General features: G+C 44.8%; 59 protein-coding genes, 4 pseudogenes and 1 riboswitch (1 of these 64 running past the window's edge). Of the genes and pseudogenes, 35 read left to right on the top strand and 28 right to left on the bottom strand.

From position 1 onward, the window contains the following. Positions 1-88: 88 nt before the first annotated feature. The 6 genes from ONZ52_RS16755 to ONZ52_RS16780 form a co-directional block, all read right to left on the bottom strand. Entirely contained in the window at positions 89-946 is an 858-nt protein-coding gene (locus ONZ52_RS16755) for a diacylglycerol kinase family protein (RefSeq protein WP_265219844.1), read from the bottom strand. Beyond that, on the bottom strand, positions 889-1,731 hold the full coding sequence (locus tag ONZ52_RS16760) for a dual specificity protein phosphatase family protein (protein ID WP_265219845.1): 843 nt from the start codon (positions 1,729-1,731) through the stop codon (positions 889-891). The genes ONZ52_RS16755 and ONZ52_RS16760 overlap by 58 nt, the downstream gene beginning before the upstream one ends. 147 nt (positions 1,732-1,878) lie before the next feature. Next, positions 1,879-3,123 carry a response regulator c-di-GMP phosphodiesterase, NosR family gene (gene nosR, locus ONZ52_RS16765; RefSeq protein ID WP_265219846.1) on the bottom strand — a complete coding sequence of 415 codons (1,245 nt, stop codon included), beginning with the start codon at positions 3,121-3,123 and terminating at the stop codon, positions 1,879-1,881. A 57-nt stretch (positions 3,124-3,180) separates the two neighbouring features. After that, positions 3,181-3,993, bottom strand: a complete 813-nt coding sequence (locus tag ONZ52_RS16770; RefSeq protein ID WP_265219847.1) for a sensor histidine kinase — start codon at positions 3,991-3,993, stop codon at positions 3,181-3,183. Continuing rightward, positions 3,953-4,699, bottom strand: a complete 747-nt coding sequence (locus ONZ52_RS16775) for a hypothetical protein (protein ID WP_265219848.1) — start codon at positions 4,697-4,699, stop codon at positions 3,953-3,955. The genes ONZ52_RS16770 and ONZ52_RS16775 overlap by 41 nt, the downstream gene beginning before the upstream one ends. 13 nt (positions 4,700-4,712) lie before the next feature. Then, entirely contained in the window at positions 4,713-5,255 is a 543-nt protein-coding gene (locus ONZ52_RS16780; RefSeq protein ID WP_265219849.1) for a heme NO-binding domain-containing protein, read from the bottom strand. Between the two features lie 380 nt (positions 5,256-5,635). Between ONZ52_RS16780 and ONZ52_RS16785 the strand changes: the two genes are divergently transcribed. After that, entirely contained in the window at positions 5,636-6,385 is a 750-nt protein-coding gene (locus tag ONZ52_RS16785; protein ID WP_265219850.1) for an RIO1 family regulatory kinase/ATPase domain-containing protein, read from the top strand. Positions 6,386-6,444: 59 nt separating this feature from the next. Here the strand turns inward: ONZ52_RS16785 and ONZ52_RS16790 are convergent, their stop codons facing one another. Further along, a complete protein-coding gene (locus tag ONZ52_RS16790) occupies positions 6,445-8,373 on the bottom strand; it encodes a B12-binding domain-containing radical SAM protein (RefSeq protein ID WP_265219851.1) in 1,929 nt (642 codons plus the stop codon). A gap of 141 nt (positions 8,374-8,514) precedes the next feature. After that, positions 8,515-8,709, top strand: a riboswitch (cobalamin riboswitch). 117 nt (positions 8,710-8,826) lie between these two features. Here ONZ52_RS16790 and ONZ52_RS16795 point away from each other — a divergent pair. The 5 genes and pseudogenes from ONZ52_RS16795 to ONZ52_RS16815 all read left to right on the top strand — a co-directional run bounded on the left by ONZ52_RS16795 (position 8,827) and on the right by ONZ52_RS16815 (position 13,226). Further along, positions 8,827-10,041 carry a TonB-dependent receptor domain-containing protein gene (locus tag ONZ52_RS16795; RefSeq protein ID WP_265219852.1) on the top strand — a complete coding sequence of 405 codons (1,215 nt, stop codon included), beginning with the start codon at positions 8,827-8,829 and terminating at the stop codon, positions 10,039-10,041. Positions 10,042-10,043: 2 nt separating this feature from the next. Continuing rightward, positions 10,044-10,562 (top strand): TonB-dependent receptor domain-containing protein, encoded by a 519-nt coding sequence (locus ONZ52_RS16800; RefSeq protein WP_265219853.1) that lies wholly within the window; start codon positions 10,044-10,046, stop codon positions 10,560-10,562. Between the two features lie 11 nt (positions 10,563-10,573). Further along, positions 10,574-11,464, top strand: a complete 891-nt coding sequence (locus ONZ52_RS16805) for a cobalamin-binding protein (RefSeq protein ID WP_265219854.1) — start codon at positions 10,574-10,576, stop codon at positions 11,462-11,464. A 28-nt stretch (positions 11,465-11,492) separates the two neighbouring features. Further along, a complete protein-coding gene (locus ONZ52_RS16810) occupies positions 11,493-12,455 on the top strand; it encodes a FecCD family ABC transporter permease (protein WP_265220313.1) in 963 nt (320 codons plus the stop codon). 92 nt (positions 12,456-12,547) lie between these two features. Beyond that, positions 12,548-13,226: pseudogene (locus ONZ52_RS16815) on the top strand (ABC transporter ATP-binding protein). A 1-nt stretch (position 13,227) separates the two neighbouring features. Here ONZ52_RS16815 and mtgA read toward each other — a convergent pair. Next, complete coding sequence (gene mtgA / locus ONZ52_RS16820; RefSeq protein WP_265219855.1) at positions 13,228-13,905, bottom strand: monofunctional biosynthetic peptidoglycan transglycosylase; 678 nt, start codon at positions 13,903-13,905, stop codon at positions 13,228-13,230. A 202-nt stretch (positions 13,906-14,107) separates the two neighbouring features. Here mtgA and ONZ52_RS16825 point away from each other — a divergent pair, with 202 nt between their 5' ends. Then, positions 14,108-14,374 (top strand): hypothetical protein, encoded by a 267-nt coding sequence (locus tag ONZ52_RS16825; RefSeq protein WP_265219856.1) that lies wholly within the window; start codon positions 14,108-14,110, stop codon positions 14,372-14,374. Continuing rightward, positions 14,338-14,799, top strand: coding sequence for a hypothetical protein (locus ONZ52_RS16830; protein ID WP_265219857.1), 462 nt, complete (start codon positions 14,338-14,340; stop codon positions 14,797-14,799). The genes ONZ52_RS16825 and ONZ52_RS16830 overlap by 37 nt, the downstream gene beginning before the upstream one ends. Positions 14,800-14,846: 47 nt before the next feature. Here the strand turns inward: ONZ52_RS16830 and ONZ52_RS16835 are convergent, their stop codons facing one another. The 3 genes from ONZ52_RS16835 to ONZ52_RS16845 form a co-directional block, all read right to left on the bottom strand. Beyond that, entirely contained in the window at positions 14,847-15,089 is a 243-nt protein-coding gene (locus tag ONZ52_RS16835) for a helix-turn-helix transcriptional regulator (RefSeq protein ID WP_265219858.1), read from the bottom strand. A gap of 81 nt (positions 15,090-15,170) precedes the next feature. After that, positions 15,171-16,496, bottom strand: a complete 1,326-nt coding sequence (locus tag ONZ52_RS16840; RefSeq protein WP_265219859.1) for a type II toxin-antitoxin system HipA family toxin — start codon at positions 16,494-16,496, stop codon at positions 15,171-15,173. Between the two features lie 219 nt (positions 16,497-16,715). Beyond that, positions 16,716-16,991, bottom strand: coding sequence for a SpoIIAA family protein (locus tag ONZ52_RS16845; RefSeq protein WP_265220315.1), 276 nt, complete (start codon positions 16,989-16,991; stop codon positions 16,716-16,718). Positions 16,992-17,377: 386 nt separating this feature from the next. Here ONZ52_RS16845 and ONZ52_RS16850 point away from each other — a divergent pair, with 386 nt between their 5' ends. Beyond that, positions 17,378-18,472, top strand: a complete 1,095-nt coding sequence (locus ONZ52_RS16850) for a methyl-accepting chemotaxis protein (protein ID WP_265219860.1) — start codon at positions 17,378-17,380, stop codon at positions 18,470-18,472. Between the two features lie 37 nt (positions 18,473-18,509). Here the strand turns inward: ONZ52_RS16850 and ONZ52_RS16855 are convergent, their stop codons facing one another. The 6 genes from ONZ52_RS16855 to ONZ52_RS16880 form a co-directional block, all read right to left on the bottom strand. Beyond that, positions 18,510-18,695: a DUF2256 domain-containing protein gene (locus ONZ52_RS16855; protein WP_321160360.1), complete on the bottom strand. Its 186-nt coding sequence runs from the start codon at positions 18,693-18,695 to the stop codon at positions 18,510-18,512. Between the two features lie 99 nt (positions 18,696-18,794). Then, positions 18,795-19,544 (bottom strand): DUF481 domain-containing protein, encoded by a 750-nt coding sequence (locus tag ONZ52_RS16860; protein WP_265219862.1) that lies wholly within the window; start codon positions 19,542-19,544, stop codon positions 18,795-18,797. A gap of 701 nt (positions 19,545-20,245) precedes the next feature. Next, the gene (locus ONZ52_RS16865) at positions 20,246-20,929 is read right to left on the bottom strand and encodes a hypothetical protein (RefSeq protein ID WP_265219863.1); all 684 of its coding nucleotides are present in this window, start codon (positions 20,927-20,929) and stop codon (positions 20,246-20,248) included. Positions 20,930-20,942: 13 nt separating this feature from the next. Then, positions 20,943-21,635, bottom strand: coding sequence for a hypothetical protein (locus ONZ52_RS16870; protein WP_265219864.1), 693 nt, complete (start codon positions 21,633-21,635; stop codon positions 20,943-20,945). A 3-nt stretch (positions 21,636-21,638) separates the two neighbouring features. Beyond that, positions 21,639-22,280, bottom strand: coding sequence for a hypothetical protein (locus tag ONZ52_RS16875; RefSeq protein WP_265219865.1), 642 nt, complete (start codon positions 22,278-22,280; stop codon positions 21,639-21,641). 242 nt (positions 22,281-22,522) lie between these two features. Beyond that, positions 22,523-23,911, bottom strand: a complete 1,389-nt coding sequence (locus ONZ52_RS16880) for an aminotransferase-like domain-containing protein (RefSeq protein WP_265219866.1) — start codon at positions 23,909-23,911, stop codon at positions 22,523-22,525. Positions 23,912-24,041: 130 nt separating this feature from the next. Between ONZ52_RS16880 and ONZ52_RS16885 the strand changes: the two genes are divergently transcribed. Then, positions 24,042-24,902, top strand: coding sequence for a DMT family transporter (locus ONZ52_RS16885; RefSeq protein ID WP_265219867.1), 861 nt, complete (start codon positions 24,042-24,044; stop codon positions 24,900-24,902). Between the two features lie 64 nt (positions 24,903-24,966). On the opposite strand, the gene ONZ52_RS16890 is transcribed toward ONZ52_RS16885, so the two are convergent. After that, positions 24,967-25,779, bottom strand: coding sequence for an AraC family transcriptional regulator (locus tag ONZ52_RS16890; RefSeq protein WP_265219868.1), 813 nt, complete (start codon positions 25,777-25,779; stop codon positions 24,967-24,969). A 129-nt stretch (positions 25,780-25,908) separates the two neighbouring features. Between ONZ52_RS16890 and ONZ52_RS16895 the strand changes: the two genes are divergently transcribed. From ONZ52_RS16895 to ONZ52_RS25070, 4 genes are all read left to right on the top strand, one after another. Further along, positions 25,909-26,505 (top strand): MFS transporter, encoded by a 597-nt coding sequence (locus ONZ52_RS16895; RefSeq protein ID WP_265219869.1) that lies wholly within the window; start codon positions 25,909-25,911, stop codon positions 26,503-26,505. Next, positions 26,444-27,295 (top strand): MFS transporter, encoded by an 852-nt coding sequence (locus ONZ52_RS16900; RefSeq protein ID WP_265219870.1) that lies wholly within the window; start codon positions 26,444-26,446, stop codon positions 27,293-27,295. Before ONZ52_RS16895 ends, ONZ52_RS16900 begins: the two co-directional genes overlap by 62 nt. A gap of 260 nt (positions 27,296-27,555) precedes the next feature. Further along, positions 27,556-28,530: a transposase gene (locus tag ONZ52_RS16905; protein WP_265219871.1), complete on the top strand. Its 975-nt coding sequence runs from the start codon at positions 27,556-27,558 to the stop codon at positions 28,528-28,530. Positions 28,531-29,440: 910 nt separating this feature from the next. Next, positions 29,441-29,770, top strand: a complete 330-nt coding sequence (locus tag ONZ52_RS25070; protein ID WP_346433244.1) for a hypothetical protein — start codon at positions 29,441-29,443, stop codon at positions 29,768-29,770. Positions 29,771-29,818: 48 nt separating this feature from the next. Here ONZ52_RS25070 and ONZ52_RS16915 read toward each other — a convergent pair whose 3' ends face one another. Then, positions 29,819-30,823: an acyltransferase gene (locus tag ONZ52_RS16915; RefSeq protein WP_265219873.1), complete on the bottom strand. Its 1,005-nt coding sequence runs from the start codon at positions 30,821-30,823 to the stop codon at positions 29,819-29,821. A 185-nt stretch (positions 30,824-31,008) separates the two neighbouring features. Here ONZ52_RS16915 and ONZ52_RS16920 point away from each other — a divergent pair. Next, positions 31,009-31,206: pseudogene (locus ONZ52_RS16920) on the top strand (transposase); the annotation flags it as partial. 236 nt (positions 31,207-31,442) lie between these two features. Here ONZ52_RS16920 and ONZ52_RS16925 read toward each other — a convergent pair. The 5 genes and pseudogenes from ONZ52_RS16925 to ONZ52_RS16945 all read right to left on the bottom strand — a co-directional run bounded on the left by ONZ52_RS16925 (position 31,443) and on the right by ONZ52_RS16945 (position 38,092). Then, on the bottom strand, positions 31,443-32,441 hold the full coding sequence (locus ONZ52_RS16925; RefSeq protein ID WP_265219874.1) for an Abi family protein: 999 nt from the start codon (positions 32,439-32,441) through the stop codon (positions 31,443-31,445). 43 nt (positions 32,442-32,484) lie between these two features. Beyond that, a pseudogene (locus ONZ52_RS16930) lies at positions 32,485-32,658 on the bottom strand (DNA polymerase); the annotation flags it as partial. Between the two features lie 663 nt (positions 32,659-33,321). Next, on the bottom strand, positions 33,322-33,972 hold the full coding sequence (locus tag ONZ52_RS16935; protein ID WP_265219875.1) for an Abi family protein: 651 nt from the start codon (positions 33,970-33,972) through the stop codon (positions 33,322-33,324). Positions 33,973-34,130: 158 nt separating this feature from the next. Further along, the gene (gene polA / locus ONZ52_RS16940; protein WP_265220316.1) at positions 34,131-36,884 is read right to left on the bottom strand and encodes a DNA polymerase I; all 2,754 of its coding nucleotides are present in this window, start codon (positions 36,882-36,884) and stop codon (positions 34,131-34,133) included. A 110-nt stretch (positions 36,885-36,994) separates the two neighbouring features. Further along, positions 36,995-38,092, bottom strand: coding sequence for a GGDEF domain-containing protein (locus tag ONZ52_RS16945; protein WP_265219876.1), 1,098 nt, complete (start codon positions 38,090-38,092; stop codon positions 36,995-36,997). A 239-nt stretch (positions 38,093-38,331) separates the two neighbouring features. Between ONZ52_RS16945 and ONZ52_RS16950 the strand changes: the two genes are divergently transcribed. From ONZ52_RS16950 to ONZ52_RS16960, 3 genes are all read left to right on the top strand, one after another. Next, complete coding sequence (locus ONZ52_RS16950) at positions 38,332-39,294, top strand: homoserine kinase (RefSeq protein ID WP_265219877.1); 963 nt, start codon at positions 38,332-38,334, stop codon at positions 39,292-39,294. Then, on the top strand, positions 39,291-39,857 hold the full coding sequence (locus ONZ52_RS16955) for a DUF1007 family protein (protein WP_265219878.1): 567 nt from the start codon (positions 39,291-39,293) through the stop codon (positions 39,855-39,857). The genes ONZ52_RS16950 and ONZ52_RS16955 overlap by 4 nt, the downstream gene beginning before the upstream one ends. 103 nt (positions 39,858-39,960) lie before the next feature. After that, positions 39,961-40,596 (top strand): LysE family translocator, encoded by a 636-nt coding sequence (locus ONZ52_RS16960; RefSeq protein ID WP_265219879.1) that lies wholly within the window; start codon positions 39,961-39,963, stop codon positions 40,594-40,596. Between the two features lie 24 nt (positions 40,597-40,620). On the opposite strand, the gene ONZ52_RS16965 is transcribed toward ONZ52_RS16960, so the two are convergent. Both ONZ52_RS16965 and ONZ52_RS16970 read right to left on the bottom strand, forming a co-directional pair. Continuing rightward, positions 40,621-40,839, bottom strand: coding sequence for a hypothetical protein (locus ONZ52_RS16965; RefSeq protein ID WP_265219880.1), 219 nt, complete (start codon positions 40,837-40,839; stop codon positions 40,621-40,623). A gap of 10 nt (positions 40,840-40,849) precedes the next feature. Then, entirely contained in the window at positions 40,850-41,179 is a 330-nt protein-coding gene (locus ONZ52_RS16970) for a TetR/AcrR family transcriptional regulator (RefSeq protein ID WP_265219881.1), read from the bottom strand. 235 nt (positions 41,180-41,414) lie between these two features. On the opposite strand from ONZ52_RS16970, the gene ONZ52_RS16975 reads away from it, so the two are divergent. The 10 genes and pseudogenes from ONZ52_RS16975 to znuB all read left to right on the top strand — a co-directional run bounded on the left by ONZ52_RS16975 (position 41,415) and on the right by znuB (position 49,888). Beyond that, on the top strand, positions 41,415-42,296 hold the full coding sequence (locus ONZ52_RS16975; protein WP_265219882.1) for an efflux RND transporter periplasmic adaptor subunit: 882 nt from the start codon (positions 41,415-41,417) through the stop codon (positions 42,294-42,296). After that, the gene (locus ONZ52_RS16980; protein ID WP_265219883.1) at positions 42,280-42,477 is read left to right on the top strand and encodes a permuted SH3 domain-containing protein; all 198 of its coding nucleotides are present in this window, start codon (positions 42,280-42,282) and stop codon (positions 42,475-42,477) included. Before ONZ52_RS16975 ends, ONZ52_RS16980 begins: the two co-directional genes overlap by 17 nt. Next, complete coding sequence (locus tag ONZ52_RS25620; protein WP_487349006.1) at positions 42,431-42,559, top strand: permuted SH3 domain-containing protein; 129 nt, start codon at positions 42,431-42,433, stop codon at positions 42,557-42,559. The genes ONZ52_RS16980 and ONZ52_RS25620 overlap by 47 nt, the downstream gene beginning before the upstream one ends. A 51-nt stretch (positions 42,560-42,610) precedes the next feature. Continuing rightward, positions 42,611-45,715 carry an efflux RND transporter permease subunit gene (locus ONZ52_RS16985; RefSeq protein WP_265219884.1) on the top strand — a complete coding sequence of 1,035 codons (3,105 nt, stop codon included), beginning with the start codon at positions 42,611-42,613 and terminating at the stop codon, positions 45,713-45,715. A gap of 277 nt (positions 45,716-45,992) precedes the next feature. After that, on the top strand, positions 45,993-46,604 hold the full coding sequence (locus ONZ52_RS16990) for a MarC family protein (protein WP_111607480.1): 612 nt from the start codon (positions 45,993-45,995) through the stop codon (positions 46,602-46,604). Positions 46,605-46,699: 95 nt separating this feature from the next. After that, positions 46,700-47,746, top strand: a complete 1,047-nt coding sequence (locus tag ONZ52_RS16995; RefSeq protein WP_265219885.1) for a nickel/cobalt transporter — start codon at positions 46,700-46,702, stop codon at positions 47,744-47,746. Next, positions 47,746-48,111: a Fur family transcriptional regulator gene (locus tag ONZ52_RS17000; protein WP_428981182.1), complete on the top strand. Its 366-nt coding sequence runs from the start codon at positions 47,746-47,748 to the stop codon at positions 48,109-48,111. The genes ONZ52_RS16995 and ONZ52_RS17000 overlap by 1 nt, the downstream gene beginning before the upstream one ends. Continuing rightward, positions 48,101-48,283: a hypothetical protein gene (locus tag ONZ52_RS25440; protein ID WP_428981183.1), complete on the top strand. Its 183-nt coding sequence runs from the start codon at positions 48,101-48,103 to the stop codon at positions 48,281-48,283. The genes ONZ52_RS17000 and ONZ52_RS25440 overlap by 11 nt, the downstream gene beginning before the upstream one ends. Further along, positions 48,280-49,056: a zinc ABC transporter ATP-binding protein ZnuC gene (znuC, locus tag ONZ52_RS17005; RefSeq protein WP_265219886.1), complete on the top strand. Its 777-nt coding sequence runs from the start codon at positions 48,280-48,282 to the stop codon at positions 49,054-49,056. Before ONZ52_RS25440 ends, znuC begins: the two co-directional genes overlap by 4 nt. Before the next feature lie 39 nt (positions 49,057-49,095). After that, a pseudogene (gene znuB, locus ONZ52_RS17010) lies at positions 49,096-49,888 on the top strand (zinc ABC transporter permease subunit ZnuB). A gap of 54 nt (positions 49,889-49,942) precedes the next feature. On the opposite strand, the gene ONZ52_RS17015 reads toward znuB, so the two are convergent. Next, positions 49,943-51,319, bottom strand: a complete 1,377-nt coding sequence (locus ONZ52_RS17015; RefSeq protein WP_265219887.1) for a sensor histidine kinase — start codon at positions 51,317-51,319, stop codon at positions 49,943-49,945. Positions 51,320-51,323: 4 nt separating this feature from the next. Then, positions 51,324-51,989: a response regulator transcription factor gene (locus ONZ52_RS17020; RefSeq protein ID WP_265219888.1), complete on the bottom strand. Its 666-nt coding sequence runs from the start codon at positions 51,987-51,989 to the stop codon at positions 51,324-51,326. A gap of 291 nt (positions 51,990-52,280) precedes the next feature. Between ONZ52_RS17020 and ONZ52_RS17025 the strand changes: the two genes are divergently transcribed. From ONZ52_RS17025 to ONZ52_RS17055, 7 genes are all read left to right on the top strand, one after another. Then, complete coding sequence (locus ONZ52_RS17025) at positions 52,281-52,889, top strand: A24 family peptidase (protein WP_265219889.1); 609 nt, start codon at positions 52,281-52,283, stop codon at positions 52,887-52,889. Between the two features lie 16 nt (positions 52,890-52,905). Beyond that, the gene (locus ONZ52_RS17030; protein ID WP_265219890.1) at positions 52,906-53,388 is read left to right on the top strand and encodes a TadE/TadG family type IV pilus assembly protein; all 483 of its coding nucleotides are present in this window, start codon (positions 52,906-52,908) and stop codon (positions 53,386-53,388) included. An 84-nt stretch (positions 53,389-53,472) separates the two neighbouring features. Continuing rightward, positions 53,473-53,859: a YbaN family protein gene (locus ONZ52_RS17035; protein ID WP_265220317.1), complete on the top strand. Its 387-nt coding sequence runs from the start codon at positions 53,473-53,475 to the stop codon at positions 53,857-53,859. Positions 53,860-53,942: 83 nt separating this feature from the next. After that, a complete protein-coding gene (locus tag ONZ52_RS17040; RefSeq protein ID WP_265219891.1) occupies positions 53,943-54,416 on the top strand; it encodes a biliverdin-producing heme oxygenase in 474 nt (157 codons plus the stop codon). A 22-nt stretch (positions 54,417-54,438) separates the two neighbouring features. After that, complete coding sequence (locus ONZ52_RS17045) at positions 54,439-54,531, top strand: hypothetical protein (RefSeq protein WP_265219892.1); 93 nt, start codon at positions 54,439-54,441, stop codon at positions 54,529-54,531. Between the two features lie 204 nt (positions 54,532-54,735). After that, entirely contained in the window at positions 54,736-55,194 is a 459-nt protein-coding gene (locus ONZ52_RS17050; protein ID WP_265219893.1) for an MCP four helix bundle domain-containing protein, read from the top strand. Positions 55,195-55,252: 58 nt separating this feature from the next. Beyond that, a protein-coding gene (locus ONZ52_RS17055) for a methyl-accepting chemotaxis protein (protein WP_265219894.1) crosses the window boundary here: on the top strand, positions 55,253-55,542 show its beginning. 823 nt of this gene lie beyond the right edge of the window; the window shows 290 of its 1,113 coding nt (coding positions 1-290); it begins with the start codon at positions 55,253-55,255; its stop codon lies off the right edge, out of view.

The raw sequence follows: 55,542 nt of genomic DNA on the forward strand, positions 1-55,542 counted from the left end.
TTGTTTTGTTGTGAAGTTGTGACACCTACAACTAGAGCCTAATAAAAATTGAGTCTCTAGTTCAGGTATTGCAGCAAGGATGGTGAAGCTAGTTAATTATCGACTCGGGCACGATCACGCTTAAGGATTGAGGTCTGACGACGACTTCTAGCGTCTTTGCTTCACGCGTTTCGCCGTCTATGACATAGTGACCGACTTGACTGATATCCACAGTGACACGTTGTGCTGAACGATGGAAAATACCATTGTTGCCCTCAACGGATTCACTGTCTTCGTTTTTATCGCCCATGCCAAGCATGGCCAATTCTGCTAAGTTCAATATTTGCATGCGGTCAGGATCTAACCAAGTTAAATCCAGCTCACCATCCATAATATTGGGCACACCTTTTCCTTGTGCCAATAACGTCGTAACAGGTGCGGCATTGGCAATGGTTAAGCTTGGCGTCTTTATGGTAAAGGGGGCTTCATCATTGAGTTGCACGGAAAACTCATGCACTTCGTTTTGTCCGACGGCCTCCCATAAGCCCTTTAAATAAGCCAATTGACCGCTGGTGTTTTTCTTTTCTCGATCGGCTTTTTCAATCATTTGTTGCTCAAAGCCAACGCCAGCGAGCAATAACATTAATTCGCCATTACAGGTTGCGGTGTCAATTCGCTGTTCGCAGCCATCGATCAGATTTAAACAGATGGTTTCAAGTGAGGCTACTTTTGAGAGCGTACCGCATAGTACATGGCTTAAAGCATTGGCCGTCCCAAAGGGAATGATCCCCAATTTAATGTGAGTGCCAACCATAGCCGCAGCGACCTCTGTGACCGTTCCATCACCACCGCAAGCGATAATCATATCGGGTGAGGCTTTAACGGCTTGTTTGGCTAGATCGGTACCATTTATTTCTGGTGTGGTGGTTTTGACCGTGACATTAAAGTAAGCGGATAAATAGCGCAAAATAACGTCTTGTTGTTCCTCCCATTGACGAGAGACCCGATACCGAGGTTGGCGATTAGCCACGCGGAGTTATGTACCACTAAAAGCTTATTATCTAAAGCACGTTTTAAATGCTTAAACTGACGTTTGTTCAAGCGAGCGGTTTGGCGAATATCGCGGATCTTATCCATGATAGCATCAGGCGATGATTTGGGTTTTTGGCTGAGTAAGTACGCCGCCATCATAAATACAGAACGGCCACGACCTAAAGCGCAGTGAATAACAACGGAACGTCCCGTTTTACGATGTGTGTGTATCCAATTCAACGCGCGGTGGATTTGTGTATCAGACGGTACAGAATGATCAAGAATCGGAATATTCAAATAATCAATATCGGCTTGATAAGACATCCAGTTTAGTGAGCTGAACTCGGCGGTCACGTCTAATACCGCACTGATATTAGCGTTTTTGATATCGTGAATATCCGATGGGAATAAGCGTCTCGCAAGGTATAAACCGTCATCTATTTTTTGCAATGCAGGAACCGAATCTGTGCTTCTCGCCCAGCTGTTATAGAGTTGTGTACTCCACAAAAATGGCATAAATACCCAACGAATATAGACGGGCACCGTGCCATCGGAGCGTTTGCGAAAAATAGTCGGTTTATTAAGAAGATAGGCAAGACTGACGGTGAAAAATGACAAGGCAAACCATGCCCAAGCCAACTGAAAATACACATTGCGAGTCATAATAACCAACAATACAAAGACAGCCGTGATCAATAAATAATAGTTTGGTTTAAACAATACCACTCTCCTAGAGTCCAGCTATAGTGTAAACAGAGTACCACACCCCCTATTAAAATAAAGGCAGGGAGAAGTGAGGATGCTGTAAAGCTAGGTAAACAGTGCAAAATCAGTTGCAAAGTTTTTTTAGGAGTTTGCGGGGTACTTCTAATCCAAGTGGTATGTCGACAAATAGTTGAAACTCTTTTTAGCGCTTTTTTCCAGTTCTGTTAGAAGCATAACGGTACTGTCTGCTAATTTTACCCCTTTGCTGAGTAAAAAATCGCCGTTATGATTTCTTAAGTCTCGAGACAATACCATTCCTGCTGTCAGTTGCTGAGAGGTAACATGAAGGTCGTTGATAGGCGTTTCAACTTTCTTCAAAGATAAAGAGGATTTTAGCGCTTCAACGGCACTGACAGAATAATGAGTACCGGATTTGGTCTCTAAATAGTTGATTGCGTCTTGATGGGTTAGCGTTTTTTCTAACAGGCGGCCTGTAATTAACTCAACATAATCATTGGCTACGGTTAATATTTGGGCGGACTTAGGAATGGATTCGCCTTTCTCTCCTCTAGGATAACCTTCACCGTTTAGATATTCCTTATGGTGAAGGATAATGTCGGCAACGGTCACTAAAGGGCGGATGTTTTTAAGTAACATCGCCCCTTTTAACGGATACTGTTTATACTCGTGTTTTTGTTCTTCTGATAATAAAACGTAAGGAGTGAATAGCAGTTCATCAGCGAAGCTCATTTGGCTCATGTAACGCATTTTAGCGGCCCTAGTAAGATGAATAAGCTCTCTTTGCGGTAAATGTAACAGTTCTGCCATGTCTGTTACTAAGCTAATTATATCGGGCACATCAACGTTAGGTTTGGGATTCCGCATATCTAACAGGTTGGCAAATAGATCAATTGTACTCTTGTAGTTTTCCTGTAGTGCAGAGTTAATTTCGATGATTTTTTTTGTGCGTTCTTTGACCGTTGCTTCTAATGATTCATTCATTGCGATGAGTTTTTCATTCTGAGAGGCAAGCAGAGACTGCAGGTGTTCATTCTTTTTCTTTAGATTTATAGTGACTAAAGTGTCTTCAACCAATTGTTGCAGTTTTTCGTCGTCCCATGGTTTTTCTACGTAATGAGAAATTTTACCTAAGTTTACTGCCTCAACGATCGCTTCCATATCTGCATAGCCAGTTAAAAGAATCCTCTTTGTATGTGGATATTGCTCTGCCGCAGCAGTTAAAAATTCAGGTCCAGTCATTTTAGGCATACGGGCGTCAGAAATGATAATATCAATATTGTGTTCTTTTAATATTTCTAGTCCTTCGTGGCCGCTACCCGCTATAAATACATTGCACTCTGTTTTGCGAAATAAACGCTTTAAAGATGACAGTACATTTTTCATCATCGACCAGTAGTAAGCTTGGCAGTATTTCCTGATCCTCCATGTCTAATACATTGATGTTCATGTAGCATTCTCCTTTAAACTGGCTGCGCGAGTGTCTTGGTAAGGTAACCAAATGCTAAATTCTGTCCCTTTGCCTAGTTCACTTTTCACTTCAATGGTGCCTTGGTGATCTTCAATAATGCCATAGGATATCGATAAGCCTAATCCGGTACCCACACCCACGTCTTTGGTGGTAAAAAATGGATTGAAAATAGACTTCAAGTCTTTTTCATCAATACCACAACCGTTATCGGCAACCTTTACGGTGATGCCATTTGAGCCTTCTGCTAGTGTTATCGTTAACTCGCCATGTTCATTCATTGCATGAGACGCATTCACAAATAGATTTAAAAACACCTGCAAAAGTTCACCGCTATTTGCCATTATTGCTGGTACGTCGTCTATATGCTTGTTTACCACGCCCTTAAACTTTAGTTCATTATTGGCGAGTCTTAATGCTTCATCGATAATTTCATGGATCTTACAGGCTTCTTTTTGATTGTCTGATTGACGTGAAAAGCGTTTTAAGCCGCCGACGATGTCGATAATTCGCTTAACACCTTGTTGTGACTCATCAAGAAGGTTTTGTGTATCCTGCATTAAAAAGTTCATATCAATATCACACCAAATCTTCTCGACGATTTGGGCTGGCTTATTGACATTAGAATCAGGAGATCGAAGAGAGGCTTTTGTTAACGCTTTAGATGCGGCAGCATAGTCTATAAAGTCATTAAGGTATTCGCCTAAAGACTTCATATTACTTTTGATAAACCCCATTGGGTTATTAATTTCATGGGCAATCCCAGCCGAAAGTTGCCCAACGGTTGCCATTTTTTCTGATTGGATAAGCTTCTTTTTGTGCTTCTTTTAGCGCTTCATTAGCACTGGTGATTTCTTTATAACTTTCCAGCAGCCTGTCTTCCTGAAACCTGTGCTCCATTATTATGGCGAGTTGTTTGATTCCTGTTTTGAAGACATTCAGTACCTGATTTTGTTTGTCTGTTAATCCTTGACTAAACAAAAAGATGATGCCGCTAATATAATCTAGGCTGATGACTGGTAAGGCAATGACCGTATCGATTTTCTTCCCATTGATGACCAAATCGATAATCTGTAAATGTGTCGTTTTCCTTTCTTTAACATGGTGTTCGACTTCGTTAATGATTTCTTTGGCTTCATTGCTGTTGATTTCTAGTGCTTGCTCTTCATGTTGACCGAGATTTTGTAGTAGCGCAGAGTAAGTGTCAGCCTGATTGCGATCGAATGGGAAATGGGCAAAAGCGGCAAAGGACATGTCGCTTAGATGCATCATGTCATTGACGATAGTGGGCAGAAAATCACGAAAACGCGGTTTTTCTAGACCGTATCGACCAATATGAATAAGAAATTTATTTTCTCGTACTGCAAAGTGTAGAGAGTCAACATTTTCTTTTAAAGCAAGATTAACAAAGTGAAGCTCGCGGCTTTTTTGCTCAAGAATGGCCTCTGCATTTTTACGTGCTTTACGCTCTCGCTGGAAAGCCGCTTCGTATTCCATGTCCGTCTCCTAGTTAGCTGCGTTCTATTATCATGGAGCAATGATCGGCTCCTTCATTCATACAGCAAGTGTGTTTAATGGTAACGGACGTTCCAAAACTCTCAGCCGCTTGGTGTACTAGGCCAATGGCTAATAAACACATTTTTCGAGGTGATTGATAATAAAGTGTGACGCCATTTTTACGCTTTTCGGTGACGAGAATTTTTGGTGTTAAAGCATCTGGATAGAGCTTGTTAACTTCCACATGAATAACAGAATCTACCGCTTCTAGTAGTGACCAAAGGTCTGGGAAATTCATCATCGAAGGTGGCAAGCTATGGGCTAAGCCTTTGTATAAATAGCGTCCAAAGGCCTCGATCAGATCTGGCACTGGAATAGCGCTATGCTCGGACAGTGCGACGACAAGGGACACTATTTCCTGATCATCGTAATTGTCTGCACTGGTATAAATTCCACCGCTGGGTAAGTCACATCTACTTAGTAATGTTTCCCAGCATTCCATACCAAATTGGTCTTCGATCATTTCTTGAAAGTGAGTAAAAACGGCACCTTTCATGATATCTACCCTGCGCAGTTGTATAATTTAATAGAGTAGACAAAAAGCGTAGAAAATCTTAGACGTAATTGGTTTAGGTGCGTAATTTTTTGTTGGGCGTTAAGGCGTATATGGTAAAGAGAAAGCCAAAGTTGAACTCGTGTCATGTAAATGTGGATTCATGTGTTAGCGTTTAGCTTTAGTCAGACGGGATATCACCATAAATAATGTTTGAAATACATTAAACGGAAAAAAACGCTGTTTCATTCATCTTTGACAGATTTTCTGCATAGTTTGGAATAAAAAGGTAATGAAATGTGAGACTCATGTTCACCTCTATTGCATAAAACTGACGTTTGTTAATCTCATTAACAAGATGATAGCCGATGCAGGTGTCAGTGATGAAAGAGCAAGTTTTGACTGCGCAGTTAGGTGAGTGCTTTCCTGAGCATTCATTCCATAACCATCATATTAGTGTGCTTCACAAAGGGCGCTTCGCCAATGCGATCGTCTATCGATACAAAGATGATCACTTTGATTTTGTTATTAAAGATTTTCAACATAGCCCTTGGATCGTGAGGAAAACGGTTGCGCGTTTGTTTATTAATCAAGAATACAAAGCCTTAGAGCGCCTCAGCGGCATGAATGGCGTGAGCAATGAATTTCATCGCCTTTCTGACATTAGTATTGCCTATTCTTTTATTGAGGGAACACCTCTACGAACACTCAATAAACAAAATAAGAAACTGCCTAAGCTTTTCTTTAGCCAATTAGAACATAGAGTGTCTGAAATGCACCGTCGCGGTTTGGTGCATTTAGATTTACGAAATCTAGGTAATATTCTTGTCGGAGAAGACGGCCAGCCTTATTTTATTGATTTTCAATCTGCTATAACCTATTCCCGTTTTCCCATTGGGTTACAGCGTATTATGCGGGGGGCGGATCTCTCGGGTGTATATAAAGCTTGGTCAGCGCTGTGTGAACACCCCATGGCTGAGTATAAGAAAGCGTTTTTCATCCATTATAACCAATTAAGAAAGCGCTGGATTTTTCGTGGTTATCCAATACACCGTGCTTATCTCTGGTTGTCTGGTCTCGCCAGTCAGCTGCCTGGTGCTGATTTGTTTCGCAATATGATGGAAAAGCTGTAAGAGCAGGCCCTGATACGTTATGAATCCCATACCAATAACAGGATTTTTCTAAAGCGCGATTAACTACTGACAATTAGATTGTTCAAGGCTTTGGCAATCAGATCTTTTTTCACTAAGGTGCGTTTCACTGGTTTATCAAACCAGAAATCCATCGGCTGATCAAAACCGATGCCGTGCATGTAGTTGTAAAGCGCCTTACGTAATCCGTCGCCTAACATATCGTGATCCGTACCGGTTGGATCGGTGAAATCCACATCGTTTTCCGCGAACATGATGTCAGGACGTTCCGCGAGCGTGATGCCATATTCTTCCGGATTAATGCCTATCGGGCTGTGTGCTGTGGCCGCGAATCGATGCCAGAAGGCCGATTGGAAGCATTCTTGTGCCATCATTTGACGCACCATTTCGAGCGCATCAACGGTTTCTTGCTCGGTTTGAGTAGGGAAGCCATACATCAAATAAGAATGCACCAGAATACCCGCATCACTGAAAGCTTTGGTTACGCGAGCCACTTGCTCCACACTGACGCCTTTTTTCATCAGTTTTAGTAATCTATCAGAGGCCACTTCAAGACCACCGCTTACGGCAATACAGCCAGAATCCGCTAACAACTGGCAGCGCTCTGGTGTAAAGGTTTTTTCAAAGCGAATATTGCCCCACCAACTGATCACCACGCCCCGTTCGATTAGGCGTCTTGCTAAGGCAAACAGCGCTTTTGGTGGTGCGGCTTCATCGACAAAGTGAAACCCCGTCTGTCCGGTTTCTTCGATTAATTCTTCAATGCGATCCACCAGAATATCGGCACCCGCTGCGTCGTAACGGTCGATGTAATCCAGTGTCACATCACAGAAACTGCATTTGCGCCAGTAACAGCCGTGGGCGATGGTTAGCTTATTCCAGCGGCCATCGCTCCAGATGCGATGCATAGGGTTGAGCATTTCACACAAGGACAAGTATTCGGTTAACGGCAAACCATCGTAAATTGGCGTGCCAACATCGGTTTGCGGAATGTCGTGCAACTCGGCGTTTTCATTGTAGTGAACGAATGGTTCGCCATCTTCGTCTTCAGCGAGGAAGTAAGTACGCACTAACTCGTCTATCTCACGCTTGCCGTCAAAGAATTCCAATAGTGTCATAAATGGGCGTTCGCCATCATCTAGGCAGATGAAATCGACAAACTCGAACACACGAGGATCTTTCAGTGCGCGTAGCTCAGTATTAATAAAACCACCACCCAATACTATAGGTAGGTCAGGATTAATGGCTTTACAGGTTTGCGCGATACGTAGAGCGCCTAACATATTGCCGGGAAATGGCACGGTTAACGCCACCACACTAGGCTGAGTTTCTTCCAAATACTGCTCGACTAATTGCTCTAAAATTTCAGAGCTAAAGCTTGGCTCGCCCATCAGGGTATTGTAGAGATCATCAAAACTTGGGTTAGCCGCTGCCAAACGCTCGCCATAACGGCTGACTTCAAAATACGGGTCAACGCCTTGTGTGATCACCGCCGACAAATCATTGATAAACAAAGTGGCTAAATACTTGGCTTTGTCTTGCACACCAAGCTGACCAAAAGCGGTTTTGAGAATATCGCCTGACACTTCTTCCATCTGCGCAATGGCGTCAAACGCTGGGCCTTCTGGCAAAAAACGCCGCGAAACAATACGCAGCGCAAGACTGGAATCCTTGCCTTGTAAAAAGCGAATAACCGGTTCGACACACAGACGATAACGGTCAAATTCGGCTAAGAAACAAAACACCGCGTCGGGCAGTTCATCGTCTTCAAAGGATTCGAAGTTGTCTTCCACATGCTGACGAATAATATCCAGCGCCGGTGCTGTCATCATTTCAAGGAACAGCTCAATGGCCGGATCGCGCTGTACCGCCTCATAGCCCCGAGAGCGCAAAAAGCCAGTCAGATACGCCGTTGCGGGATACGGTGTATTCAGTTGCGTCATGGGTGGGGTCATCAGAAGAACGGTCATAGCCTGCCTTTAAAGTAAAACCTAATCGGAATAGGCAGATTCTAGCATTTAACGCTTTTAAAGGGGCCAGGTCCCTTAAAATATAATGTCTTTAATCTGTGCGTGAAGTGCATTCATTTAGCGTTATCTTCGCTCTGTGTTAGAGTACGCGCCGTTACAGGTTGTGGACCTCTGTGTCCGCAATAATAGGGAAGTCAGTGCAATTCTGACGCTGCCCCCGCAACGGTAAAAAAGTCAAACTCTGCCAATACGCCACTGTGGTTTGCCATGGGAAGGCGGCAAAGCCTGCATTCGCAACTTTTGAGTCCGGAGACCTGCCTGTAGCTGGGGGTTCTGCGCAAGCGTGAACCAAATGTCATCACTGTGCGGGCGTGCTCAGTGCAACAGTAGATCTTATTTATGAAAACTCAATTTACTCCTGCGTTCACGAGAACCCTCGTGGCGTGTAGTGTCATGTCCGTCGTTTCGGCTCAGGCAGAGACAACATCGGATTCATCGTCAACCTTATCGCCTTTGGTCGTCACGGCAACATCAACACCAGTGAGCACTGCCGATTCGCTTTTTTCTGTCACCGTCATCGACGCAGAAGAAGTGAACGCCCAGCAAGCGCAACAAATAACCGAGTTACTGGCCGCTCAGCCCGGCGTCGACGTCAGTTCAAATGGTGGTTACGGAAAAACCACCAGTGTCTACATGCGTGGCGCGGGGGCTGAATCGACTAAGTTTTTGTTAGACGGTATTCCGCTGTATTCCGCAACGTCGGGTGGGGCGCCTTTTGAAAACATTCCAGCTTCTTTGATTGATCGCCTAGAAATGGTTCGTGGGCCGAAAGCCACGCTCTACGGTGCGGACGCGGTGGGTGGCGTGATTCAGATGTTTTTACCCGAAGCGGGAGACGAGCCTGAAGCGAATCTCGCCATCGGTGCGGGGTCGTTTAATACCAAAACAACAGAGCTAACCTTAGCGGGCTCCCGTGATAATACTCAGTACCTCTTGTCGGCTGGAATCTTTGAGACCGACGGTGACATAGTCAAAAAAGGGGAAGAGGCTCAAGGCTATCGCAATGAAAATATATTACTCAATGTTGGGCACCAATTTGATAGCGGTGCACGTATCAGCAGCTTGGTAATGAACAGCGCAGGACGCAATCATTATGTGGGTGACGAAAGTGATTACCAGGTGCAAGTGATCGGTCTGGGGGCCAGCTTTCCGGTGACGGACAATTGGGAGACAGAGTTCAAAGTTTCTCAGGCCCGCAACGATAGAACCACGGTGTCCTCTGCGGAAACCTACGCGACGACGACACAAACTGCTCGTTGGAGTAATACGGTTTGGGCAGACGATCATGAATTTGTATTGGGTGCGGAAACCTCTGAAGACAGTGTGGATGTGACGCGCTATCAAGCACCAGACCGTCGTAATGACGCGGCCTTTGCGCAGGCCTTGTTTGATTTTGGAGTGACCAGCTTACAGCTCAATCTTCGCCAAGATCATAATAGTGCCTATGGAGATTCAACAACGGGTGGCGTGGCGGCGGGTTATAAGCTCGATGCGATTCATCGACTGCGCGCCAGCTATGGCGAAGCTTTTGCCGCTCCTACGTTTAATGACTTGTATTATCCGGTAGTGGCGATCCCACACTGGATGCCACACGCTCTAAAACAGTAGAAGTGGGAATTCGTGCCGACTATGGCGACCGATATTGGGATGTGGCGGTGTTTGACGCTTCCTATGGTGATCTCGTTATTTGGTCTAACTACACAGGGTCTTGGAAAGCCTATAATGTGGACTCTACCGCGCAGGGAATCGAGTTATCGTCTGGTTTGACGCTGGAACAATGGCGACTTGGTGCCGCGTTTACTTGGTTGGACGCCAAGGACGATGAGACGGGTTTTCAACTGCCTAAGCGTGCTCAGCGTAGTGCGCGTCTTAGTCTAGATCGTACGTTTGAACAGGGCCAAATAGGCATGACCTTGATTGGTGCCAACGGCCGTGCGACGACTTTAGGCAGCGATGAAATGTTGCCAGGGTACGTTACTTTGGATTTGCGTGCCAGTTACGATTTTGCCATCGATTGGAACGCTGAGTTGAGTGTGAAGAATGCTCTTGATAAAGAATACCAAACTGCCAAAGATTATATAAATCCGGGGCGTGGTGTTTTCCTAACGCTTAACTATTCGGCATTTTAATGACGAATCCGATGCGTATTATTTTATTAGTATTGTTAGGGTGGCTAGGCGGTTGGGCATTTGTGCCCGCGGCCTTTGCCGACGCGATTTGTGTGCTTGATGACCGTGGTCAGACCGTGTGTCTTGAGCAAGCGGCAACGCGGATTGCCGCCTTATCGCCGGGAGCAACCGAGCTTATCTACGCGGCAGGAGCGGGCGCCAGTGTCGTGGCGGTCGTGTCTTACAGTGATTACCCAGAAGCGGTAAAAAGCGTCGCTTCTGTTGGTAGTCATACGCGCCTTGATTTGGAGCGTTTGCTCAGCTTACAGCCGGATCTGGTGTTGGCTTGGGGAACCGGTAATCCGTCAGAACAGATTGATACCCTAGTACGATTAGGCTTGCCGGTATATTACGTAGAACCTTATGAGTTCAAAGACATTGCGCGCAACATTGAAAACTTGGGCAAATTGGCCGGCACTTCAACCGTGGCCGATGCGGAAGCAGAACGTTTTAGCAGTGGAATACAGGCCTTACGTGAGCGCTATAAAGAGGCCTCGCCGGTGCGGACTTTTTATCAAGTTTGGGCGGAGCCTCTGATGTCGATGAATGCGAGTCATTATATTAGCAAGGTCGTGAGTCTCTGTGGTGGCATCAATGTGTTCGCCGATTCTCCGCGTTTGATTCCTCGACTGAGTCAAGAAGCCGTATTGCTGGAAAACCCAGAAGCCATTGTGACCGGGGGGATGGGAGAGCAGAACGCGGCCTGGTTGGATCCATGGCGCGCTTTCCCCAATTTGCTTGCGACTCAAAAAGACAATTTGTTTTTTGTGCCGCCTTCGCTGATTCAGCGGCCAACACCGCGTCTATTAGAGGGCGCCCAAATCCTCTGTGAGAAACTGGATATTGCCCGTGCTCGACGTTAAACCCTTACCATTAATAAACCGCTTCAGCATGCTGTTACCGCTGGCCATATTGGCGATCATGTCGCTATTGAGCATTGTGTTTGCTGTCACGCAGGGCAGTGTGAGTTTATCGCCTGTCGCTGTTTGGCACGCTTTGTTAGGGCAAGGGTCAGGACTGAATCAAACCTTGGTACTGGAACTGCGTTTACCCCGTGTGATGGCGGGGTTTGCGACGGGTGGCTTACTAGCGGTAGCGGGGGCGTTGATGCAGATTCTTTTGCGCAACCCGCTCGCTGACCCTTATGTGCTAGGGATTTCTGGTGGCGCCTCGGTAGCGGCCTTGGCTGCGATTTTGCTAGGCATTGGTGGCGTATTCATGTCTGGTATGGCGTTTATTGGTGCGGTGCTTTCGACATTGTTAGTGTTTGGCTTGTCTACCCGTTTGGGTAGTACGGCACCTATGCGTTTATTATTAACTGGGGTGGTGATTGCCGCTGGTTGGGGAGCGTTAATCACCCTGATGTTAGCCTTGGCCCCACCCCATAAAATCCCTGGCATGTTGTATTGGCTCATGGGCGATTTGTCTTACGCCAGTACACCTTGGATTGCTTGGTTGGTGCTGATTCCGACCTGCATGGTACTGATGCCGCTGGGAAGAAGTCTTAATGTGTTGGCGCGTGGGCCTTTGCAAGCGGCAGCACTGGGTGTCAATGTGAAAAGTTTAGAGCGTTTGGTGTTTCTGCTAGCCAGCTTACTCACGGCCATCGCCGTAACAACAGCGGGCAGTGTGGGCTTTGTCGGCTTGGTGATTCCGCATATGCTGCGCATGGTGCTGGGCAATGATCAGAGGCTCATTTTACCCGCTAGCGCGCTAGCGGGTGGTTGTTTAGTGACACTTGCCGACACCTTGGCGCGCACCGTGATTGCTCCGGAGCAACTCCCCGTGGGCGTGATTACTGCGTTACTGGGTGTGCCGACATTTTTGTATTTGTTGCAGCGGGGGCGTTTATGAGCGAACTTGCTTTAATTCAGCTGTTGGCCGCGATACCCAATAAGCCGACATGCTCTGACAATGCCTTATCTATCCGCTTTCAAGCCGGGCAAATGTGGGGCATTTTAGGGCCTAATGGTGTCGGTAAAACCACCTTATTGCATACGTTGGCGGCGTTGCTCCCTCCCGCCTCTGGTCAAATTGAGGCTCAATCATCAGCCGATGTCCCAGCTGCCTCGCTTAACCTTGGCGCAGCACATCGGCATCATGTTTCAAGAATATCAAGATGGCTTCCCTGCTACCGTATTAGAAAGTGTTTTGTTGGGACGCTTTCCGCATTTATCCCCTTGGGAAATGGAAAGTGAACGGGACGTGGCGTTGGCTTATGCTGCGTTAGCACGTTTGGATCTAGTGGATTTTGCGCAGCGACCATTAAGCAGTTTATCGGGCGGAGAACGCCAGCGTGCAGCATTAGCTGCCTTAATGGCGCAAGCACCACAGGTATGGCTGGTGGACGAACCGACGAATCATCTGGACTTGCATTATCAAGTCGCGGCTATGGGCTTACTCGCAGAACAAGCTAATGTGGGCAAAGTGGTTGTTATGTCTCTACATGATGTGAATGTGGCCGCTCAATGGTGTTCTCATGTGTTGCTTTTATACCCAGATCGTCCGCCCATTTGGGGAGAAGCCGCCAACTTATTAACGCAAGACAATCTAGAGCCGCTGTATCGTCAAAAACTTGCCATGACGACGCTCAACGGCAAACCATTGTTTGTGCCAGTCGCCTGATTTACTGAAGAATCGGTTTTAAATAGTCAGGACCAAGTTGCTGCATTTGCACTTCAATCCAGTCGACTCTTTGGCGAAGATAATAGGTTAAATTATTAGGGCTGCGAGTTCGTGGACTGGGGAGTAGCACGGCAAGTCGTGCTGCTTGATTCATGGTGAGTCTGCTAGCGGATCGACCAAAATAATGCTGGCTTGCGGCTTCGACACCGTAAATGCCTTTGCCAAATTCTGCTATGTTTAAATACACTTCTAAGATACGCTTTTTACCCCAAAGTGTTTCCAGCCCTATTGCTAAACCGGCTTCTAAACCTTTGCGAACAAAGCTTCTGCCCGACCACAGAAAGAGATTTTTTGCGGTTTGTTGGGTAATGGTACTGGCACCACGCAGGCCGTCGCCATCGTCGTATTGGCTTAGCGCTTTGCTAATCGCTGCAAAGTCGACACCAAAGTGCTCAGGGAAACGCTGATCTTCTGACGCCACCACCGCCAACGGCATATGAGGCGGCAACTCATCAATGCTGATCCATGTCTGTTTCACTGGATAATCGCTTTGCAGCATAAACGCTGTTGTGGGTATTGGCGCAAAGCGAAACACCAGTAAAACAAGCACCAGTAACAGCAAAGTGCGCCACAGAATGGCCCAAATTGTTTTGAAAATACCGCGTTTACGCTTTGCCATTCATTGTCTCTTAATCGGTTTAACGAGGCTTTTCTTAGCCTATTGCTTACACAAGTATAAACAATAAAGAAGCGAATCTTTAATGAATCTTTAATTTAGCGTGCGCAGATTCTAGATCTCGATTCCTGTAGCATGCGCCCATCGAAATTTTATCCTCCGCAAAAGCGGATTTCACCTTATAAAACAACAAGGATACCCCTATATGGCTGATTTCAAAACCCACGTTACCGTGGCCGCCATACTCAGTGCACCATTGGCCGCGAGCGCCTTTATTTTGGACTACGCCAATATGAACGAGGCGATTTTTTACGCTTTGGCTGGAACGCTGGGAGGCTTATTGCCTGATATTGACGCCGATGACTCCGCCGCGATTCGATTAGTCTTTCGATTGTTTGGAGCATTGGTCGCGGGGACTTCGCCATCGCATTTTCGTTGGATAAACTGCTCCATTGGCAAGTGCTTGCCTTAGCGATCGTGAGCTATCTCGTCGTGCGCTTCCCCATCCAGTGGGTGTTTGAACAATTCACCATACACAGAGGGGCGCTGCACAGTTTGCTTGCGAATGTTATGTTTGCGGCTTTTGCCGTACCTACCGCTTACCACTTGTTTGCACTGGAGGCGAAAACCGCTTGGGGCATTGGCGGATTTATCTTCTTTGGCGCGACCATCCATCTGATTCTGGATGAACTCTACAGTATTGAACTGTCTGGCATGCGTATTAAACGCTCATTTGGTAGCGCACTGAAACTAACGGATTGGGGTGAACCACTGGCTTCATTGGTGTTAGTGCTCGGCTGTGCTGCGGGTTACTGGTTCAGCCCAGATGCCAATGCTTGGCTGGATGTTTTTACTTGGTGGCCGGAGTCAGAACGTTTAGCTGAGTGGATAAAGTAGGGGGTGGATTAGTTCGATTACTTATGGAGCTAGAGCTTACAATATTGCTATTTCACCTTTAAGTCGCCATCAAGTTGAGTGCCAGCCATTATATGTTTCGCGACATGAGGATGAATTGGCGTTAGTCCAGATTTCATTCCTAGTGGCTTGAATACCTTGTCGATAATGCTTTGTACTTGGCTGCCTTTGTCTTGTTCGATATCCGTCAAGGTACGACGGCTCACTCCAACTAACTCTGCATAGCGAGTTTGAGAAAAGCCCAATACCTCCTTACGAAGGCGTTTTAACATTTGTCCTTGGGTGAAGCCCACCTAACATGTGCTGTTGTAGAAGCTCTACTAATAAAGCTTGGCGTTCGGAAGCTGTCATGTTCATAAAAGACCCCAACGTGCTAGTTTCGTTTCTAACCATTTAACTTGAATAACCTCTAAAATACGTTCAGGTACGCCTCTCGCCTCCAGGCGTTGTTGTAAACCAAGAAGCTTGCTTGCGGTTTGTTTTAATGCTGAGAATGAAGTGTCATACGGGCATAAATCATCAAGCTCTTCTGTAATGGCTTGCCAGCGATACTCTCCGCCTTCTTCAAATGGTGATCCCCATTTTGTGGTTCTAGTGATACCTTCAGGATCTACTTTCATTGGTGCAAAGTCATAAATGGGTGATAACCAAATATCGCTAGGCTTTTTAAGTAGGGCAGTATTACGACCATGATTATCAGGGTTGCCGAAAGCGATATTGAGCAAGTCGCGGCTTAGCCATTCGCAAACAAATGCTTCTGTATTAAACTCTGTTGACTGCTTTTGTAGTACGTTACAAACAGAACGGATGACCTCAAAATGATTAAGGTAGCTCCCAGCAGGTTTGTTTAACACAGAAAAAATAGATTCCAAACCATAGCGTTCCCAGTTGAATTCATTCCAATGAGTATCAAACCTTGGAAGCCAAAGAGAAGGGTATCGGCTTCCCTCTAGTAGCTTCATTTTCTCTGTGCTGATCGTATTAAATCCCATATCAGTTAATTCATGGTAGAAATGATACTCCGCTCGTAGAATATCGCAGTCATCTCGTGTCTTGCGACCACGTGGGAACTTCACCAGATAATGAGCATCAGCAATATCATGTTGCTCTTGAAACGTATCAATCCAAATTTCTCCTTGTGCTGAGCAACGCACTAACAGTTTGGGGGCTTCGCCTCCTGCGCCCGTTGCACCACCACTAATGGCTCCCATCTCTTGAGCATATTCTAAAAAGCTAGAGTCGCGTTCGACCACATCATTTAAAGTGAATTTTCTAAGATGAAGAGTGGAATCAGCTGGTAAGGTGGGGAGAGACTCTTTTATTCTCAAATTGCCAACTGGCGCAATAGTACCTTTCTCCAATAAGGCAGTGTCTTGTTCACCAGAAGAAAGGGTTTGAAGTCCCCATAAGTCGATTAAATATCGACGGGCTGCACCAGCCGGAGCAATATCTTCTAAAAAGCCAAACCAATGATCGGCTTCATGCTCAATCATAATTTGTACGGGTAACACTAAGCTGCAAGCACGCTCATCGTTAAGATCTAACCACTCGACGGAATATTCAAACTCATAACCAAGACGACTCGGGCTAGCTGTTCCTCTTTCAGGATTGAGTAGTTTTAATATAGCGATATCGCGCCATTGTTGTTGAGTCAGAGCTTGGATAGTAAGTGTTTTCATCGAATGCCTGTATGTGCATAGTTTTGCTCATTATAGCTATAAAAAGTATTTTATGAGAAATTAATTGCTCAAAAATATCTTTTAAGGTTATTTGTGAGCATAGTTTTGCTCATTTTATGTGGTGGCAAATGGATTTGTGGAGCCACTTACATCTCTGATATTAATAATCTACTGCTGTACTTATAAAGGGTTTGTTAAGTCCAACCGTCCAAGACCGACTTAAGAAGCCATCACCCAGTCAGTCGCTTCTTTCTTACGCTTGAATACCTTGATATCCGCCGAGATAAACCAACTTATGACGCGAATGAGTCTATTTTGCCAACGACTCTTTCCATAGATGGCAATACGATTAAACTCACCACCGAGTCGTTGGCTTAATAAAAACTCCTCCCACGCGCTTTTTATACTCCAGCCTTCGAATTCACTAATATCGACTAGCAACACCGCGTAAGGGGAATGGATAGAATAAATCGCCGCCTCTAACTGAGGCATAATGCGTTCAAAATCGAGGCTCGCTTGGGTGGCCTGATGTTTTCATGTTAAGTAACAGCTTGTCGTTATAACGCGCTGCCTTTAGCGAAACACCGCTTTTGTAGTTAGACATAACTCGCTCCTGAATCACTTTTAATTGATACGAATACTGTAAAGCAAAGCGGTCTGTATGAAAGTTGATTAACTCAGCATAGATGGTCAACAAGCGGTGTAGAATTTGTGTTTTTTGTCATGACTGTCAGTAAAGGCAATAGAAAAAGGGGGGACTTAAGGTGCCTATCTCAAAATTGAAATTGGTTAACAGATAAACAATTATTCATTACATCTGTTTTGTGTTCTTATTGAATTTTTGAAAGCATTAATCACAACAATAAGAATAGGAATTCATCATGAATGCGAGACAGAGTGTATGGTTTACTGGGTTGCTGACCACGGCAATCCTGGCGGCCATTGCGTTGACAATTCAGCTCATGCTAACCATTAGTTTGCCAACGGTTATCAGTTTGATATTGGTTTGGCTGCTTACCGCCGTCGCCATATTGGCGATTGCCATCGGCCAGAAAAAAGGTCGTCAGCAAGATCAAATGTTGCAATCTATCAGGGACACACTGGCTAAGCATTCTGCCATTCATTCTCAGTTTAGCTTGCAGACAAATGCAGATGACTTTCCACGTTGGGTCGATCGTGTCCTTCACGAGTTAACACAGCCAAAACAAGAAGAAGGGTCTGTCACGGAACGAAATACCGTATTGCAGAGTCACATTGATGCGCTGAGTCAGATTACCAATCAACAAGAACAAGATCTGTCTGATATTCTTGAGCGCCGCCAACACAGTGCTCCGCTGATTCAAGGCGTTGCTGCCAACACTGAAATTATCGCTCAACAAGTCGGTACTCTGGTAAACGATGCCAATCAAGGTCAGCGCAATTTGCAATTAGCTGAAAATGTCCTGCAAGAGCTTACTCAGCAAGTGTCCTCGACAGCGGATGTGATCAACCAGCTGTCGAACAATTCGACGCAAATCTCATCTGTACTCGATGTGATTCGTAGTATTGCAGACCAAACGAATTTGTTGGCGCTGAATGCCGCTATTGAAGCCGCGCGGGCAGGCGAGCAAGGCCGAGGTTTCGCTGTTGTCGCCGATGAAGTACGTAACCTTGCTAGCAAAACTCAACAATCCACCCAAGACATTCAAGCCATGATCGAAAGCCTGCAAAAGGGCGTGACACAAGCGGTAAACAACATCGACGGCAGCGTTCAATCGGTACAAAATACCGTCGAACTCACTAAAAAAGCCGGTGAATCTCTGGTTGAAATTTGTACCAAAGTACATGGTATTAACCAACTGGTTAAGGAAAATTCTGCCAAACAAATTAACATTGGCAAATTGGCTGTGGAAGTGAACGAACGATTAAAACACCTCAATGAACGAACCCTCGAAGCAAAAGCGCTATCAACTCAGCTTCAAGAGACCATTGGATAACACTAAGTAGGCGTCGAAAGAATAAAAAAGAGGTGGGCTAATTGGCCTCTTTTTTTGCTTGGCGCTTGCATCGTTCAGAACAGTATTTCACTTGCGACCAATCACGCTCCCATTTCTTACGCCACGCAAATGGACGCTGGCAGACCAGGCAAATCTTTTCGGGTAAATGAGGTTTTTTGTGTGTCATTGCCTTGTTTACGTATTTAACAGCAGATTGGATCATTTTTAATGATTGGCAAATTGCTAAATCGGGGGCTGATGAAAATAATGCTGTTCACGAGGCCGAGCCTGAGCGTTTAATATTCATCTGCCCCTAATTAACCTAAAACGAATAGAGTACAGAGACAGAGGTTTCTGTGCTGATTTTTTTCGTATCAACAGGCACATCCGTCGAATGTTTGACTCGGTAAGACAGTTTCATCGCAAGGTTGTCGACTATGTTTGCTTGCAGCGATGAAGTGGACTCTGAGATTGAGTTGCCATTTTCGGTACTGATTTCTGTGTTTAGCTCCTGTTTAAACAACGACGTTTTAGAAAGGTGTTCTTCGTAGGTTGCACTGAATCGTGCTATCGGCGTCCGTTCTGAAGAGTCTGTTGTGTAGTCTTCGTCGATCTTATTATTTCGATAACCGACACCCACCGACGCTTCTAAATAAGAACCATCTTTTTCTTGCCAGAATCGATTACCGTAACCGGTTGATGCTGAACTCTGGTATTCATAGCCTGAGAACAAATCCTTATTATAAGCGCCCCGTAAGTACCAAAATTGACGATCGTTAAAGATGTAATCGGCTTGGACCGAACCACGATATTGCTCCTCTGTTTTAGTGTCGTCGGATTCGGCATAAATGGAAGCAAAGGTATAAGTGTGACGCCAAGTTTTTAGCTGTTGGATAATGTTGAACTTACTATTGAGGTTGGTGGTGTCGCTGTTACCGGATGTTAATAACACACCTAATTCGGCAGAGCCTTGCCAAGATTTGTCGGTCTTATTCTGAGGGTTCGTTTCTGCCGCGTAGGCCACTTGGGTCGCAAATATGGCCAACAAGGGTAATTGGTATCTGTTTTTCATTGGAGTTTCTCTATATTTATCGGCCATTAAAATGAGGTATGGTTAACGGCATTTGTTATTTCATTGATGTCATACACACCGATGAGCAACAATACATCCAAGTGTGTATGGTTCGTGTGGCTACTTCTGGTGAGCAGCAAACACGTTAAAAACTAACATTCTTACGAAAGCAACTCGGCTACCTAGTTGTTTCTGCAATTTTTATTCATTCTTCAGAGTGCGTAAATAGGGGGCAGATGTTGAGGTATCCCCACAAAATTGTAAATTAGGATTTGATGAAAAGAGTGTAAATAGCCGGCATTCAAGGGAGGAGGCTGATTTTTTGGTCATGAGAGTATTTTGGATGTTTTGCTGTTGAAGCTAAGATTTTCGCTAGATTTCACCATTTTGCTAAGAAAATGGTAACGCTTCACTACTTTTTAGTGTTTTTTAGATGTGATGGAGAGGACGTCTGCGACAGGTATAAAAAAGTCCGTGTCTTTCGATACAGGCTTCTTTATCCTATGTCCGCAGGTGAAAACTTTCGCTAAACCAGTCCCACGGCTCGCATTTACTAAGATAAATAGCTTGGATGAAAACGTCAAACACATATTCTATTGTCTATTAGTTTTCGACTTCGAAGGTACTTTGTACGCCTCATTCTCGTTCATTCCAGTTCCTGCCGTCACAAGTAAAGGTTCTTCGACTTTTGCTGCTAGCAGCTAAGTAATTAAAAAGAAGTTAAACGCCTCATTAGTTTGCTTTATAGATTTGTGATCAATGTTTCTTACAGTCAGCCGGCTTGCATCGTCCTCACAATTGTTTAGAGGAGTGTTTTCTTCGAGGTATTCTCGCCAATAGCCATCGGTACTTAAGTGTAGCTCGTCTGTTTGCTCTAATGCGAAGCTTAAAAAATCAGGTTGCTGAAAGCGCCGAGCTTTTAATGATCGAGTGAGTAAATGCGGATTGTGTAACTCGTTTGGTATAGCCGTTACTTGGTGCTGACTTATTAGATTATGTGGTTTGTTAATCCATTGGACTTCGTGGTTTGTTGAGGTGCCAATACAACAGTCACCGAGCCAGACAATATTTCCTTCTAGCGTATTTAGGTTTATTTCGACAAGACAAAAGCTGGCGACTTCGCATAGAAAGTTTTGTCTTTTTAGCGTTCTATGTTTTTCTTTTAAAAGTCGAGTTGTTTCGGGTTCTGAATGGAGGTCAGGATTATCTAGGAAAGTATGGGCCAGTATCGTTACCCAATGCTCTGAAAAAGCACTTGGGTTGGTGCCTTTCTCGGCAGCATCCACTATAACGACGACAAGTTTGTTACTTCTTATACCTACCGCGATAGCATCGTTATTGCTCTGGCGTGTATTCCCTTGTCGGCTAAACCAATCAATATCCATATTACGTGCCTTATTATGAAATGGCCTTTAAACGATGGTAGATGATGTCTTCTCGGTCTGGACTGCCTTCTGCTGTGCTTTGTACTGCGTAATCAAAGTCGCTAACTGTCATTAATGTCTGAATCTCTTGGGCTATGTAGGCCTTAACTTCTTCTGGTGCGTTTCGGATTTCAGCAGCTAGGCTTTCTCTACCATCAATTAGATTGAGAAGGTCTTCGATATCTTGGCTTGCTAATGGGTCTTGATTACCTCGGCCTTTGTAGGCTTCAAGCTTGGTTGCAACAAAAGCGATAGGGTTAACCACTTTGATCGAGAGCTTTTCGTCTAAGGCATAATCGATGGCAGATTCCATTGCGTATTTGTACCAACGATTACTAAAGCCAAGAATTGCCTCGTCGTCGGGCATAATATCTACTCGTAGATCACCTAGCTTCATTGCGCAAATAGGCCAATTTTCCTCAGTGAGAGGTGTTTCTTTGAAACCATTTGATTGTAGTTGAGCTTTTAATTGGTTGTATTCGACATAGCCGATGACGCTAACAATCAGATCTACATCTTCGGTATGTCTAACTTGCTCAACGGTAAATTCATCCGTGATCAGCAATGCTGTTGTGCAGCCGCCGACAAAGGTGACCATTTCCCTAAGCTCCTCTAATGCTAAGGCGACTTGCTTCAGCATTTCTTTTTGGACGTCTCTTGCGCTCATTGCTTACTCCAAAAAAGACTTTAGCTTGTCCTTTGCTATGTTGGCTTCCCGCGCATTGCCCAATCGTATGGAGTCGATTAAGGCGAGCATGGCATACATGTCTGGATCTTTTCTTATAGCTCGAGTGACGGACTTAAATAAAGGCTCAACAGCTTGCCCTTTATTTGTACCTCTTGCATCTGGCCACACAGGAATAAGCTCTCCCGAACTGATAATATCGTTTTGTAAAATAGGCGCGGCGAAGGATGTTCCTATACCTCTAGTGACTTCACCGAGTTTGGCAGGAAAAACATACTTAATGCCTGAAACAATAAACTCAAATAGGGCTTTTTTATTAGCCCTTGGCACGCCAAATTGTCGATCTTTTTTAGCTAAGCCAATGTCTATGCAGCGTCTTAGTGATTCGCTGATCTGAGTTTTGCTTATGCCTGTTTCTGCTTCAAGGTTACGAGTGGTGTAGGCAAAATTACGAAATTCACTGCTTACTGTTGGGAAGAGTAACGGCTGACCAATGTCATCGCTATGGCTTTCCCAGTCTCGCCAGTCGTGAGGCCATGTGAATATACCTCTGTCTTGTGAGGACGAGTTTTCTTGGTGTTGGAGAGAGATGAGCTTTAATAGTAAACCTATATCTTGACTTTTCATCGTATTATAAAACCTCTTGTCCTGTGTCTCGGGACACAGGACAAGCGTCATGCATATTAATACAGATTGCAAGCGCTTTTTCTTGGTATAAAAACTTAGCCTGAACTAAGCCTTCTGCAAAGTACATCCACCAGATGAAGAACTAGGTTGAACGCGCACAGCCACCCAGCCAGACATGGCATTGGTGAATGACAAATTTAAAGAAGAGGTTGAAACATCAAAGGGCAGGCGCGAGAGATTTTTTATATCTGCTGGTCTAAAGCCCAAGCTAATACCTCAAAAATTTTCTCATCTGTACATTGCGCCACATTGAATCGAAGATAGTCATGGGCATTCAGAGATTGGCTAAAAACATTGCCAGGGGCGAGCACGACCCCTTTACTCAGACAGTCACGGGCTAGTTGAGTGGCGTTTTTACCTGTGGGTAATTGGCACCATAAAAACATACCGTCTTTCGGTTGAATCCAAGGCTGAATACCTAAGTTGATCAGCTTCTTCGTTGTGCTTTGTCGTTGTTTAGCAAGCCAGTGATGAAGTTTTTCCATGTGTTTACGATAGCCACTATCTGTCAGTGTTTGTAAAACGATTTCACTATCGAAGCGATTGCCACTGAATGATGTGGCGATTTTTAAGTCCACCAATTGCTCTATCCAATCTTGCTTTGCGGCAATGTAGCCACAGCGTATTGAAGCGGATACCGTTTTGGAAAAACTACCAATTTCAATGACTTGATCTAGACCATCTAAGGCCGCTAAACGTGGTGAACGAATGGTTTCTAAGTCGGCAAAAATATCATCTTCAACAATAACCAGTTCTGATGCTTGAGCGAGTGTGAGTAATTTATGGGCAACATGTGGCGCTAAATGAGCCCCTGTGGGGTTATGGACACCTGAATTGGTGAGATAGAGCCTAGGGTTGTGGTCTTTTATTGCTTGCGCGAAACGCTCTAAGTCAGGCCCACTGGGCGTATAGGGAATCCCAATAATCTTGACTCTATGGGCTTTTAATAAAGCGTGAAAGTTAAAGTAGCAGGGATCGTCGACCAGCACGGTATCGCCTGGTGACAGCAGAAAGCGACCAATTAAATCAATGGCATGAGTCCCAGACTCAGTGAGCATAATCTGTTCAGCAGAGACCTCAATATTATGGCTCAACATCCGACGTTGTAAGAAATGACGAAACGCTTGAGAGCCTTTCGGAGGCGCATATTCGGTTAAATCTAAGGAATGAGTTCTGGCAAGATTTCGCAGCGCGCGCTTTATACCTGATTGATAGAACCATTCAGAGGGAAGCCAGCCACAGCCTGGCATAAGTGAACCTGCTGTTGATTCCAACGATTCTCGTGAGACCCATAACGGGTCGATCTCCCGCGCTACTTTAGGGCCAATATGAGTGAGGTTTAAGGGCGCAATAGGGCCAGAGGTATAAAAGCCTGCTCCGGGACGAGACACAATACAACCTTCTGCTACGAGGCGATCGTAAGCTTCGACCACAGTAGAGATCGAAACCTGCATGGCTTTCGCCTGTGCACGGACTGAAGGTAAACGCGTATTGGGCAAGTAGGCCCGCGACGCGATTTTTGACTCAATATCCTTCATGACCGATTCAATTAATGTGCCTGCGCGAGCCATACTCTTCCTCAATTTTCAAATTGTATTGCCAATATAACCATAACAGTTTTTTTAAATTGTGTCGGTCTGTATCTCCTCTTATCGCCATTTTTTCGGTTTTATAGGGCCATTGTTTTTAGGGAGTAATGATATGAAACAGGCAACACAAGGTTGGCTTAGTGGCTTCGTGGGTGTAGTGACTTTTGCTGGTTCGCTACCGGCAACACGCATCGCGCTGCAAGGCTTTGATCCTACTTTCTTGACGGTGGCTCGCGCTTCGATTGCTGGAATATTAGGTTTATTGTTTTTACTGCTACTCAAACAACCACGCCCTAACGCCTCGCAAATTGCAACGCTCTTACTGAGTGCAATGGGAGTCGTGGTTGGCTTTCCTTTGCTGACGGCGTTTGCACTGCAATACGTTACCTCTGCGCATTGTGTGGTGTTTGTGGGCGTGCTTCCCATCTGTACGGCATTGTTTGCCGTGCTAAGAGGAGGAGAGCGCCCTAGCTGGCCGTTTTGGCTCTTTTCATTGGTGGGAGCGGCCTTAGTGATGGGCTATGCAGCCCTGGGTGTGGGTGAAGTTTCATTAATAGGGGATGGTTTGATGCTGGCGGCGATTGTTGCCTGCGGCATGGGGTATGCGGAAGGCGCACGCTTATCTCGGGTATTGGGCGGATGGCAGGTGATCTGCTGGTCTTTAGTCGTGTCTTTGCCCGTCATGCTGCCCTTACTGTATGTTTTATGGCCCAGCTCATTCGCTTCGGTAACGACATCAGCATGGCTGGGGCTGGGCTATGTCTCTCTTTTTAGCATGCTGTTTGGCTTTATCTTCTGGTATAGAGGGCTGGCGCTCGGCGGCATTGCGGCGGTGAGCCAGTTGCAATTAATTCAACCATTTATAGGATTTTTACTGGCGGCTTGGCTACTACAAGAAAGCATCAGTTTAACCATGCTGTGGGTGACACTGGCAGCCGTTTTGTGTGTGGTGGGAGCGAAGAAATTTTGTTAATGGGCAAATTAAAATTGGCGACATTGAGCTTAATTTTTATCAGACCTCAATTGCTCTGAAATGATTAATACTTAAAAAAAACTTTAGGCGGTACTCCCATCATGCGAGTTACCATCGCACTAAAAATGCTAGGTGACGAGTAACCTAACTCGTAAGCCATTTGATTTATAGGCATTTTTTGTGCGGCCAGTGCGAGAGCATTTGCCAAAATGACCTGTTGTCGCCATTGGCTAAAACTAATGCCTAATTGATTTTGAAACAGTCTTGATGCCGTACTCAAACTTACCCCGCTATGTTGGCATAATGATTTCAAGCTAATGCTTGGAGAGGGTGAGTCTAGAAAGGTATGGCAAAGTGTCTTTAGTCTTTTTTCTTTGGGAAGTACAACGCCAAGCGACAAGGGACGCGCCCGTCTCAACTCTCCCCAAATCAATGTGCAAATAGCCAAGTACTCTTTATTAATAAAATCCTCTTCAGTATTTTCACTCAACTTCACAATGAGTTCATGCAATAAAGGGCTTACTTCAAATGCTTGGCAGGTATTCCATACCTCGGGACTCATTAATTCAGAATCGGCTTCTTCACGGGAGATAAGATAAACAGAAAATAATTTTGCATGCTCTAACAAGGTGGCAGCATGTTCCATATTAGGGGGAATCCATAATCCATGATTGGGGGGAACGAGGTGTGTGCTATCCGACGTAGAAACTTTTGTGATACCAGCATCAGAGAAGACGAGTTGCCCCCAAGTATGATGATGTGGCGTGACGTCCACTGAGAAGCTCATTGAACGAGCCTTTACCCGTATTGGCTTATCAGCAGAGGGCTTAAAGCGTTCCGCCTCTTGTCTAACATCTCGTACACGTGACTTTGACATAGTCTCAATACCTTTTGACATTCCTTCGACATTCTTTCATCGCACTTCTTGATACAAATATAACAGAGGCCAGCTCTTGAGGCTGTGACCTAGTATGAAATTTTCATGTATCTCTACAAGGAGAAGAGAATGCCAGCCAGTGAACATAGGACAGAGCAAAAGGGATTTATAGGAGATGATTCTAATCACCAAATCATATTAACGCTTATCCTCGGCAGTATTCTTCCATTATTGGACTCTACAGCGTTAGGTATCGCGATTCCTGCGCTAAGCGATGCCTTTGCTTCTTCCGTGCAAGCGCTACAAAAAGTGGTTACCTTATACGGTATCGCTGCCGCGGTGACAGTGCCTCTTTGTGCTTGGGGAATGAAGCGATATAACAATAAATCTGTGTGGTTATTGGGGCTGATTCTATTTTTATTGGCCTCTGTGGCTTGTGCTACAGCAGGGTCACTAAATCTATTGGTGACTTATCGTATATTTCAGGGGGTGGGGGCAGGAATTCTGATGGCCACCATGCAGCCTGTATTATTGAATGCTGTGGGTCGGGAACAGTTTAAGGCTGCAATGGCTTCAGTGGCTATTCCCGCTGTTATTGTTCCTATTTTGAGGTCCATTAGTAGCGGGGTTTATTGTAAATTCTGTCAGTTGGAAATGGATTTTCTTGTTAAATATTCCTATCTCCCTTTTTGCCATACTCTTAGCATGGTGTTACCTACCAAATAGTACCAGCGATAAACGGACAAAATTAGATATACAAGGCTATCTACTATTTGCTTGTGGCTTAGCCACAGTGATCTATGGGCTTTCTGAAGTGAGTTCTGAGAGTTTGGACATTCTTAGCGTTTCGGCTCTGGGCTTAGTTGTTCTGAGTTTGAGTCTGATTGGTTATTATGTTCACTATGCGCTGACTAAGTCATTCCCCATTTTAGATGTACGGCTTTTTCGTATTCCGCCGTTTAGAAACACGGCCCTGTTACTTTTTCTTAGTAGCTTAGTTTTTTATTCTAGTTTATTTATTTTACCGTCCATTTTTATCGAGCGTTACGGGTACTCCACGTTGGGTGCAAGTGCGATGTTGGGCGCTAGTGGCTTGGGGGCTCTGCTATCTCGTTCCTATTTGCAAAAGCTCACCTCTCGTTTTTCTACATCAAAGGTTGCAATGATAAGTGTGCTAATCAGCCTGATTGGAACCCTGCCATTATTGTGTGATTCTGCCTTTGATCTAATGCCGTTGATGGTATTGAGTATGCTACTGCGTGGTGCTGGCCTTGGACTAATGACCCTGTTGACCATGACTCATCTATATCATTATGTTCCGGAGGGAAAAACACCAGATACCAGCGCTTGGTCTCGAATACTGACCATTTTGGGAGGAGCCATCGGAACGTCATCAATTGGTTTTTTCTACCAGTGGGAAATGACCACAGCGTCTCATCAAACGGTTGGTGCGCTTGCGGTTGTTACATTGCTTTGCCTCGTACCTGCATTTTCACTAAAAAGGTCAAAGGCTTAGAAAATTGAAATAAGGGGAGAAGGTAATGGATAGGCGAGTGACACCAAGAAAGCGTGGAAGGAAACCGAGTCAGGCAGATTAATTTTTATCTGGCTCCAATTGTTTCAGAAAATGTTTGCAAGGCTAAGATTTTTATTACAAACGACGGTTTCCATCAGAAAATCTTTACACGGCTAGCAACTCACCTGATTATAGACTGTACAGATTGCCAGTGTTTGTCTATAGTTTTTGTGCTGTTACTTAAGGATTGAGGAGCATGTATGCCTAAGGCAAGAAGCCAACAAATTAGTTTATCTTATACTCCCTACTATCACTGTGTTTCGCGTTGTGTCCGCCGTGCATTTTTATGTGGTGAGGATGCCTCAACAGGTCAAAGCTACGAGCATCGCCGTAGCTGGGTTGAGATGCGGCTGCTTTACTTAAGTCGGATATTTGCCATCAAGGTGTGTGCTTATGCTGTTATGAGTAACCATACTCATGTTGTGCTACATGTAGATACAGACACCGCAGCTGGCTGGTCGACCGATGAAATATTAAGCCGTTGGCATCAACTCCACAAAGGTACCATGGTCACCCAGCAATACATGATGAACGGCAATGTCCCTGAGTATCTACAGCCTTTATTGGAAGCGACGGTTGAGACGTATCGACAACGCTTAATGGACATTAGCTGGTTCATGAAAGAGCTAAATGAAAACATTGCTCGCCAGGCAAATCTGGAAGATAAATGCACCGGAAGGTTCTGGGAAGGGCGTTTCAAATCCCAAGCGTTACTCGACGAAGCGGCACTGATCGCCTGCATGGCTTATGTTGACCTTAATCCGGTGAGAGCCAAGATAGATCACACACCTGAAACCTCAGCCTATACCAGTATCAAAAAACGCATCAATGCCGCGAAACACAATCAGCAACCTAAAACACTTTACCCCTTTGTCGGCAATCCAAGAGACAACCAACCAAAAGGACTTCCCTTCAAACTCGAAGACTATCTTGAACTGGTCGACCTAACAGGTCGAATCGTGCGCCAAGATAAGCGTGGTAGTATCGATTTATCCTTAGCGCCCATCCTACAACGACTCAATATTCCTTCCGAAAACTGGATTACCATCGCGATTGAATTTGAGAAACATACCCATGCAGCGGTTGGTACAGAACGGATTCTCTCTAACTACTACCAGAATACAGGCTATAAGCGCCGACCGAAAATAGGTAAAACGAAACAGTTACTCGCCTAGTAACCCCTCACTCTCTTTTCACCCAGTATTGCCTGATTTGGTAAGAGTACAGTACGCCTAAAAATCACTAAATTTCGATAATTTCTACGATATGGATGCTAGCCAAGCTAGAAAAAGCCAGTTCTGTTTAAAACTGGCTAGCTTGTTAGAACTGAGTACTGAATCACTTTTTAAGGTGGGTGGCCTGTTAATGCACACCTAAAAATCACTAAATTTCGATAATTTCTACGATATGGATGCTAGCCAAGCTAGAAAAAGCCAGTTCTGTTTAAAACTGGCTAGCTTGTTAGAACTGAGTACTGAATCACTTTTTAAGGTGGGTGGCCTGTTAATGCACACGCCTAAAAATCACTAAATTTCGATAATTTCTACGATATGGATGCTAGCCAAGCTAGAAAAAGCCAGTTCTGTTTAAAACTGGCTAGCTTGTTAGAACTGAGTACTGAATCACTTTTTAAGGTGGGTGGCCTGTTAATGCACACCTAAAAATCACTAAATTTCGATAATTTCTACGATATGGATGCTAGCCAAGCTAGAAAAAGCCAGTTCTGTTTAAAACTGGCTAGCTTGTTAGAACTGAGTACTGAATCACTTTTTAAGGTGGGTGGCCTGTTAATGGATGACTCGCTTCAAGCCTGGCGTTGCATATCCACTTTGTTCTCTAGTGCTAATCAAAAACCTAAGCATCTAGAGCTTAAACATCGTCAATCTAGCCCAATCACTAATCAGTTTGTCCTTTACAAGAGCTCCACCTAAAGGGCGTCACTCCATCAATCAAAAAGGTAAAAGACGTGCTTCTTTATCTTCGCTTACCGCAGCCAGAGGAGCAAAAGAGCCTTGGTTATTAGTGTCTTCTCTTCCTGTGAACCGTCTTTTTGCGAAGCGTTGCGTCAGAGCATATGAAACGAGAATGCAAATTGAAGAAGGGTTTCGCGATATAAAAAGCAGCCGATTCGGACTAGGATTTGAGTTGAATTTTACATCAAAGATAGAGCGGCTGAGCAACTTAATCCTGCTTACAACTGTCACTGCGCTTCTGCTTGTTTTAATCGGTAAAGTCATAGAACTGGCAGGCTATGCAAAACGCTTTCAGGTGAACACTCTACGTAAGCGAAGAGTTCTGTCACACTTTTACCTTGGGAAACGAGCCATTATGACCCGTTTCCAGATACCAAAAAAGGAATGGCAGGACGGCATAAGGCAACTCGTTCAGCAGCTCGAACAAGGAAGCTATTTATGAGTAAATTCGTGGGGATACCTCAGCATCTGACCCCAATTGTTAAATTTGTCAGTACAAAGATTTCAAAAGCTTAAAAGATGTTTTTTTTGATAATTCAATAATAAATAGTGATAAAGCTAAAGAAAAAAACATAACAAACAGAAACTTAAGATAATTATTTTGCAGCAGTGCAGAAAGTTTATAATCGTCATATATCTTCATAAATAGAAAGTGGCTTGAGAATACAATAGTTGAAGTATAGCGAATATATTTAGAAACGTTATTTGATAAACTAAATCTAGAATTCAAAGCTAATAAAAATATAAATAAAGAAATTAATGGAAGCGATAAGTACATATTAAGATCTTTCCATCCTCCGGCATTATTGATAAATGCAAACTCTATTATATAAGCACAAACAACGAACAAAAACGCAAACATGAACTTATAATTAACCTTAACATCATATACTGAAGTATAAGCCCCTATAACTCCGAGTATTAGCGTGTTCATAAGGCTATTTCTAGGCGAGAAGAAATAATGATTATTGAAATTAATTATTTTATTTATTTGCTCATTGGAAAATATATAGTACGAATCGCCAAAAACCCCTATCATATAAATAACAACCCCAATAACTGCCAGACTCTTTAAACTTCTAATCCCAAAATGTGACAAAAATAAAAGTAATATTATTAGTGAAGGGAAATACCAAAACTGCCATGCACCACCGATGTTGAAGATATTTATATTAAAAATATAATCGAAAATATAACCGATACTGATTTTTTTCTGAACCAGACAATCATATAAAAAGTATATACAAACCCACCCACTCCATAAAATTGCAACTCTCTTAATTTGCTTGTATCTGTCTGTTGTATTTTTTGTAAAAAAGAAGTATGCAGATGCAATTATAAAAAATGGTACAGCAAGTCTAAAAATCAAATTATTTAAGACATGGTTAATTTCTGGTAAGAGATAACCTAAAGGAGACGTGTGCATATACACGACACCAAAAGATAACAACAGCTTTAACAAATCTATCGCAGAATAATTTTTCTCTGAACTCATTAATACACAATCTCCACGATTTAAAAGGTAAATATTATATCTTAGTTATTTGAATGTTTCAGCATAAATCCATCAAATATAAGGAAGCTGCGATTAAGAAGTCCCGATAGATTAAGGAACATGCGATTAAGTCGGTAACATGAGATAATCTCGCCGACTTAAGACAACTACGACGCCTACCGATCATGAACCAGCTTTCCTTGGCCGACACCGAATTTACCAGAAAACGCCGCAAGACTCGCAAAGAACTCTTCCTTGGTCGAATGGATGAATTGATTCCTTGGCAGCAGCTTGAAGCCCAAATTGAACCCTTCTATCCAAAAGCAGGTAACGGGCGTCGCCCATATTCTTTGTCTACCATGTTGCGCATTCACTTCATGCAGTCGTCAGTGACATCATTGTTGATGGTTAGGCTAAACATTGTTTAGTCACCCTGACCCCAAAGAGCTAAAGGGCTGCCACGAACTATCTTTTTTTATGTCTGCTAAAAGGTTAGCTATGGAGTTTCTGGCGAATTTTTCTCTTGTTTCATTTGCCTATATGGGCGTTTTGAGACATAATTAATTCAACACGGCCCCTTTCAGTGAAGTTGCTTGCGACGAATCTGCTTAGGGGTTTTTTATTGCCAATCCCATTCTGCGTACCCTTCAATAATTCCCATTGCCTCTAGTGTTATACATTGCCCATTAAGGTTGGGAAACTCATTAAGTAAACTTTTTAAACGATCCCACCATGTGGAATTAGGGTTGACCTTTGTTAGCAGGTGCTGAGCTATGCAAAGTTGTAGAAAGGGTCTTGCAAGAGTATGAGGCTTCAAGTTATCAGTGAAATGCTTAATATCCTTTAGGCCTTCTTGCTTTGGTTGCTCAATCATATTGCGATTCCACAGACGACTGTGATGTGCGCAGACGTTACGAAGGTAGTTTAAGCAACGTAGCCATGATTCAAGTGTTTCTCCTTTCGTCACGCCGTATTTGTTTGCAATTAATGTTTGTTGTTCAGGTAACATTCCTTTGAAGAGTCGAGATAATGTGCCGAAATCCCATACTTCACAAGCGATCCAAATAGGAACCGGTAAACCGTATTTTTCTTTTGTATGCAGAATGAATTCTTCTTTAGAGCGAGATAACAGATTAGCGTGATTTTGTAGCCAAGCATGCTGTGGAATAACACCTGTTTTGGCGTCGACTTGCTTGCTAAATAAATCTTTGAAGTGATCGGGTTCTAAATAGGCGAAAGGACTATGCTTTCCAAGTGTATGAGAGATGTCAACTCGAAGAGCAACTTCAATGCGCTCAAGAGCGTCTAGCGTGTGGATTCTTAGCTTCTTGTCGAAAACATACAAATCCACAGCATCTTGAAAGCTAAAGCCTGCAACAAAATTATCAAATACTAACCTTGTTTCGCGCTTTTGCTTTTTATTAGGTTTCTTAATCGTTGGGTTGTAAACGCAACAAAGTTCAGACCTTTGCTTGAATGGATACCAATAGCCGCTGAGTCGGTAGTACCCAATTCTTTCCAAAAACGAGAGCGCTTTGTTTCGATCATCAATGATAAGCCCATTTTCAATGAGCTTATCAAGTTGTTGCTCGTAACTGAGCCATGGTTTGTTATACATTCAGTTCCCTCTGATGTTTCTATGTTTTGACGCTAAGAGGCACTCAATGCGCCTCGTCCCAGTTATCCCCAACACCCGCTTCTACCAATAAAGGCACGTCAATCTGACTACTGTTCTGCATGATGTCGACGATTTTCTCTTTGGCGGCGTCGAGGTCTTTTTCAGCGACTTCGAAGATCAATTCATCGTGTACTTGCATGATCATTTTCACGTCTAGGTCGTTTTCGCTAGCAGCCGAGCATCATTGTCATGATCTATTTGATAATAATTTGGCACTTATTTCTAGCCTAATTATTTCGGCGTTGCGAAGAATGAACGACTGATACATAATTACTCTTAACACGGCTCCTTTCAATGAGGCTACTTGATGTAGCTGATTTGCTTAGGAGTTTTTTTATGCTTAAAAAAGCTTTCGATCAGACTATCTTGGTTATTTTACATCCTGCCTGAAGGTTCTTTATCATTGACTGTTTGTTGTCTGTTGCAATGCACTGGCGTCAGTACTAAAATTGATCGTGTAGAAGGGCTTAACATATGACTCATTACTGGATTGTCCATATGTTCTCACGCTACCAATGATTCGCCAGTGACATCATTGTTGATGGTTAGACTAAACATTGTTTAGTCACCCTGACCCCAAAGAGCTAAAGGGCTGCCACGAACTATCATTTTTCATTTTAAAAAAGAGCATTTGTTATGCTCTTTTTTATGTCTACTATACTAAAAGGTTAGCTATGTAGTTTCTGGCGTATTTTTCTCTTGTTTCATTTGCCTATATGGGGGGGTTGAGACATGATTAGTTCAACACGGCCCCTTTCAGTGAAGTTGCTTGCGACCAATCTGCTTAGGGGTTTTTACCTTTCCAATTCTTCATACCGCTTTATATCACAGGTTTACACAACAGTTCACTAACGGACTGTTTGCTATCCATCCAGTTGCTTGTTGTTGGGCACCGCCAGTTTAATGACTCACGAATATGTGGATATACATCATGCAAACTCGCACTGTTAAATATTGGCTCATGATGACCACATCTATTTCTAAATTTTCTGATGGTGTAGCATGCGTCTTTTAATGCCTTTCTGATTTCTTGTGGTGTCATGTATGTCGGTGCATTTGGAAAGGTTTTGGTGATGTATGGCTTCCATATGCGGCCATCGTGTCGGCTTGTGAGCATATTCTCAAACCATACGAATTTGATTTCAGGGAGTAGCTTGCTGACGCCGTGGTAACCGTTACTTAGCGCAGATTGAAGCGTGTGCTTGTCTAAATGATTGAGAGAGTTTTGAAAGACGGCGTTGGTTGGCCAGTCGCTGCCGTAACGAATGCTAATGGCATCAGAGATAGCATTGCGTATGGCGACTTCGTAAATATGTATAGGAAAGAAAAAGCGGCTGGAAAGCTCGGCGTTCCATTCATAAAGCTTCAGCGTTGTTGTATTGCAGCTTTTCCCTATTGAACGAATAACCGCTTGTCGATACGTTGAGAATCGATTAATTGAAAGGGCGTGTTCTATCGCAGTATAAGGCATCCCTGCCTCCTAATGTTATCTTGACGAATTCACGTTTTTTAACTAGCATTGTTGTTGAGAGCTTCGGATATCCCTGCTTAGGCAGCCCACCGAAGACAGACGAAATAGAAAGCCATGCTCAGCATGGCTTTTTTAGTTTTAGCACTATGATACGGAGCTCAATGCGCCTCGTCCCAGTTATCCCCAACACCCGCCTCAACCAACAAAGGCACGTCAATCTGGCTACTATTCTGCATGATGTCGACGATTTTTTCTTTGGCGGCGTCGAGGTCTTTCTCGGCCACTTCGAAGATGAGTTCATCGTGTACTTGCATGATCATTTTCACGTCTAGGTCGGTGTCTGTTAGCCAGTCGTGCATTTTGATCATGGCGCGTTTGATGATGTCGGCGGCGGAGCCTTGCATCGGTGCGTTGATCGCGGTGCGTTCGGCGGCTTGGCGCATCATGGCGTTTTTCGCTTTGATGTCTGGCAAGTACAAACGACGACCGTAGATGGTTTCTACATAGCCTTTTTCTTTCGCGCCTTCGCGGGTGTTTTCCATGTATTGCTGTACGCCTGGGTAACGTTCGAAGTAGCGTTTGATGTATTTGCCGGCTTCTGGGCGACCAATGCCAAGCTGTTTCGCGAGACCAAAGGCTGACATGCCGTAGATTAAGCCGAAGTTGATGGCTTTGGCGCGGCGGCGTTGTTCTATGGTCACTTCTTCTAAACTGACTTCGAAGACTTCCGCTGCGGTGGCTTTGTGCACGTCGGCGTCTTTGGTGAAGGCGTCTAGTAAGCCCGGATCTTGGGACAGGTGCGCCATGATGCGCAATTCGACTTGCGAGTAGTCGGCTGCAACCAGTTTGTAGCCTTTAGGCGCGATAAAAGCTTGGCGAATACGACGACCTTCAGCAGAACGAATCGGGATGTTCTGCAAGTTCGGATCAGTCGACGACAAACGACCTGTCGCGGTAATGGCTTGGTGGTAAGAGGTATGAATGCGGCCGGTTTTTTGGATCATCTCTGGCAGTTTGTCTGTGTAAGTGGATTTCAACTTAGACAGGCTGCGGTGTTCCATGATCAAGCGTGGCAGTTCGTAGTCTTGTGCCAGTTCTTGCAAGATGGGTTCGGCGGTCGATGGCTGGCCTTTGGGCGTTTTTTTGATAACGGGCAAGCCTTGTTTTTCGAACAAAATAACTTGCAGTTGTTTTGGCGAGCTGAGGTTGAAGCTTTCGCCCGCTTCTTCGTGGGCTTTGATTTCCAGTTCTTGCAGTTTGCCAGCGATTTCGCTGCTTTGAATATGCAGAAGCTCTGGGTCGATCAAGGCGCCGGTTTGTTCCATTTTCGCCAAGACCGGAATCAGTGGGCATTCGATGTCTTTAAAGATACTGACTAATTCTGGTGTGGTTTCGATTTTAGGCCAAATCGTTTGGTGCAAACGCAAGGTAATGTCGGCGTCTTCGGCGGCGTAAAATGCGGCCACTTCTAAATCGATTTGGTTGAAGGTTTTTTGCTTGGCACCTTTGCCGGCGATCTCTTCAAAGCTCACGTTGGTGTGGCCGAGGAACTTGCTGGCAAGGGTGTCCATGTCGTGGCGGGAGCTTACGGAGTTGTACACGTAAGATTCCAACATGGTGTCGTAGGCGATGCCGCGCAAGGTAATGCCGTAGTTGTTTAGTACGTTGGCATCGTATTTAAGATGTTGGCCGACTTTCGCTTGGCTGTCGTCTTCGAGCCAAGGTTTAAGTTGCTCTAGCACCCAATCCCGATCCAGTTGTTCTGGTGCGCCTTCGTAATCGTGCGCCACTGGAACGTAAGCGGCTTCGCCTGCTTTAATGGAGAAAGATAGACCAACCAGCTCGGCGGCCATATAGTTCAGCGAGGTGGTTTCTGTATCGAAGGCAACCAGCTCGGCGGCTTGGATTTTTTCTAGCCATTTGTTGAAGCTGGCTTTGTCTAATACCGTGGTGTAGTTGGCTTCTAGGTCAGATGCGATTGGCGTATCGACTTGGCCGTCTTTTTGTTCAGCGGCGATGTTGCCAACTGTGTCGCTGGCGCTTTCGACGCTTGGCGCTTTGTCTAGGTCAGTTAGCCAAGTTTTGAATTCTAGCTTGGTAAACCACTCACGCAGTTTTTCTTTGTCTGCTTCGCCGTTTTTCAGATCTTGTGGATCGAAGGGCAGTTCCACGTCGCATTTAATGGTCGCTAAGGTGTAAGACAGCTCGGCCATCTCTTTGTTGTCGGCCATTTTTTGTTTCATGGTCTTAGAACCACGGAAGCCCAAGTCAGCGATTTCGTCTAGGCGACTGTAAATGTCTTTGATGCTGCCAAGACCTTGCAATAAGGCTAGGGCGGTTTTCTCACCCACGCCCGGTACGCCGGGGATGTTGTCGACTTTATCGCCCATGAGTGCAAGGTAATCGATGATCAGTTCTGGCGGAATGCCGAATTTGTCCTTCACGCCTTGGATGTCCATGACGGTGTTGTTCATGGTGTTCACAAGGGTGACGTTTTCGGTGACCAGTTGCGCCATGTCTTTGTCGCCAGTAGAGACAATGACCTCGCGGCCTTGCTCGCCCACTTGTTTGGCGATGGTGCCGATCACGTCGTCGGCTTCGACGCCTTCGATGATGACCAGCGGCAAGCCCATGGCTTCCACCATGCGGTGGATCGGTTCGATTTGTGGGCGAAGATCGTCAGGCATGGGCGGACGGTGGGCTTTGTATTCGCTGTAAATGTCGTCGCGGAAGGTTTTGCCCTTGGCGTCAAAAATGATCACCATTGGAGAGTTCGGGTACGTTTTGATTAGGCTGCGGATCATGCTGATCACCCCGCGCGTGGCGTTGGTCGGGTGACCGTCGCTGGTGTGCATGGGTGGAATCGCGTGGAATGCTCGGTAAAGGTAAGACGAGCCGTCTACTAGAACCATAGGTGGAGTGTGTGTTTTAGAATCCGTAGCCAAAATAGAACCTCTTTTTAATCGGCGGTTATAGGCTCTATTCTATGTGTTTGAGTGTGTTTTTACAGTTAAAAAAGGAATTAATCTGGCGTTTTTGTTTCTATTAAGGCGCTAGAGTAAATAACGACTTGGTTACGACCGTTGCTTTTTGCGTAATAAACCGCTTTGTCAGCTTCTTCTACTAGGTCGAGAAAATGTGCTTTGGGTTGTATGGTCGATATGCCGATACTGGCCGTGACCTTGCCAATTTGTCGGTAAGGCAGTTGATTTAGTGTGTGTTTGAAAATGGGACCAATGGTAGTGAGTAAATCGTGGCTTGGGTTAACGATCACCATGATGAATTCCTCGCCACCCCAGCGGGCTAAACCATGGTCGTTGAAGTAAATAGTGCGCAGGCGTGACGCAAATTCGACCAAAACATGGTCGCCTATGGTATGACCAAACTTGTCGTTGATATTTTTGAAGTGATCAATGTCGATCAATAACACACAAATTTTGCTGTCAGAATCCAGTTTGTTGAGCCAGTTTTCAAGCCCTCGACGATTCAGGACGTCGGTTAAAAAATCCCGATCAGCCAGTTGTTGAGAATGTTTTAAATCAAAACTAATACTGTTCATATGGTGATTGATACTGCGTTGATAAGGAATAATCAGCAGTATTAATAAACTGGCGGGGCCAAATAAAAACAGTAAATCATAGCCTCTTGGGGTTTGTAATTCGTTTGGATGAGTCAACAAAAAAAGCAGCACGGGAAGCGCGTTGAGTGACCAAGTGACGACCACCAATCTGTTGAGCTTTTCCGGTAGCATGAGCATGATTAAGGTAGTACTCAAAATAATCATGCCGGAAATAGGCGGAAATATTTCCACGAATTGCCATTTATTTTGCCAAGCACCGATGGTGAAGTACAAGGTGTTTGGTACGGACGTCAATAAGATGATCGCGCCATAGATGTTGATGACTTGATGGATTCTTTTTTGAGGGCTCTTGTAAAGATAAATAAAAAGTATCAAATGCAAGAGCGTGAAAAACGCGGGTTGGAAAGCATGAATAATAAACGGCGTTGAATAAACGTTGAATAAAACCGCGTAAATGGCGCTGCTAAAAATCGTGACGATCAGCAGTCGATACGTGGCTGGAATTAAAATATTGGTATGGTCGTTTAAATTATTGGGCATGGTTACGTCCGATGTTAGTTGCTTGTGCAAAGTATACATACTTTACTGCCAAGTTCTGTTGTCTCTTGGTGAAAAAATGTTCCTGTAGCAGCAAGTGTTTGAAAGGCTAGGGGCGTGCAATAAAGCATCTATTTACTGTACTTAGAATTGACCTTTTGGTACTTATTGTGGAGCATAGGCGCTTCAGTGCTTCGTTTCCTTTTTGAGCAAATATTTTCTAATAAATTAGGTAGTACCACTTGGCTGTTTACACATCCCTCTCTGACTCTGACATGCGGGCCTTAGTGGCCGATTATTATTTGGGCGAACTGGTTGCCTTCCAAGGTATTTCTGGTGGTGTCGAAAATACCAATTACTTTTTGACCACCACAACGGGTAAATATGTGGTGACCTTGTTTGAAGAGTTTCAGCCGGAGGAAGTACCGTACTTTTTAGACGTGGTCGCGCATTTAAAACACAAGGGGTTTAATGTACCAGCGGCCTTGATCGATATTCATGGTGAGCGCCTGCGTATTGTGAAAGACCGTCCAACCATTATCGTGGATTGCTTCCCTGGTAGTGGATTAGACAGCACGAATGTAGAAACCTGTCGCCAAATGGGCGCTGTGTTAGCGAAGCTGCATACGGCAGGGGAAGACTTTGCCACGCACCGAGAAAGTCATCGAGGCATGGCGTGGTGGCATAAAACGAGTGACGCGATTGCATCACAATTGGAGCCTGAACAAGCGCAGCTGTTGTTGTCACAAATCGCGGAGTTTGATGCGTTTATCGCCGAGCAACCCGATTTGCCGAAAACCACCATTCATGGGGATTTGTTCTACAACAATACCTTGTTTGAAGGCAATCAGCTCTCGGCGATCATTGATTTTTACAACGCCTGCCATTCTTGGGTGATGTACGACTTAGCCATTGTGGTGAACGATTGGTGTTCCGACATGACAACTGGCGAATTAGATAAAGCCAAATATAAGGCGTTGATAAAAGCCTATTTGCATGAGCGAGAAGTCAGTGCTGAGGAAGTGCTGGCTTGGCCCTATATGTTGAAAATCGCAGCGTTGCGTTTTTGGTTGTCTCGTTTAGAAGCATGGCATGGCGCGAAACATGATCCTGAACGTTTGGCGCAACAGCATGATCCTCGCGAGTTTCAGCGTATTTTAGAGGCTCGGGTGAGATACGCCCAAGCCTTGGTGGAAACAATATGATACGAGTTTGGTTGTGTTTGTGCGTTAGTGTGTTATTTACCGCTTCGGCTCTGGCCCATCCTCATGTTTGGGTGGACTCCCAGTATCGCGTTCAGGTGGATCAAAGCAGCATTGAAACCCTTGAAGCAACATGGAGCTTAGACCTGTTTACCTCAACGAGTTTGATTGCTGAATACGATGTGGATGGCGATGGGGATCTAACCGGTCAAGAAAAGCTCGATATGATCGAGGTTTTAAAAAGTTTTCAGCAATACGGCTTTTTTATCAAGATGAAGCAAGACGGTGCTGATATTGTGCCCAGCGACGTACAGGTCTTAGATGTTCGCGTTCGAGATCAGATGTTGTGGATTCGTCTTGGTATCGCACTGCCAGCGCCCGTCAATCTTGAGGCGTCAACCTTGAGCTTTGCGTTTGGTGACGATGAATTGTATTTTGCGATGGAACCGTTGGAAGAGGGTTTGGTGCGCTTGTCGGGTTCGTTGTCTGAAACCTGCACGCCAGTTGAACGGGAAGCAGAAGAAACGTCCGTGGCGATGTGGGTGGATTTGACCTGTAAATCTTAGTCGAGACCATGACACGACGATGGTTACACGACAACGACGCTTACCAATACTCACTAAAAAAAAGACTCAATTGCTTGTTGATAACTTATAAAGGTAGAAGTTCATGTTAGAGCATTTCCAATGGTTGCCTTTTTTAGCTGCTATTACGGTTCTTACCATGAGTCCGGGCGTGGACACTATTTTGGTGATGCGTAACGCGGCGTCTGGTGGTTGGCGTTTGGGTTTTTTGACTAGCTTGGGTATTTGCATGGGGTTGTTTGCCCATGCCACTGTGTCAGCCTTAGGCTTGTCGGTAATTTTGCTCGGCTCGGCGGGGTTGTTTACTGCGTTCAAATTGGTTGGCGCCGCTTATCTCGTATACCTAGGGGGGCAAGCGATTCGCAGTGCTATGAAGCCGGTGGGCATGACGTTTAAAGACGCCAAAAATCCGAAATCACTGACGGCATGGGGCAGTTTTCGCCAAGGCATTTTGTCTAACGTATTGAATCCAAAACCGATTATCTTTTATATGGCGTTCTTGCCGCAGTTTATTGATCCGAGTTATTCGGCATTAGCGCAATCGCTTTTCATGGCTTCTTTGCACTTTATCATCGCCATGGTATGGCAAACCTTTTTGGCGCTTATGGTGCATAAGGCGCGCGTCTGGTTAGCGCGACCAAAAGTGGCGTTGGTATTAGACGGCTTAACGGGTGTCTTGTTATTGGGTTTTGGTGTAAAACTGGCATTAAGCCAGCGCTAACACGTTGCGACTGATATGATCCTATTAGGAAGGCGAGGTTGACTTAGCGCAAACGCCTTCCATTAATACCAATTCTATTATGGTTAACACTCTTGTTCTGGGCACTCGTCCCAGACGTTCAGCTTCGATCATGGTGAAGAACAAACCGTGGAAGCATTCTGTAATCGCAGCCGCACTAATGTCTACCCGAAAGTGACCACTTTGTTGCCCCTTCAAGAAAAAAGCGTCGAGCTTTTCTTGCATCTGAATGCATTCACAGTTTTCCAATAGCTCTGGTTGCCAGTGTTGGATGGTAAAGAGGGTGAGGCTCTTTGTTTTTATAACAATTTTCTAGAAGCTTTCGAAGGCCTTCTCTTGGCTCAGCGGTGTCTAAATTGGCATTCTTGATTGCCAATTTATAGGCGTTAAGACTGCTCGCTTGCAGCCTTTCAAGCAGACTTTCCCTGGTGGGGCAAAAACGATACAGGGTGGCTTTACTCACCCCGACAGCACAGGCGAGCTCTTGTAGCGACGCACGAGGGTGTTTCACCAATGCTAGCGCCAACGCGTTCTGTAATGCCTCGTTTGTTTCCTGTTCTGCCATATCAATGTCCAATTTACGTTTGAATAACCATGTTTGATGGTTGCCTATGTTACTCGTTTTTTGAGCCTTAGTGATTTTACGCAGAATTTTTTTTATGTGAAATCTTATATGCCAGTAAAAAGCAGAAATAAAAAGAATTTAATAGGAATCAAATGAATCACTATAGATTCATTTGAGTTGTTTTAATATTATTAGAATCTATTTTATCTCTGGCATAAATGTAAGGTATTTACCAATGATACGAATTCTAAAGAATGGGCGAACGTGGCTACCGGTTGTGGCGGTGTTATTTGTTGTGTCTGGCTGTACCCCAAGTGAGCCAGAGTCGCAAGCCAGCGCGCCGGCAAGTGTAAGAGCCGCTACCGTGATGACGGTGCAACCTGTTGAGTACGAAGAAAATGCGATCTTACCTGGTCGCGTGGAGCCGATTCGTGAGGCGGAAGTGCGTGCTCGTGTTCCTGGTATTGTGTTACACAGAAAATTTGTTGAAGGCTCTGATGTAAAAGCGGGCGATGTGTTGTTTGAGATTGATCCTGCGTCACTAAAAATTGCTCTTGCTCGTGCGAAAGGTGAACTTGCTCGAGCCGAAGCGACCTTGTTTGATGCCAAAGTGTTGGTGGATCGTTACACTCCCTTGTTGAAGTCTCAAGCGGTCAGTAAGCAAACCTTTGATGCGGCACAAGCGGCTTATTTGAGTGCCAGTGCATCGGTTATTTCTGCCAAAGCGGATGTAGACAATGCTGAGCTGAATCTCGACTACGCGACCGTTCGTGCGCCAATTTCTGGCCGCATTGGTCGTGCGAATGTCAGCGAAGGCATGTTAGTGGGGCAGAGCGACACCACGCTGCTAGCGACCATTCAGCAGCTTGACCATGTTTACGTGGATTTCACGCAGTCTGTGACAGATACCTTGAAATACCGACAGTCTTTAGAAGAGAACACTGCAGCTAATAGTACTCAATTGATGGCTAAGTTAGACGGTTACGACAAAGGCTTTGAAGGAAAACTGTTATTTTCAGACAGTCAGGTCGATGAAAAAACCGGCAATGTTGTGTTACGCGGCCTGTTCCCAAATGCCAATAAAGTGTTATTACCAGTGCATGTATGTGCGTGTTGAAGCGGTTCAGTCTCACTCTGCTCAAGCCATCTTGATTCCTCAGCGTGCGGTGATGCGCAGTAACAATGGGGCATTTGTATATATCGTTAATGATCAAAATACCGTGGAAGTTCGTTCTATTGTTACGGGCTTCAATGTCGCAAAACTTGTGGCGCATTACGCAAGGGCTAAACGCAGGTGATAGAGTGATTATCGATAATGCAGGTATGTATCAAGTGGGAGAGAAGGTAATGGCTTCCGCAAAAGTGGCCTCTAATTTTTAGTTTATTACTGACTTTATCTTCACTGTTCAGACGTTTTTAGAGGCTTAATGCATGTCTAATTTCTTTATTGCACGACCCAATTTTGCTTGGGTAATGGCAATCTTTATTTTGTTGGCAGGGCTATTGGCGTTGCCAACCTTACCTGTGTCGCAATTTCCGGTAGTGGCTCCACCGCAAATTGAAATCACCGCGACGTACCCCGGTGCGTCGGCTCAGGTGTTAGTGGACTCGGTAACCAGTGTGATCGAGGAGGAATTAAATGGCGCAAAAGGTTTGCTCTATTTTGATTCGTCCAGTAACGCTAATGGCATCGCGCAGATTACCGCGTCTTTTGAGCCGGGCACGGACCCTGATTTGGCTCAGGTCGATATTCAGAACCGTCTAAAAAAAGCCGAGGCGCGTTTACCAAGCAGTGTTATTGCCCAAGGTGTGCAAGTTGACCAAGCCAGTTCTGGATTCTTGATGATCTATGCGCTGACGTTCAAAGGCGATGATTCAGCGAAAAGTATTGTAACCTTGGCGGATTACGCCGCACGCAATATTAACAATAATATTCGTCGTGTTGAGGGTGTGGGTAAGCTGCAATATTTTGGTACTGAAGCGGCTATGCGAGTTTGGGTGTCACCTGAAAAACTGTTGAGTTATGGCTTATCAATTGGTGATGTGAATACCGCTATAAGTAACCAAAACGTACAAGTCCCAGCGGGGAGTTTTGGTGCCCGACCTGCCGATAATGTGCAAGAGCTGACAGCTAGTTTGGTGGTAAAAGGCTTTTTGGACGATCCAGAAGAGTTTGGCAATATTGTATTGCGCAGCAACACCGATGGTTCCGCCGTTTATCTAAAAGATGTGGCTCGTGTTGAGCTGGGTCAGCAAGACTATAATTTTGAAACACGCTTAAATGGTCGTAAAGCCATCATGGGCGCAGTGCAGTTATCGCCTGGTGCCAACGCTATTGAAACGGTTAAGGCCGTAAAAGCTCGTGCTGCAGAATTGGAAGCCAACTTTCCAGATGATATTCAGATCAGTTTTCCCTATGACACGTCTAAGTTCGTCAGCGCCGCAATTGAAAAGGTTATTTATACCTTAGTAGAGGCCATTGTGTTGGTGTTTTTGGTGATGCTGTTGTTCTTGCAGAATTTACGCTACACCTTGATTCCGACGATTGTGGTGCCGGTTTGTATCTTAGGTACCTTTGCGGTGATGTCTCTGATGGGCTTCTCGGTGAACATGATGACCATGTTTGGTATGGTGCTCGCCATTGGTATTTTAGTGGATGACGCCATTGTGGTGGTCGAAAACGTCGAACGTATTATGGTGGAAGAGGGGCTTTCGCCAAAAGCCGCGACGATTAAAGCCATGGGGCAAGTGTCTGGGGCTATTGTTGGTATCACCTTGGTGTTGTCTGCGGTGTTTGTGCCGCTGGCCTTTATGAGCGGTTCGGTGGGTATTATTTATCAGCAGTTCTCCATGTCTCTGGCGGTGTCTATTATGCTGTCTGGGATTTTGGCTCTTACTTTTACGCCAGCTTTGTGTGCGACGTTGCTGAAACCCATCAACAAAGAAGTGCATCATGAAAAAGGCGGATTCTTTGGTTGGTTTAATCGTCAGTTCACTGGGCTAACGAGTCGCTATTCTGCCCTAAATGGCAAGCTAGTGAATCGCTCTGGGCGTTTCATGTTGGTGTATCTTGTGCTGATTCTTGGTCTTGGTTATGCCTATCTGCGTTTACCTGAATCTTTTGTGCCAACGGAAGACCAAGGTTACATGATTGTCGATGTTCAACTGCCCGCTGGTGCGACGTTCTCTCGAACGAATGACACCATGAAAGAGGTTGAGCAGTTCTTAGGCCAACGAGATGCGGTTGAGAATGTGGTCACCGTCATGGGCTTTAGTTTCTCTGGTATGGGAGCGAATGCGGGTTTGCTGTTCCCAACTTTCACTGATTGGTCTGAACGTGAACAGTCATTGTTTGATGAAACCATGGCTTATAACCAATTCGCTGGCAGTATCACGGATGGTCGCTCTATGGCGGTGCCACCACCGCCAATCGAAGGCATGGGAAACTCGGGCGGCTTTTCGTTGCGTTTGCAGGACCGTAGTAATCTCGGTCGAGAGGCGCTAACCAATGCGCGTAATGTGGTGTTAGGTCAAGCGAATGCGTCCCCCATCATTGCTTACGCTATGATGGAGGGTTTAGAGGATGCTCCGCAGCTGAGAATTGATATAGACCGTAAAAAAGCGACGGCGCTGGGGGTGGGTTTTGAATCCATTAATAACGCGGTTTCTACGGCCTATGGTTCTGCCACGGTAAATGATTTTACCAATGCGGGTCGTTTGCAGCGTGTTGTGGTGCAAGCTGATGTAGCAGACCGTATGACGCCAGAACGGGTACTTGAGTTACAAGTGTTGAATGACGAAGGCAATCTTGTGCCGATGCGCTCTTTTGCGAGCAGTTCATGGGAGATGGGACCCGTTCAGGTTTCTCGTTATAATGGTTATCCGGCGTACAAAATTTCAGGCAGCCCAATGCCAGGACACAGTTCTGGTGAAGCCATGGCGGAAATTGAGCGAATTATTAGCACTTTGCCAAAAGGCATAGGCTATGAATGGACGGGGTTGTCTTACCAAGAACAAGCCGCGGGTTCTCAAGCGCCCATGCTGCTGACCATTTCGATTTTGGTGGTGTTCTTGTTGCTGGTGGCCTTGTATGAAAGCTGGTCGATTCCATTGTCGGTTATTTTGATTATTCCGATTGGCGCGTTGGGGGCGGTGTTGGCCGTTTTCCTAACGGGCATGTCGAATGATGTGTACTTTAAAGTGGGTCTGATTACGATTATTGGTTTGTCGGCAAAGAATGCGATCTTGATTGTGGAGTTTGCCAAAGATCTTTATCAGCAAGGACATTCGCTCAAAGAGTCGGCGATCCAAGCGGCTAAACTGCGCTTTAGACCGATTATTATGACCTCGATGGCCTTTATTTTGGGGGTTGTACCCTTGACGATCGCCACGGGAGCGGGGGCGGCCAGTCAGCACTCTTTAGGGGTGAGTGTGATTGGTGGCATGATCTCGGCGACCCTTCTTGGTGTGTTGTTTGTTCCTGTGTTTTTTACTTGGGTTCTTGGGCTTTTTAAAACTAAGAATACAACGCATTAAGTAGTCAGCCATGCAAACGGAGAAGCCGATATAAAGTCACACTTTGTATCGGTTTTTCTTTTTCATGACATGTTATTTCTCCCTCATTTTTTTGATTCTTTGCTAGAATTCCCCCATCTGTGTTCTCTTCGAGACTGTCTTTCAATAGGGACTGCTTTCAGATGGCTATTTGCTGTGTCACAAGCGCGGTAAATTGGGTGGGTCCTTATCCTATAAGATAGGGCTTTAGATAATAAGTATTCGGCTTTGCTGTCTGCTTTTTTGGTGATTCTTTTAAATGAGTTTATTGATTTCAACGTGGATTAAGTTTTTCTTCCTGTTTGCACCGTTTTTTGTGTTGTCTATGTTTCTCGCGCTAACGCGTGGCGAATCGTCGACTTCCCGTCGTCACGTGGCAAATAAGGCCATTATCGCCTCCGTGGCGATCTCTATTGTGTTGCTGTTTTTTGGTGGCGGCTTGTTTGCTGTGTTAGGCATTACGCTGGATTCTTTCCGTATTGGTTCCGGTATTTTGCTGTTTATGTCGGCTCTGAGCTTGGTGCGTGACGGCACACGTAATCATGCGGTGGGAATGCCCAGTGAAGAGCGCGATGATGTGTCTGTGGTGCCGCTTGCCGTGCCAACCATTATCGGACCGGCGACCATTGGTACGATTCTGGTTTATGGCGCTGAGCTACAAGGTTGGGATTTATTCATCGGTCTATGTGGTTTGTTGTTAGCACTGGGTACCTTGACCATTATTTTGTATTCTGGCTCTTTAATCGAGAAGATGCTGGGTCGTACTGGCTTAAATGTGTTATCGAAAATCACCGGCTTGATTTTGGCCGCTATGGCCGCGCAAATTTTCATGAGCGGTGTGATGGGCTTTTTACAACCCGCTGTCGGTTAACGAATAAATGCGACGTTTCTAGGCTTTGGCTTCTCCTTAGGTTTGAGTTGTTATACCATAACAAAATTATCTTTAACCATGGGTGAGTGCCAATTATGGCGAAGAACGTCGCTTTTTTACTTCTGTCTTTTTTATGTCTTAGTTCGCCTCTTTATGCCGCGGTGGAGTTTTCCCTCTACCAAGACTTTATTCAGTGGATTCTGTCACAGCAGGCGACATTTCATCGTGAATTAGTCTCTTTGGTGCGTTCCATTAGCAAAGAGGGTAGTCCTGTTTTGTTGTGGGGGTTGATGACCACCAGTTTCTTCTATGGCGTATTTCATGCTGCGGGTCCGGGCCATGGCAAAGCGGTGATTTCAGCCTATATGTTGGCAAGCAAAGCACCGATTCGGCGTGGTGTGAGTTTGGCGTTTTTGTGTGCGGGCGTGCAAGCTTTGATGGCGATAGCGGTCATTTTAGTCTTGAGTCAGATCTTTTCTTTAGCCGGAAAAGTCATGCAAATCAGTCGTTTTTTCGAGATTGCCAGTTTTGCTGCGGTGGGCTTAATCGGTGTTTGGATTTTGGTGCGTTTGTTACGAGGCCAGTCTGGTTGTGGTCATGACCACTCTCAAGATCATCTACACGCTCATTCTAGCGATCATCACGACCATGACCATGACCATGACCACGATCATCATGACCATGACCATGACCACGATCATCATGATCATGGCTCTCACGGTCATGGCTGTTGCGCTCACCACGATCATCATGATCATGGCTCTCACGGTCATGGCTGTTGCGCTCACCACGAACAGGAAGCCAAAACAGCGCGTCGCAGTATTTGGGCGATGGTGGCGGCGGTTGGAATTCGACCTTGTACGGGGGCGGTGTTGGTTTTACTGTTTTCGTTAAGCACGGGCATTTTTTTATGGGGCGTCGTCGCAACCTTTGCCATGGCGCTTGGCACGGCCATTACGGTTGCGGTGTTGGCTGCGGTCAGCGTGTTGGTGCGTGACACTGGGTTAGCGTTAAGTAGTGAGCATCGTATTTGGCGACAAAGAGTGTCGCGTGTCTTCGGTTTTATTGCTGCTTTCGCTTTGATTATCATCAGTTGTTCCATGATTTGGAGCTACTTGAGCAATGCAGGAAGGGCGTTTTAATGACCAAATTACATTCACATCAGCATGATCATGACGCGGGTCATGCCCATGATCATAATCACAATCATTGCATTGATACTGCGCTTGCTACGGCGGAGACCTTGTGTATTGAACAGGGCCAGCGTTTGACCAAAGTGCGTCGTCGTGCATTGGAGTTGATTTGGGAAAGTCATCGGCCATTAGGGGCTTATCAGTTATTGGCGAAATTGGCAGAAGAAGGCTTTAATTCTGCGCCGCCGACGGTTTATCGTGCCTTAGACTTTTTATTGGCAGCAGGTCTCATTCACAAAGTGGAGTCGATGAATGCTTATTTGGGGTGCGCCCATGCCGACAGAAGCCTACAAGGGGTATTTTTTGATTTGTGATGAGTGCCACAATGTGATGGAGTTTGATTATCAAGACATCCATGCGGCCTTGATCGCTAAAGCCGCTAAGCAGGGGTTTGAGTTGCGTGCGGAAACCATCGAACTGACAGGCTTGTGTGCCGATTGCAAAGCAAAGGCAACGGACGCTGCGGCGGTAGGGACAAGCGCATGAGTAAACGCTTAGTGGTGTTTGATAAAATTGGCATCGCGTTTGATGGTCGAGTATTGCTCGAAAACATTGATATGACCATCAGTGAGGGTGAAATTGTTACCTTGATTGGCCCCAATGGCAGCGGCAAAAGTACCTTGATTCGTACCTTGTTGGGTCTACAAGACGCGACTTCTGGTGAGATAGTCAGGCATAAAACCTTGCGTATCGGCTATATGCCACAAAAGCTGCACATCGATCCGACTTTGCCGTTAACGGTTAAGCATTTCTTGGCGTTGGTTCGAGGCGTCAATAAGCAAGACATTCTGCCAACGCTAGAAAAACTTGGCATTGCGCATTTGCTCCACTCACAAGTGCATGTGTTGTCGGGTGGTGAAACGCAGCGTGTTTTGCTGGCGCGTGCTTTGTTGAATCGACCGAATCTGCTGGTGCTTGATGAACCGGTTCAGGGTGTGGATGTGAATGGTCAGGTGGAACTCTATAACTTGATTGAAAGCATTCGCAATGAGCTGCATTGCGGTGTGTTGATGGTGTCCCATGATTTGCATTTGGTGATGGCGAAAACAGATACCGTTGTGTGCATCAACCAGCATGTTTGTTGCTCCGGTAGCCCGCAGCATGTAACGGGTCATCCCGCTTATCAAGCTTTGTTTGGTGTGCCTGGTGCGGACGAGTCTATCGCGATTTACGCCCATCAGCACGATCATGTGCATGATGAACACGGCAGTATTTTGTCAGACGATGGCGACGCTCACGCCCATTGTCAGCATCATTAAATATTACCCTAGTTAGCCGTTTTTGGAGTTTGTAATAGCATGTTAGATCTTTTGCTCAGAGCCTTGTTAGGCGGATTGGGTGTGGCTGCCGTCGCGGGGCCGCTAGGGGCGTTTGTTGTTTGGCGACGGATGGCGTATTTTGGTGACACCTTGGCACACTCTGCTTTGCTGGGGGTGGCGTTAGGCTTTTTATTAGACATCAATCTGAACTTAGCCATTGTCGTTCTGTGTGTCGGTTTGGCCTTAGTATTGGTCACTTTGCAGAAGAAACACATTATCGCGACGGATACCTTATTGGGGATTTTAGCCCATTCAGCATTGTCACTGGGTTTGGTGGCGGTGAGCTTTTTGGACAATATTCGTATTGATTTGATGGCGTATTTGTTTGGTGATTTATTGGCGATTAACCAAGCCGACGTGTATTGGATTTATGGCGGTGGTTTGGCGGTTATCACTTTGTTGGTGACGTTCTGGAAGCCGCTATTAGCCGTCACGGTGAACGAAGAACTGGCGAAAGTGGAAGGCTATCCGGTTGAAGCGATTCGTTTATTGCTGATGTTGCTGGTGGCTTTGGTGATTGCTGTGGCGATGAAAATCGTCGGTGTGCTGTTAATTACTTCCCTAATGATTATTCCTGCTGCCACCGCGCGTAAGCTTTCTAGTACACCGATTCAGATGGCGTCGTTCGCTAGCTTCATTGGTTGTCTGGCTGTGTGTGGTGGGTTGTGGGCGTCTTATCGCTGGGACACGCCAACGGGCTCTAAGTGTTGTCGTATGCGCCGCCTTGTTGTTCTTGATCGCTTATACCTTACCGTTTAAACGTTTGCGTTAAGGTTGTGCGAAAGCGACTTTAAAAAAGCCACGTTGAGAAATCAACGTGGCTTTTTTAATGCATTTCATTTGAACGCAGTTTGATGCAGACGCAGAGTCCTGGGTGCGTGTTGGTGAGGATTAAATCACCATGGTGTAAAGAAACAATGGCTTGAACGAGTGTTAGTCCTAGACCATGCCCAAAGACTTCTTTTTTGCTGGTGAGACGTTTAAAACGCTGTGTCACAAAGTGCTGACTTTCTTCCGGTATGCCAGGACCTTGGTCTGTGACCTTGATGAGTGTATCACCCGACGACGTTGCGATGCTGAGTTGGATGATTTTGCTTTGTGGAGCGTATTTAATGGCATTGTCTAATAGGTTGGCAATGGCTTGGAAAATCAAAATTTGATCTGCATAAAATACATGTTTTTTATGGGCATCGAGATGCAGCTCAATACCGTGATTTTCGGCGAGCGGTTGATAATATTCGTAGACCTCATACAGCATGTCATAGGCATTGATCTTGTCTTTCTGGTGACAAATTTGTCCGGTTTCTACTTCTGACAACCGCATGATAGCGCGAAAAAGTACTTGAATTTGTTCGGTTTCTTTTATCGCGAATTCAAGCTCGTGTTGCTCTTCGCCTTGGACCCGTTCTGATAGGTTAATCAATTTATGCTGTAGGCGCGTGAGCGGGGTTCTCAGTTCGTGTGCGACGTGACTGGTGATGTCGCGCACTTCTTCCATGAGTTTTTGTGTGCGTCCTAAGACGAGGTTAATCTCTTGGCTGAGTCGGCCAAACTCATCACCGTTATTTTTATAACTGACCCTGACATCGTGCTTGCCGCGGGCGTAGTCTTCCAAAACATCAATAATGTGATTCACTCGATAGAGGTTATGTAGGCTAAACGGTAGGCTGATGAATAAAATAGTGAGCTGTATGGCCAATAATCCAGCTCCCGTCATCAGTGGAATAAGACGCGTTTGTTGGATCATGGGTTGTACGTTATAAGCGTTAAAATACATACCACCATCGACCAGAGGAACCAATAGTCCTAGCAGCTCAATACTGGGGCTTTTTAACGACAAGATTCGTGGTGGATTGGTGTTGTTTTGCTGTAACGCCTCTATGTGACTGTCTGATAAATAGCGCTTATCACCAGATAATATTCGGCTATTGGCATCAAAGATGAAAGTGAAGTGGTCTTTTCGGCTTTCAGTGATGTTGGTTTTTGCTAACAGCTCTGCCAGTTGGACGCTGTTGTTATAGGCTATGTTTAATTTTTGCTTTTCAAGGTTTTCAAAAATCATGCTTCGCACATGACTTTTCATGATGTTTTCCAAAATTGCGTTGCTGATAAAAATGGCGGCACAGGAAATCAATAAGCAAATAAAAGCGATAGTGGCGGCTTGTCGAAAGCTGCTGCTGTGCAGCAAGGGCTTAATAAACACAGGGTTATCCTAATGCATAGCCAACTGAGCGAATGGTTCGAATAATGGGGCTTTTTGATCCACCGTCTAACTTTTGTCTTAGTTTGGAGAGGTGAACGTCTAATATGTTTGTTTGCGGATCAAAATGATATCCCCACGCTTTTTCTAGCAACATGCTACGGGTGACGGTTTGTCCTGGGTGTTCTGCTAGGACATACAGCAGTTTGAATTCTTTATTGGTTAGATCGATACGTTGTCCGGAACGTGTGACCTCGTGACGTTCAAGGTTGATCATCATGTCTTTGATTTTAATAAAATTAGTTGATGCGATTTTTTGGGTACGACAATAAAGGCGCTCTAATCGCAACAGCAGTTCGGTAAAGTCGAAAGGCTTGCCTAGATAGTCATCGGCGCCCGCTCTTAACCCTTCTATGCGATCTGACGTTTGGTCGTTGGCAGACAGAATGAGTACAGGAGGGTGAGGTATTTCACCTAGTAAGCCAAGTAGTTGAATGCCGTCGATTTTAGGAATAATTCGGTCTAGTAGGATGACATCAAAAACTTCTTCTTTAATCAGCATGAGCGCGTCTTCGCCATTGTCTATCAGCTTACATGTATGTCCTGATACATGAAGTTTGTTGCTAATCCAATGGCTAACAGAAGCATCATCTTCAACAACGAGAATACGCATAGTTATGATCTCTCAGAACAAAAAGTGGCAGGGAGGACGCATGAATCATAGTATAAAATGATAATGATTATCAATTCAATAAAGTGTGTTTTGAATATATCTATGCATCGGTTGTGTCTCCACTTACCGAATAAGGTTGATTAATATATTTTTTCTATACAAATCATTGATTTATGGTTTTTATTACATTTTTTGATGATATTAGCCTCTATCCTAGCAATTGAGTTACAAAGAGCCAGCCTCTATTCATTAAGCATTCTTAATGCTTTGTGTGTTGAGTCGAAAATAAGAATGAATCTTAATAGTAGCGTTGAACTTTGTGTGAATAGGCTCATGACGGATTTTTGTATTTTTTCAGCGTTGATTTTCGCCCTGATGTGGGCCGTTGTTTCGGATGTGTTTTATCGTCGTATTGACAATGTGTTGATCGGTGGTCTGCTGTTCGGTTGGGTAGTGGCAGTGCTTCTGTCTGTCTGTTCTTTTGGGACCTATGTTCAGATGAGCCAAACGGAATTATTTCGCTACTTGCTTTTCTCTGTGGCTGGGGCGCTTTGTGTCTTGCTGGTAGGGGGAGGATTATTTTTAGTGGGACAGGTTGGTGCGGGCGATATTAAGCTGATGTCTGTGTTGTGTTTGTGGGTAGGTTACGATGATCAATTGGGTTTTTTGATGATAACCGCCTTAATAGGAGGAACGCTGGCTCTGTCTGCGCCTATTTTTTCTTATATTGAGTCAAAGGGAAGTGAGCTTATGGTGCGTGTGTTAACCCAGTATCCTAGGCTAAGTGTGCCTGCACCCGTAGCGCGTGCCAATGATGGTATCAGGGGAGTGCCTTATGGTGTGGCGATTTCCGTTGGGGCTGGGTGTTTTTTTGGGCCTCGTCTTTTCCATGTTTTTTAATCTACGTAGGGTTTTAATGCGCTCAGTGCGGCTTTTTAGTAAAGATAATCAGGCGTTAGTATCTGTTGAGTTTGCTTTGCTTTTCCCCGTGATTATTTTTAGCTCAATGATGTTAATTGAATTGATTAGAATTGCAGTGGTGATTGTGTTTGTTGGTCGTACTTTAGACAATGTTGTTCAGGCACTTCCTTCAGAGAAGGCATTTTTATCGTTGAAAGAAGAGGATAAAAGTCAATGGTTAAGCCATGACATTGTAAAGCAGTCTTATGGCATGGTTTCCATAGAAAACATTGATGTAACATTTCAAACGTTTTCGATTTCTAGTTATTCTAAAAATATAAAACTGGATGATTCCCATTCTACTTCTATGTTAAATATTAGCCTGTTACTTAATGAAAATTTTATAACGCCTTTGCCTTATTTTTTTGGACTAGGAAATTCTTTCCAACATGAATATAGACAGGTTGTTGGCGACCTGATAAATACTTCGGTATTATAAAAGAGTATGTGGTTTTTCATGCTAAACATCATGGTATCTTGGAGAAAATAGAGTGTGAGGGAAATCTTGTTGAAGCTAAGAGCAATGATAGTGAGCAGTCGAACCCTTATTTACAAAATCATTGCTGTTCTTAGTTTAATAATGGCCTTTGTAGGGATTATGGTACCCGGTATTCCTGCAACCGAGTTCATACTGCTGTGCGCGTGGTCGTCATCAAAATGTTCCCCTAGAATTCATCGATTCCTGCATAATAATCGCTTTACAGGGCCAGCTTTATATAATTGGAATAATGGCAAGGTAATTTCGAAAAGTAATAAAATACTATCGTCATTCAGCATGTTTTTCTGTGCATGTTTACTATTTTATAGCAAGGTTAATTCATACGTTTTGTTTTTTGCTTTATCCGGCATGTTTGTCGGTTTTTTATGGATGTGGTCTAGGCCGAATAAGGTAAATGATAATGTTAACTAGTATTATTTTTTCTTAATATAAATAAGATGGCTATTGATACGCCGTGTTTTTATTATATGGAAAGAATTTTAATGAGGCCCAATATGCAAACAATAGAAAAAGATCAAGACATCATGACATTTGCAAAGCGTTTAAAATATTCTACACGTACGAATCATGACAGTGTCGATTCACAGGTGATGAAGTCAGAGCCATTTGCCAATAAAGAAAACTACATAAAATTTTTGCGATTACAGCATATTTTCCATTTATCGGTTGCGCCTTTGTACCAGCGCGATGATTTACAAGTATTGTTTCCTGGATTAGCCGCCTTACCTAGACTGTCCGCCGTTGAGTCTGATCTTCGAGATTTAGGGGTAAATATGGCGGTTGATTCGTCTTTACTGGCAAGCATCACGGATCCGTATCAGGCGATAGGATGGCTGTATTGTAGTGAAGGGTCGAATATTGGTGCGGCATTTTTATACAAAGAAACTCAGAAATTGACGTTTGATGAAAATCATGGCGCTCGTCATTTAGCGGCTCACCCAGAAGGGCGAGCCTCCACATTGGCGTAAGTTCGTAGCTCAGCTAGACGCTTTGTCACTAACAGAAGAGCAGGAACAGCTGGCTGTTCAAGGGGCGATTGATGCATTTACGTTTTACAAGAAAACCTTAGCATCTATCGTCTGATTTTTTCATCCTATTGCTCGCTTTATAGATTTTACCTCATCGATAACCGTTTTTATCAAAGCCACTTAGGCACACCTAGGTGGCTTTATTATTTTCCTATTTTATACCTGTAATCTGTAATAAAACTGGGTGTTATTTCGTCTAATAAGCTCAGATCAAGTTGTGTGGTTTTCTGCCATTTGCTACTCCCAAGAAGGACGTTTCATGATGAGTTTTACTAGTATCCGTAGCCGTCTACGGGCGAGTTATTTAGTGTTGTTGGTATTGCTGGTGCTAGTGGTGGCGTTGTCAGTGAGTCGTTTTCAGCTCCTATCAGGCAATATCCGCAGTATTGTGGATGAAAACGCGGCTTTAGTTGAGTTGGCCGGTGAGCTAAACGTTAACGCTGAAAGCTTGGCCAGTCGCCTGTTGTTGCTGTTTGTTCTAGAGGAACGAGACGCTCGAGTCGCTATTTACAAAGAAATTGATGAGCGAAATAGCAATCTTGATAGCAGTTTGGAAAAAATGGCTCTGTTGGTACAAACTCCTCAGGATAAAGCGGTTGTTGAGGGTTTAAAAATCCAACGAAAGGTATATCAGGATGCACTTCAGGCTACCGTCGAGGCCTTGGAGTTTGGTGAGCTAGAGGAGGCAAAAAAACGGATGGCGGGTTCTGACTCGTGATGAGCTACAAACCTTTTTAAAGCAAACGTCTGCGTTATCCGAGTATGAGCGTAGCTTGATGCAAGCTCGGCAGAAAGAGGTCTTGTCTGAATCCGAGTTGGCTATTTGGCTCACAGTCGGGGTAGGGCTTTTGGCGGTTTTCATTGGTTTGATCATGTCGGTTTTGATTACCCGTAGTATCGTAAATCCGCTTAATTATGTGATTGCACTGTTAGATAAATTTGCCCATGGTGACTTTTCTCAAGAGATTACATCAGCGCAGAAGGGAGAGATTGGTCAGCTACTGGACAGTGTTAAACGTATGCGGGTCAGTTTAGCGAATGTCATTAGGCAAATTGATAAGAGTGC

The sequence above is a fragment of the Marinomonas rhodophyticola genome, assembly GCF_026113935.1.
GTDB classification, from domain to species: Bacteria; Pseudomonadota; Gammaproteobacteria; order Pseudomonadales; family Marinomonadaceae; genus Marinomonas; species Marinomonas rhodophyticola.

What these genes read in the sequence shown, in the direction of transcription:
- ONZ52_RS17025 (WP_265219889.1), top strand. Translation starts at nt 52,281, where the DNA reads ATGAATCTTAATAGTAGCGTTGAACTTTGTGTGAATAGGCTCATGACG.
- ONZ52_RS17030 (WP_265219890.1), top strand. Translation starts at nt 52,906, where the DNA reads ATGCGCTCAGTGCGGCTTTTTAGTAAAGATAATCAGGCGTTAGTATCT.
- ONZ52_RS16860 (WP_265219862.1), bottom strand. Translation starts at nt 19,544, where the DNA reads ATGAAAAACAGATACCAATTACCCTTGTTGGCCATATTTGCGACCCAA.
- ONZ52_RS16985 (WP_265219884.1), top strand. Translation starts at nt 42,611, where the DNA reads ATGTCTAATTTCTTTATTGCACGACCCAATTTTGCTTGGGTAATGGCA.
- ONZ52_RS17050 (WP_265219893.1), top strand. Translation starts at nt 54,736, where the DNA reads ATGATGAGTTTTACTAGTATCCGTAGCCGTCTACGGGCGAGTTATTTA.
- ONZ52_RS16955 (WP_265219878.1), top strand. Translation starts at nt 39,291, where the DNA reads ATGATACGAGTTTGGTTGTGTTTGTGCGTTAGTGTGTTATTTACCGCT.
- ONZ52_RS16840 (WP_265219859.1), bottom strand. Translation starts at nt 16,496, where the DNA reads ATGAAAACACTTACTATCCAAGCTCTGACTCAACAACAATGGCGCGAT.
- ONZ52_RS17000 (WP_428981182.1), top strand. Translation starts at nt 47,746, where the DNA reads ATGACCAAATTACATTCACATCAGCATGATCATGACGCGGGTCATGCC.
- ONZ52_RS16825 (WP_265219856.1), top strand. Translation starts at nt 14,108, where the DNA reads ATGGCTGATTTCAAAACCCACGTTACCGTGGCCGCCATACTCAGTGCA.
- nosR (WP_265219846.1), bottom strand. Translation starts at nt 3,123, where the DNA reads ATGATGAAAAATGTACTGTCATCTTTAAAGCGTTTATTTCGCAAAACA.
- ONZ52_RS16865 (WP_265219863.1), bottom strand. Translation starts at nt 20,929, where the DNA reads ATGGATATTGATTGGTTTAGCCGACAAGGGAATACACGCCAGAGCAAT.
- ONZ52_RS16870 (WP_265219864.1), bottom strand. Translation starts at nt 21,635, where the DNA reads ATGAGCGCAAGAGACGTCCAAAAAGAAATGCTGAAGCAAGTCGCCTTA.
- ONZ52_RS16895 (WP_265219869.1), top strand. Translation starts at nt 25,909, where the DNA reads ATGCCAGCCAGTGAACATAGGACAGAGCAAAAGGGATTTATAGGAGAT.
- ONZ52_RS16880 (WP_265219866.1), bottom strand. Translation starts at nt 23,911, where the DNA reads ATGGCTCGCGCAGGCACATTAATTGAATCGGTCATGAAGGATATTGAG.
- ONZ52_RS16850 (WP_265219860.1), top strand. Translation starts at nt 17,378, where the DNA reads ATGAATGCGAGACAGAGTGTATGGTTTACTGGGTTGCTGACCACGGCA.
- ONZ52_RS16785 (WP_265219850.1), top strand. Translation starts at nt 5,636, where the DNA reads ATGAAAGAGCAAGTTTTGACTGCGCAGTTAGGTGAGTGCTTTCCTGAG.
- ONZ52_RS17020 (WP_265219888.1), bottom strand. Translation starts at nt 51,989, where the DNA reads ATGCGTATTCTCGTTGTTGAAGATGATGCTTCTGTTAGCCATTGGATT.
- ONZ52_RS16775 (WP_265219848.1), bottom strand. Translation starts at nt 4,699, where the DNA reads ATGGAATACGAAGCGGCTTTCCAGCGAGAGCGTAAAGCACGTAAAAAT.
- ONZ52_RS16810 (WP_265220313.1), top strand. Translation starts at nt 11,493, where the DNA reads ATGCTGTTACCGCTGGCCATATTGGCGATCATGTCGCTATTGAGCATT.
- ONZ52_RS16885 (WP_265219867.1), top strand. Translation starts at nt 24,042, where the DNA reads ATGAAACAGGCAACACAAGGTTGGCTTAGTGGCTTCGTGGGTGTAGTG.
- ONZ52_RS16925 (WP_265219874.1), bottom strand. Translation starts at nt 32,441, where the DNA reads ATGTATAACAAACCATGGCTCAGTTACGAGCAACAACTTGATAAGCTC.
- ONZ52_RS16975 (WP_265219882.1), top strand. Translation starts at nt 41,415, where the DNA reads ATGATACGAATTCTAAAGAATGGGCGAACGTGGCTACCGGTTGTGGCG.
- ONZ52_RS16995 (WP_265219885.1), top strand. Translation starts at nt 46,700, where the DNA reads ATGGCGAAGAACGTCGCTTTTTTACTTCTGTCTTTTTTATGTCTTAGT.
- ONZ52_RS25620 (WP_487349006.1), top strand. Translation starts at nt 42,431, where the DNA reads ATGTCGCAAAACTTGTGGCGCATTACGCAAGGGCTAAACGCAGGTGAT.
- ONZ52_RS16835 (WP_265219858.1), bottom strand. Translation starts at nt 15,089, where the DNA reads ATGTTAAAACGCCTTCGTAAGGAGGTATTGGGCTTTTCTCAAACTCGC.
- ONZ52_RS16970 (WP_265219881.1), bottom strand. Translation starts at nt 41,179, where the DNA reads ATGGCAGAACAGGAAACAAACGAGGCATTACAGAACGCGTTGGCGCTA.
- ONZ52_RS16890 (WP_265219868.1), bottom strand. Translation starts at nt 25,779, where the DNA reads ATGTCAAAGTCACGTGTACGAGATGTTAGACAAGAGGCGGAACGCTTT.
- znuC (WP_265219886.1), top strand. Translation starts at nt 48,280, where the DNA reads ATGAGTAAACGCTTAGTGGTGTTTGATAAAATTGGCATCGCGTTTGAT.
- ONZ52_RS16965 (WP_265219880.1), bottom strand. Translation starts at nt 40,839, where the DNA reads ATGCAAGAAAAGCTCGACGCTTTTTTCTTGAAGGGGCAACAAAGTGGT.
- ONZ52_RS16945 (WP_265219876.1), bottom strand. Translation starts at nt 38,092, where the DNA reads ATGCCCAATAATTTAAACGACCATACCAATATTTTAATTCCAGCCACG.
- ONZ52_RS16805 (WP_265219854.1), top strand. Translation starts at nt 10,574, where the DNA reads ATGCGTATTATTTTATTAGTATTGTTAGGGTGGCTAGGCGGTTGGGCA.
- ONZ52_RS16980 (WP_265219883.1), top strand. Translation starts at nt 42,280, where the DNA reads ATGTATGTGCGTGTTGAAGCGGTTCAGTCTCACTCTGCTCAAGCCATC.
- ONZ52_RS16795 (WP_265219852.1), top strand. Translation starts at nt 8,827, where the DNA reads ATGTCCGTCGTTTCGGCTCAGGCAGAGACAACATCGGATTCATCGTCA.
- ONZ52_RS16855 (WP_321160360.1), bottom strand. Translation starts at nt 18,695, where the DNA reads ATGATCCAATCTGCTGTTAAATACGTAAACAAGGCAATGACACACAAA.
- polA (WP_265220316.1), bottom strand. Translation starts at nt 36,884, where the DNA reads ATGGTTCTAGTAGACGGCTCGTCTTACCTTTACCGAGCATTCCACGCG.
- ONZ52_RS16780 (WP_265219849.1), bottom strand. Translation starts at nt 5,255, where the DNA reads ATGAAAGGTGCCGTTTTTACTCACTTTCAAGAAATGATCGAAGACCAA.
- ONZ52_RS16770 (WP_265219847.1), bottom strand. Translation starts at nt 3,993, where the DNA reads ATGGCAACCGTTGGGCAACTTTCGGCTGGGATTGCCCATGAAATTAAT.
- ONZ52_RS16990 (WP_111607480.1), top strand. Translation starts at nt 45,993, where the DNA reads ATGAGTTTATTGATTTCAACGTGGATTAAGTTTTTCTTCCTGTTTGCA.
- ONZ52_RS17040 (WP_265219891.1), top strand. Translation starts at nt 53,943, where the DNA reads ATGCAAACAATAGAAAAAGATCAAGACATCATGACATTTGCAAAGCGT.
- ONZ52_RS16960 (WP_265219879.1), top strand. Translation starts at nt 39,961, where the DNA reads ATGTTAGAGCATTTCCAATGGTTGCCTTTTTTAGCTGCTATTACGGTT.
- ONZ52_RS17035 (WP_265220317.1), top strand. Translation starts at nt 53,473, where the DNA reads ATGATAGTGAGCAGTCGAACCCTTATTTACAAAATCATTGCTGTTCTT.
- ONZ52_RS25070 (WP_346433244.1), top strand. Translation starts at nt 29,441, where the DNA reads ATGCAAATTGAAGAAGGGTTTCGCGATATAAAAAGCAGCCGATTCGGA.
- ONZ52_RS16905 (WP_265219871.1), top strand. Translation starts at nt 27,556, where the DNA reads ATGCCTAAGGCAAGAAGCCAACAAATTAGTTTATCTTATACTCCCTAC.
- ONZ52_RS16915 (WP_265219873.1), bottom strand. Translation starts at nt 30,823, where the DNA reads ATGAGTTCAGAGAAAAATTATTCTGCGATAGATTTGTTAAAGCTGTTG.
- ONZ52_RS16935 (WP_265219875.1), bottom strand. Translation starts at nt 33,972, where the DNA reads ATGCCTTATACTGCGATAGAACACGCCCTTTCAATTAATCGATTCTCA.
- ONZ52_RS16790 (WP_265219851.1), bottom strand. Translation starts at nt 8,373, where the DNA reads ATGACCGTTCTTCTGATGACCCCACCCATGACGCAACTGAATACACCG.
- mtgA (WP_265219855.1), bottom strand. Translation starts at nt 13,905, where the DNA reads ATGGCAAAGCGTAAACGCGGTATTTTCAAAACAATTTGGGCCATTCTG.
- ONZ52_RS16875 (WP_265219865.1), bottom strand. Translation starts at nt 22,280, where the DNA reads ATGAAAAGTCAAGATATAGGTTTACTATTAAAGCTCATCTCTCTCCAA.